At 38.9% G+C, this 57671-nt stretch carries 52 protein-coding genes and 1 tRNA gene (1 of these 53 running past the window's edge); 26 read left to right on the top strand and 27 right to left on the bottom strand.

Going from position 1 to position 57671, the window contains the following annotated elements; genetic code table 11:
- From G6N06_RS16815 to G6N06_RS16825, 3 genes are all read right to left on the bottom strand, one after another.
- Positions 1-1439: efflux RND transporter permease subunit (locus G6N06_RS16815; RefSeq protein WP_163517943.1), on the bottom strand; the 1439-nt coding region annotated here is incomplete at its 3' end.
- Positions 1440-1582: 143 nt separating this feature from the next.
- Complete coding sequence (locus G6N06_RS16820; protein ID WP_163517861.1) at positions 1583-1999, bottom strand: HYC_CC_PP family protein; 417 nt, start codon at positions 1997-1999, stop codon at positions 1583-1585.
- A 97-nt stretch (positions 2000-2096) separates the two neighbouring features.
- Positions 2097-2579, bottom strand: a complete 483-nt coding sequence (locus G6N06_RS16825) for a glutathione peroxidase (RefSeq protein WP_371865866.1) — start codon at positions 2577-2579, stop codon at positions 2097-2099.
- A gap of 605 nt (positions 2580-3184) precedes the next feature.
- On the opposite strand from G6N06_RS16825, the gene G6N06_RS16830 reads away from it, so the two are divergent.
- Positions 3185-3532: a DMT family transporter gene (locus G6N06_RS16830; RefSeq protein WP_284046851.1), complete on the top strand. Its 348-nt coding sequence runs from the start codon at positions 3185-3187 to the stop codon at positions 3530-3532.
- 360 nt (positions 3533-3892) lie between these two features.
- Here the strand turns inward: G6N06_RS16830 and G6N06_RS16835 are convergent, their stop codons facing one another.
- The 4 genes from G6N06_RS16835 to G6N06_RS16850 form a co-directional block, all read right to left on the bottom strand.
- Positions 3893-4990: an ABC transporter ATP-binding protein gene (locus tag G6N06_RS16835; protein ID WP_163517859.1), complete on the bottom strand. Its 1098-nt coding sequence runs from the start codon at positions 4988-4990 to the stop codon at positions 3893-3895.
- 95 nt (positions 4991-5085) lie between these two features.
- Positions 5086-6711, bottom strand: a complete 1626-nt coding sequence (locus G6N06_RS16840; RefSeq protein ID WP_163517858.1) for an ABC transporter permease — start codon at positions 6709-6711, stop codon at positions 5086-5088.
- A gap of 56 nt (positions 6712-6767) precedes the next feature.
- Complete coding sequence (locus tag G6N06_RS16845; RefSeq protein WP_163517857.1) at positions 6768-7799, bottom strand: Fe(3+) ABC transporter substrate-binding protein; 1032 nt, start codon at positions 7797-7799, stop codon at positions 6768-6770.
- Positions 7800-7931: 132 nt separating this feature from the next.
- Positions 7932-8825 (bottom strand): EamA family transporter, encoded by an 894-nt coding sequence (locus tag G6N06_RS16850; protein ID WP_163517856.1) that lies wholly within the window; start codon positions 8823-8825, stop codon positions 7932-7934.
- Positions 8826-9265: 440 nt separating this feature from the next.
- Here G6N06_RS16850 and G6N06_RS16855 point away from each other — a divergent pair, with 440 nt between their 5' ends.
- The 3 genes from G6N06_RS16855 (at position 9266) to G6N06_RS16865 (ending at position 13117) form a co-directional block, all read left to right on the top strand.
- The gene (locus G6N06_RS16855) at positions 9266-10885 is read left to right on the top strand and encodes an FAD-binding protein (protein ID WP_163517855.1); all 1620 of its coding nucleotides are present in this window, start codon (positions 9266-9268) and stop codon (positions 10883-10885) included.
- 10 nt (positions 10886-10895) lie between these two features.
- Positions 10896-12623 carry a thiamine pyrophosphate-binding protein gene (locus G6N06_RS16860; protein WP_163517854.1) on the top strand — a complete coding sequence of 576 codons (1728 nt, stop codon included), beginning with the start codon at positions 10896-10898 and terminating at the stop codon, positions 12621-12623.
- A gap of 101 nt (positions 12624-12724) precedes the next feature.
- Positions 12725-13117 carry a hypothetical protein gene (locus G6N06_RS16865; protein WP_240338092.1) on the top strand — a complete coding sequence of 131 codons (393 nt, stop codon included), beginning with the start codon at positions 12725-12727 and terminating at the stop codon, positions 13115-13117.
- Positions 13118-13531: 414 nt separating this feature from the next.
- Here the strand turns inward: G6N06_RS16865 and G6N06_RS16870 are convergent, their stop codons facing one another.
- The 5 genes from G6N06_RS16870 to G6N06_RS16890 form a co-directional block, all read right to left on the bottom strand.
- The gene (locus G6N06_RS16870) at positions 13532-13915 is read right to left on the bottom strand and encodes a hypothetical protein (RefSeq protein ID WP_163517853.1); all 384 of its coding nucleotides are present in this window, start codon (positions 13913-13915) and stop codon (positions 13532-13534) included.
- Between the two features lie 159 nt (positions 13916-14074).
- A complete protein-coding gene (locus tag G6N06_RS16875; protein ID WP_163517852.1) occupies positions 14075-15238 on the bottom strand; it encodes a Gfo/Idh/MocA family protein in 1164 nt (387 codons plus the stop codon).
- 171 nt (positions 15239-15409) lie between these two features.
- Entirely contained in the window at positions 15410-16174 is a 765-nt protein-coding gene (locus G6N06_RS16880) for a 3-keto-disaccharide hydrolase (RefSeq protein ID WP_163517851.1), read from the bottom strand.
- A 47-nt stretch (positions 16175-16221) separates the two neighbouring features.
- Complete coding sequence (locus G6N06_RS16885; protein WP_163517850.1) at positions 16222-17733, bottom strand: glycoside 3-dehydrogenase; 1512 nt, start codon at positions 17731-17733, stop codon at positions 16222-16224.
- Between the two features lie 33 nt (positions 17734-17766).
- Positions 17767-18738, bottom strand: a complete 972-nt coding sequence (locus tag G6N06_RS16890; RefSeq protein WP_163517849.1) for a sugar phosphate isomerase/epimerase family protein — start codon at positions 18736-18738, stop codon at positions 17767-17769.
- 189 nt (positions 18739-18927) lie between these two features.
- Between G6N06_RS16890 and G6N06_RS16895 the strand changes: the two genes are divergently transcribed.
- The 3 genes from G6N06_RS16895 to G6N06_RS16905 all read left to right on the top strand — a co-directional run bounded on the left by G6N06_RS16895 (position 18928) and on the right by G6N06_RS16905 (position 22122).
- Positions 18928-20619 carry a GMC oxidoreductase gene (locus tag G6N06_RS16895; RefSeq protein ID WP_163517848.1) on the top strand — a complete coding sequence of 564 codons (1692 nt, stop codon included), beginning with the start codon at positions 18928-18930 and terminating at the stop codon, positions 20617-20619.
- A 2-nt stretch (positions 20620-20621) separates the two neighbouring features.
- Positions 20622-21224: a gluconate 2-dehydrogenase subunit 3 family protein gene (locus G6N06_RS16900; RefSeq protein WP_163517847.1), complete on the top strand. Its 603-nt coding sequence runs from the start codon at positions 20622-20624 to the stop codon at positions 21222-21224.
- Positions 21225-21297: 73 nt separating this feature from the next.
- On the top strand, positions 21298-22122 hold the full coding sequence (locus G6N06_RS16905) for a 3-keto-disaccharide hydrolase (RefSeq protein ID WP_205334786.1): 825 nt from the start codon (positions 21298-21300) through the stop codon (positions 22120-22122).
- A gap of 197 nt (positions 22123-22319) precedes the next feature.
- Here the strand turns inward: G6N06_RS16905 and G6N06_RS16910 are convergent, their stop codons facing one another.
- The 9 genes from G6N06_RS16910 to G6N06_RS16950 form a co-directional block, all read right to left on the bottom strand.
- On the bottom strand, positions 22320-24083 hold the full coding sequence (locus tag G6N06_RS16910) for a CotH kinase family protein (protein WP_163517846.1): 1764 nt from the start codon (positions 24081-24083) through the stop codon (positions 22320-22322).
- A 463-nt stretch (positions 24084-24546) separates the two neighbouring features.
- Positions 24547-26214, bottom strand: a complete 1668-nt coding sequence (locus G6N06_RS16915) for a formate--tetrahydrofolate ligase (RefSeq protein ID WP_163517845.1) — start codon at positions 26212-26214, stop codon at positions 24547-24549.
- 304 nt (positions 26215-26518) lie between these two features.
- Entirely contained in the window at positions 26519-27169 is a 651-nt protein-coding gene (locus G6N06_RS16920) for a class I SAM-dependent methyltransferase (protein WP_240338091.1), read from the bottom strand.
- A 219-nt stretch (positions 27170-27388) separates the two neighbouring features.
- Positions 27389-27461 (bottom strand) — tRNA-Met (locus tag G6N06_RS16925).
- 167 nt (positions 27462-27628) lie between these two features.
- On the bottom strand, positions 27629-28534 hold the full coding sequence (locus tag G6N06_RS16930) for a leucine-rich repeat domain-containing protein (protein ID WP_163517844.1): 906 nt from the start codon (positions 28532-28534) through the stop codon (positions 27629-27631).
- A 207-nt stretch (positions 28535-28741) separates the two neighbouring features.
- Complete coding sequence (locus G6N06_RS16935) at positions 28742-29275, bottom strand: DUF4136 domain-containing protein (RefSeq protein WP_163517843.1); 534 nt, start codon at positions 29273-29275, stop codon at positions 28742-28744.
- 109 nt (positions 29276-29384) lie between these two features.
- Entirely contained in the window at positions 29385-30110 is a 726-nt protein-coding gene (locus tag G6N06_RS16940; protein WP_163517842.1) for an SDR family oxidoreductase, read from the bottom strand.
- A 262-nt stretch (positions 30111-30372) separates the two neighbouring features.
- Positions 30373-31371: a GTPase ObgE gene (gene obgE / locus G6N06_RS16945; RefSeq protein WP_163517841.1), complete on the bottom strand. Its 999-nt coding sequence runs from the start codon at positions 31369-31371 to the stop codon at positions 30373-30375.
- 132 nt (positions 31372-31503) lie between these two features.
- A complete protein-coding gene (locus G6N06_RS16950) occupies positions 31504-32613 on the bottom strand; it encodes an adenylate kinase (protein WP_163517864.1) in 1110 nt (369 codons plus the stop codon).
- Between the two features lie 155 nt (positions 32614-32768).
- Between G6N06_RS16950 and G6N06_RS16955 the strand changes: the two genes are divergently transcribed.
- From G6N06_RS16955 to G6N06_RS16990, 8 genes are all read left to right on the top strand, one after another.
- Entirely contained in the window at positions 32769-33923 is a 1155-nt protein-coding gene (locus G6N06_RS16955) for a 5-(carboxyamino)imidazole ribonucleotide synthase (protein WP_163517840.1), read from the top strand.
- A 72-nt stretch (positions 33924-33995) separates the two neighbouring features.
- Positions 33996-34478, top strand: a complete 483-nt coding sequence (gene purE / locus G6N06_RS16960) for a 5-(carboxyamino)imidazole ribonucleotide mutase (protein ID WP_163517839.1) — start codon at positions 33996-33998, stop codon at positions 34476-34478.
- Positions 34479-34678: 200 nt separating this feature from the next.
- On the top strand, positions 34679-36715 hold the full coding sequence (locus tag G6N06_RS16965) for a M3 family metallopeptidase (protein WP_163517838.1): 2037 nt from the start codon (positions 34679-34681) through the stop codon (positions 36713-36715).
- Positions 36716-36995: 280 nt separating this feature from the next.
- Positions 36996-37499 (top strand): GbsR/MarR family transcriptional regulator, encoded by a 504-nt coding sequence (locus G6N06_RS16970; RefSeq protein WP_163517837.1) that lies wholly within the window; start codon positions 36996-36998, stop codon positions 37497-37499.
- Positions 37500-37549: 50 nt separating this feature from the next.
- Positions 37550-37921, top strand: a complete 372-nt coding sequence (locus G6N06_RS16975; protein WP_163517836.1) for a hypothetical protein — start codon at positions 37550-37552, stop codon at positions 37919-37921.
- Positions 37922-38060: 139 nt separating this feature from the next.
- Positions 38061-38963, top strand: coding sequence for a TIGR01777 family oxidoreductase (locus G6N06_RS16980; protein ID WP_163517835.1), 903 nt, complete (start codon positions 38061-38063; stop codon positions 38961-38963).
- Between the two features lie 41 nt (positions 38964-39004).
- Entirely contained in the window at positions 39005-39562 is a 558-nt protein-coding gene (locus G6N06_RS16985; RefSeq protein WP_163517834.1) for a sigma-70 family RNA polymerase sigma factor, read from the top strand.
- Positions 39563-39564: 2 nt separating this feature from the next.
- Positions 39565-39819, top strand: coding sequence for a hypothetical protein (locus G6N06_RS16990; protein ID WP_163517833.1), 255 nt, complete (start codon positions 39565-39567; stop codon positions 39817-39819).
- Here G6N06_RS16990 and G6N06_RS16995 read toward each other — a convergent pair.
- Positions 39802-40632: a UbiA prenyltransferase family protein gene (locus tag G6N06_RS16995; RefSeq protein ID WP_163517832.1), complete on the bottom strand. Its 831-nt coding sequence runs from the start codon at positions 40630-40632 to the stop codon at positions 39802-39804. The two genes, G6N06_RS16990 and G6N06_RS16995, sit on opposite strands and share 18 nt — an antisense overlap.
- A 187-nt stretch (positions 40633-40819) precedes the next feature.
- Between G6N06_RS16995 and gcvP the strand changes: the two genes are divergently transcribed.
- The 4 genes from gcvP (at position 40820) to G6N06_RS17015 (ending at position 46374) form a co-directional block, all read left to right on the top strand.
- Complete coding sequence (gene gcvP, locus G6N06_RS17000; RefSeq protein ID WP_163517831.1) at positions 40820-43669, top strand: aminomethyl-transferring glycine dehydrogenase; 2850 nt, start codon at positions 40820-40822, stop codon at positions 43667-43669.
- A gap of 187 nt (positions 43670-43856) precedes the next feature.
- Positions 43857-44915 carry a 3-oxoacyl-ACP synthase III family protein gene (locus G6N06_RS17005; protein ID WP_163517830.1) on the top strand — a complete coding sequence of 353 codons (1059 nt, stop codon included), beginning with the start codon at positions 43857-43859 and terminating at the stop codon, positions 44913-44915.
- 64 nt (positions 44916-44979) lie between these two features.
- Positions 44980-45501, top strand: a complete 522-nt coding sequence (locus G6N06_RS17010) for a class I SAM-dependent methyltransferase (RefSeq protein ID WP_163517829.1) — start codon at positions 44980-44982, stop codon at positions 45499-45501.
- 24 nt (positions 45502-45525) lie between these two features.
- The gene (locus G6N06_RS17015; RefSeq protein ID WP_163517828.1) at positions 45526-46374 is read left to right on the top strand and encodes a glycosyltransferase family 2 protein; all 849 of its coding nucleotides are present in this window, start codon (positions 45526-45528) and stop codon (positions 46372-46374) included.
- Here the strand turns inward: G6N06_RS17015 and G6N06_RS17020 are convergent.
- Together G6N06_RS17020 and pafA are read right to left on the bottom strand one after the other, a co-directional pair.
- A complete protein-coding gene (locus G6N06_RS17020; RefSeq protein WP_163517827.1) occupies positions 46367-47170 on the bottom strand; it encodes a DNA/RNA non-specific endonuclease in 804 nt (267 codons plus the stop codon). The genes G6N06_RS17015 and G6N06_RS17020 overlap by 8 nt on opposite strands.
- A gap of 4 nt (positions 47171-47174) precedes the next feature.
- Complete coding sequence (gene pafA, locus G6N06_RS17025; RefSeq protein ID WP_163517826.1) at positions 47175-48842, bottom strand: alkaline phosphatase PafA; 1668 nt, start codon at positions 48840-48842, stop codon at positions 47175-47177.
- 111 nt (positions 48843-48953) lie between these two features.
- Here pafA and G6N06_RS17030 point away from each other — a divergent pair, with 111 nt between their 5' ends.
- Both G6N06_RS17030 and G6N06_RS17035 read left to right on the top strand, forming a co-directional pair.
- Positions 48954-49691 (top strand): MlaE family ABC transporter permease, encoded by a 738-nt coding sequence (locus G6N06_RS17030; RefSeq protein WP_163517825.1) that lies wholly within the window; start codon positions 48954-48956, stop codon positions 49689-49691.
- Positions 49691-50458, top strand: a complete 768-nt coding sequence (locus G6N06_RS17035; protein ID WP_163517824.1) for an ABC transporter ATP-binding protein — start codon at positions 49691-49693, stop codon at positions 50456-50458. Before G6N06_RS17030 ends, G6N06_RS17035 begins: the two co-directional genes overlap by 1 nt.
- 118 nt (positions 50459-50576) lie before the next feature.
- Here G6N06_RS17035 and G6N06_RS17040 read toward each other — a convergent pair whose 3' ends face one another.
- From G6N06_RS17040 to G6N06_RS17050, 3 genes are all read right to left on the bottom strand, one after another.
- Complete coding sequence (locus G6N06_RS17040; protein ID WP_163517823.1) at positions 50577-52061, bottom strand: DUF389 domain-containing protein; 1485 nt, start codon at positions 52059-52061, stop codon at positions 50577-50579.
- Positions 52054-53133, bottom strand: coding sequence for a mannose-1-phosphate guanylyltransferase (locus tag G6N06_RS17045; protein WP_163517822.1), 1080 nt, complete (start codon positions 53131-53133; stop codon positions 52054-52056). Before G6N06_RS17045 ends, G6N06_RS17040 begins: the two co-directional genes overlap by 8 nt.
- A 95-nt stretch (positions 53134-53228) precedes the next feature.
- Positions 53229-53840: a SprT-like domain-containing protein gene (locus tag G6N06_RS17050; protein WP_163517821.1), complete on the bottom strand. Its 612-nt coding sequence runs from the start codon at positions 53838-53840 to the stop codon at positions 53229-53231.
- 198 nt (positions 53841-54038) lie between these two features.
- On the opposite strand from G6N06_RS17050, the gene G6N06_RS17055 reads away from it, so the two are divergent.
- The 5 genes from G6N06_RS17055 to G6N06_RS17075 form a co-directional block, all read left to right on the top strand.
- Positions 54039-54947, top strand: coding sequence for a DnaJ C-terminal domain-containing protein (locus G6N06_RS17055; RefSeq protein ID WP_163517820.1), 909 nt, complete (start codon positions 54039-54041; stop codon positions 54945-54947).
- Positions 54944-55237, top strand: a complete 294-nt coding sequence (locus tag G6N06_RS17060) for a chaperone modulator CbpM (RefSeq protein ID WP_163517819.1) — start codon at positions 54944-54946, stop codon at positions 55235-55237. The genes G6N06_RS17055 and G6N06_RS17060 overlap by 4 nt, the downstream gene beginning before the upstream one ends.
- Before the next feature lie 262 nt (positions 55238-55499).
- Positions 55500-56087 (top strand): YceI family protein, encoded by a 588-nt coding sequence (locus G6N06_RS17065; RefSeq protein WP_163517818.1) that lies wholly within the window; start codon positions 55500-55502, stop codon positions 56085-56087.
- Between the two features lie 20 nt (positions 56088-56107).
- A complete protein-coding gene (locus G6N06_RS17070; protein ID WP_163517817.1) occupies positions 56108-57376 on the top strand; it encodes a hypothetical protein in 1269 nt (422 codons plus the stop codon).
- Between the two features lie 108 nt (positions 57377-57484).
- A protein-coding gene (locus G6N06_RS17075; protein ID WP_163517816.1) for a YceI family protein crosses the window boundary here: on the top strand, positions 57485-57671 show its beginning. The gene runs 398 nt beyond the window's last position; only the first 187 of its 585 coding nucleotides appear in the window; it begins with the start codon at positions 57485-57487; its stop codon lies off the right edge, out of view.

A 57671-nucleotide genomic window follows, 5' to 3' on the forward strand; every position in this document is an offset into this window, starting at 1 on the left:
GTTAATACTGCAGTAAGAATAGCACTTGAAACTTCGGCACTTCCCTCGTAGACCACTGTGTTAATCGATTTTTTAATCCCCGTCAGGCTATAGCGTTCTTTTTCTTCATCGAGATGTCGGATGATATTTTCGGTAAGGATGATCCCAATATCCACCATGGTCCCAATGGCAATGGCAATCCCGGATAGGGCCACAATATTGGCATCCACATTAAAGAACTTCATCGTGATAAAGACCATCAAAACCGCAACGGGCAAGAGTCCAGAAATAAGTACGGAAGCTCTTAGATTGAAAACCATCACGATAATCACAAAGATGGTAATGAGGATTTCAAGGCTTAAAGCTTCGTCAAGTGTATCTAAAGTTTCCTGAATAAGTATCGAACGGTCGTAAAAAGGAACTACAGTAAGTTGCGATATGGTGCCATCTGAGAGTTCCTTGGAAGGCAGACCAGCTTTAAGTTCTTCCAACTTTTCTTTGACATTATTGATTACCTCCATTGGGTTGGCACCATAGCGTGCCGTAACAACGCCGCCCACAACCTCAGCACCTTCCTTGTCCAGAATCCCTCTTCGAGGAGCCGGACCCAAACTGACGTTGGCAATATCCTTAATCCGTATGGACGTATAATTTTCGGAGGTCACCACGGCATCTTCAATATCTGCAACAGACTTGACATATCCGAGACCTCGCACCAGGTATTCTACTTGATTGATTTCCATGGTCTGGGCACCGATATCCTTATTGCTTTCTTTGACTGCTTTAACAATTTCAGACAGACCGATATTGTATTGGCGCATCAACTCTGGTTTCACATCAATTTGATATTCCTGTACATAGCCTCCAATGGACGCTACTTCAGAAACACCACTTGCTGATGATAGCGCATATTTTACATAGTAGTCCTGAATGCTTCGCAATTCGTGCAGATCCCAACCTCCCGTGACGTTGCCATCTTTATCGCGACCTTCCAAAGTGTACCAGTACACCTGTCCTAATCCGGTGGCATCCGGACCCAATGATGGGTTGACACCATCCGGAAGCAAACCGGCAGGCAAGGAATTAAGCTTTTCCAATATCCGGCTACGGCTCCAATAGAACTCAACTTCTTCTTCAAAAATGATATAGATGCTCGAGAAGCCGAACATGGAAGAACTACGGATGGTCTTCACTCCAGGAATCCCAAGCAACGTAGTGGTAAGCGGATAGCTAATTTGATCCTCAATATCCTGTGGGGAACGTCCTTCCCATTGGGTATAGACAATTTGTTGGTTTTCGCCAATATCAGGAATGGCATCAACGGCGACAGGATTGGTAGGCAAAAAACCGGTATCCCAGTTAAAAGGTGCGTTCACCACCCCCATACCTATGAAGAGTGCGAGCATTAAGACCGCCACTAACTTATTATCAATGAGGAATTTTATGCTTTTATTTAGCATTTGTATTGATTGTTAAACAGTTAAACATTGAATAAAAACCTGATTACATCAGAAAATTAAAATCAACAAAATGAGCCCAAAATGGTAAGAACCAAAGGGCTAATTTTCCGTTCCGATAATTATCGGATCGGAACTGTTTAAAATCAAATTAAATAAGTCTCGTGTAGCTTTTGTATATCCCGTATGAGAAAGGGAGGATTATAGTGTTTAAAAGGAATGATGTTTTCGTCGAGTCCTTCAAAAAGATTGATATACGAATAGAAAAAGGCGGCAACAAAAACTTGTTGCTCTAAGTTTAGTGTGTCATATGAAAACTTAAGATCATCTTGTCCTTCCATAACGATCTGCAATTCTGAACAACATGATTTCTCTGTTAGTTCATTACCGCAATCTTTAGTAGGTATTTGTTTCTCCATCCCGCACGTCTTAACCTTGTCGAATAAAGAGAAATCAACCAAATGATCTCCACAATAATGCATATCTATCGTAAACGACATAGTTGTAAACAACACTAATGTCGCTAAGGTAGCAGATAGCATCTTATGGAAAAATAATTTCATAGTTCAGCAAATATAAAATAAATTACCGTATGTGTTTAAACTTTAGATACAAAAATTGGTTTATTAACTTATTTTTAAGTATAAATGGTCTTAAAGATTATGGATTTAGGAATGCCAAAATCTCTTCGCTTTCAGGTTTAACTTTGCTCTCAAAAGAGGCCGTAAGTTGACCGTTCTCATCCAATAGGAATTTTGTAAAGTTCCATTTAATAGTCACATCCATAGATCCGTTTTCAGTTTTCGAAGTCAACCAATCAAATATCGGAGCGATATCCTGTCCTTTTACTGAGACTTTGGCCGCCATCGGAAAACTTACGCCATAATTCTGCTCACAAAAAGCCGAAATCTCGTCATTGCTCCCCGGTTCCTGAGCTCCAAAATTATTGGCAGGAAATCCGACAACGACCAAGTTATCCTTGTGTTCATTGTACAAAGCTTCCAGACCTTCGTATTGTGGGGTATATCCACATTTTGAAGCGGTATTGACAATCAGGATTTTCTTCCCTTTAAAATCGGAAAAATCGATCTCACCACCAGAAAGCGCTTCGACCTTAAATTGATGAATAGAATTGTTTTGCATGGCCACAGGAGTTTGAGAAATTAAATTAATTGAGAATAAAAGAGTAAAAACGACTAGAATATTTTTCATTTGTTTTTATGGCTAAGTTAAGAAAATCAAAGCTGCTTTCTTTTAATGTCATGTTAAAGATGAATAAGCTTATCCATAAACCACAATCCCTAATCGGCTGTTGTTTTATAAATACACCACTACCGATTGGAAATCCATAATTATATATGGACCGACTGAAAGTGTGCTTATTGACCTAGCTGGAAAAGAATATGAGAAAACACATAAGTATTCGTGTATCAGCCCCCTGGTTGGCTGGGCAAGTTCATGTCTAAAACATTTATAGAAACTAAAGTTGCAACACTGAATCCCAATAGTCATCGGGAACAGGGTTTTAACCTCTAACTAAATAAAATTGTAACTTTTATTGGTGGGTTAATTGAAACAATTGTATTTTTAGAAATGACATTCACCAAATTCTCTGTAATCAAGAACCTCGGGGCCGTCCGACCGTTACGAGCGGGCAAGCCCACGAGGTATGAATAAGGTATTGTCTTTTCGATCGAGGCAAGCCTCGGGGTATTAAAACCCACTGGTGGGAATAAATTAAAACCAACATGAACATCAACTGGATCATATTGATCATTGGCGGCATATTCGAGACCGGATTTGCCGTAAGCTTAGGAAAGGCACAACACACTTCTGGTAAGGAGATGTGGCTGTGGTTGCTTTCTTTTATCGTGTGCGTAGGCATAAGCATGTATCTGTTATTCAAGGCCATGGGCGGTGAGAATCCCATCCCTGTTGGCACGGCCTATGCCGTATGGGGCGCTATTGGAGCTGTAGGTACGGTCATTGCCGGTATTTTGCTTTTCAAGGAACCTGTGACGTTTTGGCGTCTGTTCTTTATTAGCACCTTGGTCATTTCCGTAATTGGGTTACAGACGGTAAGCACTGACACATAAAAGGAACCTCGCCGCTCCATCAGTTTTTGTACAGAGGTTGAAATTCTTGTGGTTTGTAGTTCTGAATGTTCGGGTATTATTTTAGGAAATTGAAAATCATGGAATAAACGGATATTTATTCTCTTCGATTTTTAATTTTCCTGACACTTGATATCACAAAATTGATTCTATAAGACGACTTCAAGATGTTGCAAGATAAAGAAGGTATAAACGAAATTTGTTCAAACCAAATCGCCTAATGAGGTGATTTAAACTTTTCGATTTTTTTAGTCCCAAGGCAGTAATTTAAAGGATAGCAACAAGCACATGGAAAAGTTCACTTTGTAGCCATGTTTACTCAACCATCTGAAATCGGTATTCCTATTCAGAATCCGTTTCTTTAACTTTAAAATTTTTGAGTTTAAACCTTACAATGTCTCCTGGCTTCCACGTTTGCACTGAGGTTTTCAGTAAAATACTCTGTGTTTCCTCCATAAGTTCGCCTTTACAGTCGTTGGCACATTTATTACATCGGTTACAGCATACTTTTAATTGCATATGATCACCGAGGTACATACACTGCTCTACCATTCCACAAAGATGTGGCTCTTCTGCATTACAAAAATCAGTTTCTTCAGCCCTAAAAAATAAATTTACCTTACCTCGATTTGCAGAAAACGGACAATCCTTCCGTCCAGAGACAAATCCGAAAGGTGTTTTGAATCCACCTGGTGCTACGGTAGCCACGACATTATTTGATTTTCCGAAAAGCTCAGCAACATAAGATGAGCTCGGATTATTGTATAAATTATCAGGGGTATCCAACTGCAATAACTTCCCTTTAAGCATAACCGCAATCTTATCGGCCGTAGAAAAGGCATCCTTGGTATCATGGGTTACTAATATGGCAGTGATCCCCATGGCTTTGATGATCTGTCGCACCTCCTCCCGTACCTGGTCACGTAGAATGGTATCTAAATTACTGAAGGGTTCGTCCATCAACAACAATTCTGGTCGTGGTGCTAATGCCCGAGCCAATGCAACCCGCTGCTGTTGTCCGCCAGAAAGTTGATGCGGATATTTCTTCACATCTTCTTTTAAACCGGTCAGTTTAATAGTTTCGTGAACCCGTTTCTCGGTTTCCCTTTTATTAAGTCCTTTTAGTCCAAAGGCAACGTTCTCAAAAATGGTCAAATGTGGAAACAAGGCATAATCTTGAAAAACCATGCCAGTTTTTCGTTTGTTGGTAGGTAATGATTTTCGTCCACTCACAATAATTTCACCATCCAACTCAATAGTTCCAGAATTGGGATGCTCCAATCCCGCGATCAAGCGCAACAAGGTTGTTTTTCCCGAGCCGCTTTCGCCAACAAGCGCCAAGATCTCACCTTTTTCCAATGAAAAAGACACCCCGTCTACCGCATAGGTATCGGCGTTCCGATATTGTTTACTAATATTATTTAATTCAATAATCGCCATTGTCATTTGTTTTTTCTGCTTTTGTGCTCCGAAAAGATAGAAATCTGTTTTTTCTGTTCCGACTTAAAAAGCTTTTGATCGTCTTACTCCTTGCTTCATTTCTTTCTGCTGATCATATTATTCAATACTATAATTGGTATCACCCCTGTTAAAACCACTACCAGGGAAGCGTTCGCCGATTCCGCTATCATCTCATTGGTTGCCATGTCAAAGGCTTTCGTTGCCAAGGTATGGAAGTTGAAAGGCCGCAAAATCAAGGTGAGCGGAAGCTCCTTCAAGATGTCTACAAAGGCCAATAATACGGCTCCCGCTATGCTGTTCTTTATCAAAGGTAAGTCTATTTTCCACAAGGTTCTTAAAGGGGAAGCGCCCAATGATCTTGCCACCTCATTCACCGTGGCTCCAGTCTTTTGAAATCCTGCGTCAATAGCATTATATCCTACAGCCATAAACCGAACAATATACGCCACCACTAAGATAAACAATGTTCCTGACAATATCATTCCCATATTATCGGAAACCGCCCAATTGATGGTCCGGTCAAGCCCCATCATCGGAATCATTACTCCTACTGCAATAACCGCACCAGGTATAGCATAACCTAAAGAAGCGGTCCTGGCAATATGTTTGGTCCATTTTAAGGGGCTTAAGCGAATGGCATACAGTAAGAATATGGAGATTACCGCAATGGCCACCGCCGATCCGATCGCCAAGGAAAAACTCCTGAAAATCAAGATTCCAAATTCAGAATCTACGACGTTTTGCCAAGTAAGCGACACCCAATAAAAAAGTTGCATCAATGGGAAAATAAAGCTGATCAGTAAAACCGTTAGACAAAGAGCTGTATATAAGCGTCTCGTACTTTTGTATTTGGGCCTAATTCGGAGTGCAGGCCTGGAACCGCCGCTGCCTGCATTCCAGTTACGACTTCCTCTTTGAAAATTCTCCAACCAGATCAGCGCCAAAACGATCACGGTCAAAATTGCGGAGAGGTAAATAGCCGTATTGATATCACCAAAAGAAAACCACGCTCTAAAAATCCCCGAAGTAAACGTGTCCACCCCAAAGTATTTTACCGTGCCATAATCATTCAACACCTCCATACCTACCAAGGCAATTCCTCCAGCTACAGCAGGCCTTGCCATAGGCAGTGCAATTTTGGTGAACATTCGCATCCGATTACTTCCCAAGAGAAAAGCAGCTTCTTGCATGGCACTCGATTGTCGTGTAAAAGATGCCCTGCAGATGACATAAACATAAGGGAATAGACTTATGGAAAGTATAAAAATAGCGCCTGGCATATTCATAATATCGACAATGGCACCTTTGAAATGAATATCAAAATTATTTCGAAAGAACGCTTGAACGGGTCCAGTATATTCTAAAATTCCCACATAACTATAGGCCATCATATAGGATGGAAACGCCAGTGGCAGAATTAAAAGCCACTCAAAATACTTCCGCCCCGGAAAATCGTAAACCGAAACCAACCACGCCATACTCACCCCGATAAGAAATGTAAAGAAGCCAACCCCTAACAATAAAAGAAAAGAATTGGCAAAATACGACGGCAACAAATTGGAGGCAATATGCCTCCAATGCTCGCCGGGCTTATCAAAGAGCTTGACCAGGATAGTGAAAACCGGCGTCAATACCAAAAGTAGTATTACAATCGCCCCGCCAGTCCACTTATTCCACCAATAGGTGGTTTTTTTTGCCATTTAATTATGTTAATCATTGAATTAGCCTCCCATATGAAGGCCTAATTCATTAAACTTTATTTCCAACCAGCCTCATCAAAAATCATAACGGCCTTGCTATTATATTCCCCAAGCTTATAAAGCTCCACTGGATCTGCCTTAAAATCTCCCCAAGTCTTCAAAATCGACGCCTTAGTAGCTTTAGGATTGATAGGGTATTCATAATTTAAGTTAGCCAAGACCTGCTGCGCCTCCTCCCCTGAAAGAAACTCCATTAATTTAATGGCGTTATCTTTATTTGGAGCATATTTGGTTACGCCTATGCCACTGACATTCACATGTGTTCCTCTTCCATCTTGGTTTGGGAAAATGATGCCCACACTCTCACCTGCTTTTCGCTCTTCCACATTTTCGTCATTGAGCATCAGTCCAATATAGTAAGTGTTGACTACTGCGATATCCGCTTCACCAGAAGCTACTGCTTTGACCTGGTCACGATCGCTACCTTTCGGGTTTCTGGCCATATTGGCAACAACGCCTTCTGCCCACTCCTTGGCTTTTTCTTCGCCATCGGCCAAGATAATAGAAGCCAACAACGATTGGTTATAGACATTTTCCGAAGATCGGATCACAATTTTACCTTTCCACTTCGGGTCTGCCAAATCTTCATAGGTCTTAATATCCTCCGGATTTACTCTGTCCTTAGCATAGGCGATAATCCGTGCCCGGTAAGTCAATCCGTACCAGTGTCCTTCTTTCTCGCGAAACTCAGGTGCAATATTAGCTTCCAATACTTCAGAACTAACAGGTTGTAATAAGTCTTTGGATTGTGCGCGATAAAGTCGTCCTGCATCCACAGTAATTAAGATATCTGCATTGGAATTTTGACCTTCCGTTTCCAGACGTTGGATCAGTTCATCAGCACTGGCATTAACGATATTGACCTTAATTCCGGTTTCTTCAGTAAATTTGGAGAAAAGCTCATCATCGGCCTTATAGTGTCTATGCGTATAGACATTGACCTCTTGTTTTGTTGTCTTAGAATCACCACAGGCCACGATTAAACTCATCAGGCACATGATAAATCCGAGTTTTAAGATATTACTCATATGTATAGTGTTTTGATTTGATTTGCAAAGGTAATCTTATTTAGACTTATTACAAACAAGAAATAAAGCGTTCAATTTTACAAAGGTATTTACGACGTGTTTTTTCGTGTATAATACCTGGAAATCAGAACTCTATAGACTCACATTTTTTCGAAAATTGATCATTACTACTGCAAATAAAATAATGACAATTCCCAACCATTGTAAGTTGCTTATCTCCTCGTTTAAAACCCAATACGCACTGAGAACCGAAATGGGGATTTCTAAAGCGGCAATAATACTCCCCAAACCCGTGCCAATTACTGGGAAACCTTTATTGAACAAAACCGGTGGAAGAATAGTGCCAAAACAGCCCAGAAAGACGCCCCAGGTTATAAAAATAGTCCAATTAAATTCTTGCAGAATTTGAACGTTCCAAAATAGCACAATGACAATGAGCCCTCCATACACCAAATATTGGCTCCGTACAAGATTAGGCAATTTAAGTCCGACCCGACTCGTGCCGTACATCATTCCTGTAAATGACATGGCTGCCAAAAGACCAAAGCCGATGCCTTTTAGATTAAGTTCAATGTCAGTTTCAAAAATTTTCGCGGCCAACATGGTTCCAACAATAGCCACAAACGCACCAAGTACTTTTCCCCTATTGACCAAGGCACGTGCCGTAAAAAACTCCAAAACCACGCCCATCCAAATCGTCTGCATCAATAGTATAATTCCGATAGATACCGGCACATATTGAATGGATAGGTAATAAAAGCTACTGGTCAGCCCAGAGAAACCTCCAAACAGCATCAATTTAATTTTGGGATGCAGTGACTTGCTTTCAGCTTGAGGTGTTACCGATTTTTTGGAAAACAAAAACACCAAAGCACTCAATATAAAAGCCCCAAATAAGTATTGTGAAAAAGCAAGACCAGCCGTACCAATGCCCTGGTTATTGGCATATTTGACAAAGGTTGCCAAAACCCCGTAACTGGTTGCGCCAATAGCAACATATAAAACACTTTTTAACTGAGTATTCATAATAAAAAAACTAATGGATTTACGGTTTATTCCCAATAGTGGGGTTTAATGCCTCGAAGCTATTATGACACCCCATGCGAAACTTGCGCTGGCAAATCTAAACATTTCCACACGAATCTGAAGACGTCAAAAACCACTCCTTTCTGACAAGACATTCTTGAGACCATTTTATTACCTGAAACCAACCAAATTTCCTGCGATTTTAATATAATATGATAACCTAATTAAGTTGAAAAATGCTTAGTTTAGTGTTTAATAATTATCATTCTATCAACCACCGCTATCCATTGAAAATTTTCACTAATACCTCACACTCAATTTCCTTTAACAAAAGAAAGGTTTGTCGCTTCCCAAAACCGACCATTGTTCCCGCTTTCGGTAATACTTTGGAACATGCAGCTAATAATTTCATAACCTTAGACGCTATTACACCATAATTCATGAAGGCCCTGAACTACGAAAATATCATTGTTGGAGGAGGCTTGGCAGGAATATCAACAGCCATTGAGCTCTTAGACCATAATAAAAAAGTGCTCATTATTGAAAGAGATGTGGAGGAGCATTTTGGCGGATTGGCAAAAAAATCCTTTGGCGGTATTTTGTTTTCTGGAACACCTCAGCAAAAAAAATCTGGGATCAAAGATTCACCGCAATTACTTTACGAGGACTGGATGCGTTATGGCGATTTCACCGAAACCGATAGTTTAGGCGCACAATGGGCCAAATTTTACTCAGACAATTCCATATCCGTCATTTACAATTGGCTTATTGCAAAAAAAGTCGACTTCCTTCCTGTGGTCAATTGGCCTGAACGCGGCATGGATGTCAAAGGGAATTCGGTTCCGAGATGGCATATTACCTGGGGAACGGGTTATGATTTAACCAATAAAGTGACCAACTATTTATTGAATCATCCAAAAAAAGAACATCTTGAAATAAAGTTTCAACACAAGGTAGAATCAATAATCATCGATAATAAAAAGACCGTAGGTGTGGAGGTCATCGACGAATTGACAAAAGAAAGATTCAACATCACTTCTGAAAACATCATTATTGCATCCGGTGGAATTATGGGCGGCGATTTAAAACTGGTCAAAAGTCATTGGCCAACGCGGTTCCAGACCCCACCAGATAATTTATTAAATGGCTCTCACAAATATGCTGATGGCACCATACATTTGGATTTAGACAAAAAAGGAATCCCTTCAACCCATCTAAACAAACAATGGCATTATGCTGCCGGAATTCCCACACCCAATCCAGAGAGAGGAAAATTCAGGGATGGTTTAAGTTTAGTTCCGCCACGATCGGCCATTTGGGTGGATGCTACAGGAAAAAGGTTTAGGCCTCCGCTTGTTGCTTATACAGATACTTCGTATTTTGTTGAACATATCCTCAAAACCAAGGATCAGTACTCATGGAGTATTATGAATTGGAAAATTGCCATAAAGGAATTGGCTGTTTCAGGTTCTGATTATATGACGGCTTTTAGAAATCGGGATAAATTGAGATTGATAAAAGACGTTCTCTTTGGAAATAAAGATTTGGTCAATAGATTGATTGAAGAATCGGACCACTTTATTGTGGCAGATACGCTTCCCAACTTGGTGAAAAAGATGAATGAGCAAGACGAAAATAACGTTGTGGATTTAGAAACTCTTGAAAAGGATTTGAAAGCTTATGACGACGAGATCGATAGAGGTAAAAAGTATTTTAATGACGAACAATTACGGCGTTTGGTGAACTTCAGATTGTACAAAGGGGATAAAATCAGAACTTCAAAATTTCAAAAGATTTTAGACCCAAAAGCTGGACCATTGATTGCTGTAAAACAATATATATTAAGCAGAAAAAGCTTGGGAGGCCTTCCTACCAACCTCAACTCGCAAGTGATTGATAAGAATGGTGATACAGTATCAGGATTATACGCTGTAGGTGAATCTGCCGGATTTGGAGGTGGAGGCATTCATGGATCACGATCATTGGAAGGCACTTTTTTAGGATCGTGTATCTTAACAGGCAGAGTTGCCGGTGCACATATAGCAGGAATAAAACTTTAAATCGAATATTATGAAGAAAACTGGCGCATGGTTACTGGTCAAGGCATTAGAGCAACTACCGATATCGCACACCTTTGGTATTCCAGGAGTGCACAATACCGAAATTTATGATGAGCTGAACAAGTCTTCAAAAATCAAACCTATATTGGTCACCCATGAAGGTGGCGGTGCCTTTATGGCCGATGCGGTCAGTCGTACCTCAGAGACAATAGGCACCATGGTCATTGTACCAGCCGCTGGAATTACGCATGCTTTAAGCGGAATAGGCGAAGCTTTTTTGGACGGGATTCCTATGCTTATTATCTCGGGTGGCATTCGGACTGATGTCAATAAAAGCTATCAGCTTCACGAGTGGGATATGCATTCAGTATTGAGCGGCATCACCAAAAAAACCTATCATATAAAAAAGCATGAAGAGATTATGGCGAGTGTTTTTGAGGCTTATACCATCGCAGTTTCTGGAAATCCTGGTCCTGTTTTTATAGAAATACCCACGAATATTCAAATGTTTAAAGGCGAAGTTTCGGAGATTCTATCGTTTAAAAAACCAGAAATTAAACCAACAGTTACCGCCGCGCAATTGGACGAAGCAATCAAGATCATTTCAGAATCTAAAAAAGTAGGACTGTTTTTAGGATGGGGCGCTAAAGAGGCAACAGCAACGAGCATTCAGATTGCCGAGCGACTAAATGCTCCGGTATCCACAACACTGCAAGGATTTAGTGTATTTCCTGGTGATCATGAATTATTTACGGGAATGGGCTTTGGCCCCGCATCTGTTCCCGCTTCGGAAAACGCGTTTAAAGATGTGGATTGTTTAATTGCGGTAGGCACACGATTTGCCGAAATTCCAACGGGCAGTTTCGGCGCCAGAGTACCTGAAAATTTGATCCATATCGATATTGACGAAAATGTATTCGATAAGAATTATAAGAGCAAATTGGCCATTCAAGGCGATGCGAAACTGGTTTTAGACAGTTTGTTGGCAGAACTCATCAACAAGAATATCGAAAAATCCAATCCTAATTTAATTAGTTCCATAGCAAAAGACAGACAGGCCTATTATAAGGAATGGTCTGATTTTAAATTCGATCGGGTCAATCCTTATCACTTTTTCACGAGTTTAAGAGCTCATCTCGACGACGATGCCATTACTGTTTTAGATGATGGCAACCACACTTTTTTGACGGTTGAGTTATTTCAAAATCTAAAAAGCAAGCATTTAATTAGCCCCACCGATTTCAATTGTATGGGCTATTGTGTGCCGGCGGCCATTGGTGCTAAATTTGCCAATCCCAACAAACAAGTGGTCGGCATTGTTGGCGATGGTGCATTTTTGATGACCGGACTCGAATTGTTGACCGCAAAACGAAATGAACTTGGAATTGCAATTTTCGTTTTTCACGATGGCGAACTTTCCCAAATATCCCAAGGTCAAGAAATCCCTTACAATAGAAAAACAGCTACTGTATTGGGCGATTTCAATATCGATGGCATTGCACATGCGGTTGGCGCCGACTATTTGGTTATAAAAAATGACGATCAAATTGACGACGTTATCAGTAAGGCTCTCAAAGCGGCGCAGTCAAATAAAACGGTCTTAGTTGATGTACATATCGATTATAAAAAACGCACGCGATTTACGCAAGGTGTTGTGAAATCCGTTTTAGGAAATTTTCCATTGAGCGATAAAGTTCGATTTATTGGCAGAGCGGTGAAGAGAAAGATTTTGGGATAAGAAATTATTTAACAAGGTTTCATGGCTTTTTGAAAATAAGAGTCGTTTTATTTTGAAGTTGTAGTTTATATAACGCAACCTTTCAACACAAATCCCATCTTATGAAAAACACCATTATGAAACCAAAAATCTTAATTCTAATCGGGCTTTTAATGATCATCTCTTCTTGTAAAAATGATGATGACAGTTTCCATTCTGAAATAAATGGAGATTATATCGGAATTTTTGAGCGTAATGAAAATTCTTCCAAGGTTGAATTGCGTTTTGATAATGGGTCATTCAATGGACAGAGTGAAATCGAAAAATTCCCAGCAATTTGCAATGGAACTTATTCAATTTCCGGAAACACAATAAGCTTTTTTAATGAGTGCCCTTGGACCGCCGAGTTTGATTGGTCGTTGATTTTAAACGGTGAATGGACGTTTCGTTTAGGTGAAAACTCACTAACAATGACCAATCCGATTGGTGATAAGTACACTTTGACCAAACAGTAAAAATGTACTGCTATATTGTTATGATTTATTACATTGGCTATGGTAACTTGTTAAAAAGTGTCCTATGTCAGATTCAAATTTTTTTGATAATTTTTAACTGCCGGCTCTTAAATTTTCAGAGGTTTATATCAATGAACTTTATGGTCTTTAAATACAGATAAAAAATTGACAATTCAGTTCAAATCCAATCAAGAAAATCTTTTTTAGATAATCCTAATTGTTTTAAGGCATTTTTTATAATAAATTCAGGAACGGGATCAACATGCGATTGAACAGTGATTGGTCTTAAAAGATCACTTCTTGTCCAATGTTCATGACCACCAGTGGTCCTATTGCATGAACATCCTTGATCTTTCAGAAAATCTCGATATAATTTAAGTGGAATATTTCTTAAATGCTTCGTCGACATAAAGGCTAATAGGCAAATTCAACATCTTCTCTTGAAACCTTATAACTCTTGTTATTAACAATGTCATTGTATAATGGATTTAAAGAAACCAAATCAGAATCCTTTGGTGGATCGAATTTTGGTTTTTTCTTTGAACCTCTAATCGCCCAACCTAATTCTTTTAAAACCTTCTCTAAGGTTTTTTTATTATTAGTATAACGAAAGAATTCATGGAGTGCTTCAGAAAAAGACTGCTTTGCTTCTGCCTGAGTGTATCCATAACCGCTTAAATCCAAAGCAGGGGAATAAATAATGATAACGTTATCTTCCTCAAATTCTACCAACGAAAGACCAACATGATACTTCCCATTTCCAAACCCCAAATCAGCAGTCAACTGTAAATTAGACATAAGATTATTTTATTATTTATTCAAATATATGCAATTATTAAAAACCAGTGTCAATAACCTATATAACAAAAAAATAATTAATTATTGATCGATTGAAATATAACGCATATATAAATTATGATATTTTAGTCGCAAAAGAATGATCTCAATTACATACTTCTAATCTCTTCTTGTAAAGCTACTCAAGCCTACCCAAGCCGCATTCTGTTTGTCACTTTCAATGGCGGCATGAATAAACTGTACGCCTCTAATGCCGTCGTACACGGTAGGATAATCGGGTGTTTCAATTTTCGTATCCGTTAGAGATGCATTTACATGTGTGGCAAAGTTCTTATAGACATTGGCAAAAGCTTCCAAATAGCCTTCCGGATGACCAGCCGGAATGCGAGATGCCGCTATAGCATTTGGATAAAGCTCATGGCCATTAGGTGTGTAAACCACTTTTGGCTTATCTATCCACCTCGTTGTTAATTCATTTGGAGTTTCCTGATGCCATTCCAAACTACCCTTTTCACCATAAACTCTAATCGAGAAATTATTTTCTTCTCCCACGGCAATTTGAGAAAAAGACATCGTCCCTTTTGCTCCATTTTCTAAGCGCAGTAAAATATTGCCATCATCGTCCAAAAGGCGACCCTTACCAAATTTTCCTAAATCTGCCGCAAGCTCCTTAACTTTTAATCCAGTGACATACTCTAACATATTATGGGCATGGGTTCCGATATCTCCCAAGGCACCACCGACACCAGACTTTGAAGGATCCACGCGCCAAACGGCTTGTTTATTGCCCGAATCTTCAACGGCAGTTGCCATCCATCCTTGTAAATAATGGACTTGTACTTTTCTGATTTTTCCAAGATCACCATTTTTAACCATGGCTTTTGCCTGTTTCACCATTGGACTTCCAGGATAATTATGAGTCAATGCAAAATGTAATCCAGTGGATTTTACCAGCTTTTCTAAAACTTTCGCTTCATCTACAGTTAAGGTCAGCGGTTTATCGCATACGACATGGAATCCATTTTCCAAGGCTAATCTTGCAGGTCCAAAATGCATGTGGTTGGGTGTCACAATGCTTACAAAATCCATACGAATATCTTCCGGCAATTCTTTTTCTTTAAGAATCATTTCTTCAAAACTACCATAACAGCGATCTTCAGGAAGCAACAATGCCTTACCTGATGCTTTTGACTTTTCCGCAGTGCTGCTGAAAGCACCACAGACCAATTCAATCATTCCATCAAGACCTGATGCTTTTCTGTGTACATCTCCAATAAAAGAGCCAATGCCTCCACCGATCATTCCCATTCTTAATTTTCTCATGTTTGTATTATCTGTTTTGATATTTTACTTTGAATTTAAAATCATTTAAATAGAAATTCCTTGTGCGTTAGAATGATGAATCTGATGGAATAACATGTGTTGCCTATCAAAATCATTCAGGGGCACGAGGAATTTCAATACGTTGAGCTTAGGTTTTCGACAAACCTCTGCTTATAATTCCTTAATCTTAATATTTCTAAACCAAACGTCGTCGCCATGATCTTGTAAACCGATATAGCCTTCGTTGGCTACATCTGCCCAATTTTCATTTAGGCTCGGGAATTTACTTCCAGCAACCAATTCGTTCCATTCCGGCGTCCACAAATGGTATTCCACAACATTGACACCATTTTGCTTATGGACAACAGTTCCATTATAGACGGTAATCTCCACTTGATTCCATTGGCCTACAGGTTTGGCATTTTGCGGTTTTGCCGGAATCAAATCGTAGAGTGATCCTGCTTGTCTGTTGCCGTCTTTACCTAATTTAGCATCCGGGTGCTTGTCATTATCCAATACTTGCATCTCAGGTGCCGTTTTCCAGATATAATCCAAGTCTTCCTGGCCAAGATAAAAAATACCGGAATTTCCGCCTTCAGAGATTTTCCATTCCAAACTCAAAGTGAAATTTTTAAACTTTTTATCATAGATAATGTCGCCACCATCTTTATGCCCAGCTTCACCTCGACCTGATCCTATACAATGAATGGTTCCGTCAACAATTTTCCAAGCCTCAGGAAAGTGATCCTTTTTATAACCTCGCCAACCTTCTGAAGACGTGCCATCAAAAAGAACGATCCAATCATTTTCATTATCTTCATTTACATCCATAGTTTCTGTTTCTGTTTCGGTAGTTTCCTTGGTTTTTTCTTTACAACTCGATAAGAAAGGCATGAGCACTAAGCTAAAAATGACAATCACACTTAATTTTTTCATTGGTTTACTATTTTAGATTTATATGTTATTTATTAAAATTCTATATATTACGAAGGCATGTCCGGTAAAGTCCAACCCTCCCTATAGGTGTGTTTTATAAGCTCTTGAGAGTATGCAATGGCATTCATAGGCTCTGTCCAATCTTTGTTAAAAGTTGGATGACCATCATGGATTTTAAAGCCGTCCTTGATCACGGTTCTAATTTCTTCGTTGGCGCCAATGTTCGTAAACTTCATATTTGCACCATCCCATTCCAAAACCTTATTTAAGGCCTGAAGTCTTACGGCAAGGACGCCCATAACGACCATTTCATTAAAAGGGCCTGCCACCGCAAAATCAGAAATTGTAGGTTTTCTACTTTCTGGATTTTCTTTACAGGCACGCACCCAATCCATTTCATGTGCACCGCTTTTCCACGATAAACCGAGTTCTTCTTCAACCCTTCTCTCTGTTTTAGGCGCAGCTATTGATTTGCCTGACATCAATTCAGGTTCAATACCGTAACACCCCACATGAAGAATGTCCTTAGTACCGTAGAAGAAAGTCCCGCCACCCGATTTGTTCGGATTTTTTCCTGCAGGCCAGTTATCTGGTAACATCGGTTGGATACCACCGTCATACCAATGTACATCTACTTCGTCTAATTTGATTTTACCTTTTCTTCCTCTTGAAGGAAAGCTTAGTTTTACTGCCTGAGAAACCGGAGCGGAGTCGTTTAATAATAACGACGAACTTGCTTGTACTTTATTGGGATATCCTAATTGAAGACCTTCAAATACAGGATGCAAAACATGGCAAGCCATATCGCCCAAGGCACCAGTTCCATAATCCCACCACCCACGCCAATTCCATGGATGATACACTTCACTGAAGGGTCTCATCTTAGCCGGGCCCGTAAACAAATCCCAGTCTAATGTGTCCGGAACCCAATCGCCTCTTTCAGGTGTATTTAATCCCTGTGGCCAGATTGGACGATCCGTAAAAGATTCCACTCTTTTCACATCGCCAATGGCACCGCTCCAGAGAATTTCGCAAGTTTTGGCAACACCTTCCCCAGAAGCACCTTGGTTCCCCATTTGTGTGGCCACTTTATGTTTTTCTGCCAGTTTTGTCAATAACCGCGACTCATAAACTGAGTGGGTTAAAGGTTTTTGAAGAAAGACGTGCTTGCCCATAGTCATGGCATGTGCAGCAATAATGGCATGGGTATGATCAGCCGTTGCAATAACAACTGCATCTATATCTTTGCCCATTTCGTCAAACATTTTACGCCAATCCCAATATTTTTTTGCATTTGGGAATGTGGTCGCCGCACCTGCAGCGTATTTCCAATCCACATCACAAAGTGCGACGATATTCTGCGACGATAGATTTTTTAGGTTAGCAAGACCCATCCCACCAACGCCAATTCCGGCAATATTCAATTTGTCACTCGGTGCAACATGGCCCAAACCACTTACTGCATAAGAAGGTATGATGGAAAAAGCCGCCGTAGCTGCCATGGACATGCCTACAAACTTTCGTCTGGAAATTGTATGGTCTTTATTAGATTTGCTCATAATTTATACGAATTTAGATAAGTTAAAATATGTTTATTCGGAGAGTTCCTTTCCTATTTTTATCAAGAGGTCTCTTGTCAATTCGATTCCTTCTTCTTCACTGACATTGCTTCCTTCAAATTCTACCCCCACATAACCGGTATACCCAGCGTCCTTAACAATCTTCAAAAAGCGAGGATAATCAAGTGTCGTTTCATTCCCTTCCTTGTCAAAATCATAAGACTTGGCACTAACCCCTTTGGCATAAGGCATCATCTCTTCGGTACCTTTATATTTATCGTACTCTTCAATACATTTTCCTCTCCAATTTTCACCACTATCACGTTTCACGCAAAAATTGCCGAAGTCAGGCAAGGTCCCACAATTTTCCATGTCTATATTCTTTATGACACGCGTTAAAAGTTCGGCATTGGAAGAAAATCCGCCATGGTTTTCGACAATCACATTGATTCCTTTAGATTGGCCATACTCTGCCAATTGTCTTAAACCTATTGTGGCATTTGAAATCCAGTCGTCCTCATTTTTAGAGCCGAAAAGATTGACCCGAATAGAATGACAGCCCAAGAAATCGGCAGCATCCACCCATTTTTTATGATTTTCAACCGCTTGATTTCTTTCTTGTTCATCAGATGCAGCCAAATCACCTTCACCGTCAATCATAATCAAAACATTTTCAATATCATATTCTACACTTTTCGCTTTTAAAGTATCAAGAAGCGCTTCCATCCCCATGGATTCTATCTTTTTAGTATAAAGCCCTGACACATATTCTATTCCTTCAAATCCCATTTCTTTGGCCTTTTCAGCAAAGTCCACAGGATCCAATTGATCACTTCCAATGGCTCTATGCAGGGACCACTGCGCTAACGACAATTTAAAAAACGGCTCCTTGACTTCAGTTGACACCTGCTCTTTTTCAGACTTTGACGCACTCTCTTTGCATCCTAAGAACATAGTCGTTAAAGTAAAAAGTAGAAATAAAGGAATAATGGTATTTTTGGTCATAATAATATTGGTTTGATCGTTTAGTATTAATTCTTTCAAAAATAAAGAAAGATGAATTTACTAAAGTTTCATTAGAATTTAACTAATTTGACCAAGTTTAGCCTTTATTAATATTCAACCCCGAATAAATTGTGGTTATTTTTCATATTTTAGTAGGCTATTAAGAGTTATGAAAATTAAAAATAGAAGATGATAAAAGATCATTATGACGCTATTGTCATTGGGACAGGAATAAGCGGTGGTTGGGCAGCCAAGGAATTATGTGAAAATGGCTTAAAAACTTTAGTCCTTGAGAGAGGGCGAATGGTGAAACACGGCGATTATCCCACCATGCATGATGATCCTTGGGATTTGGAACTACGTGGAGCCACCACCGCTGAGGAGAAAAAAAGACAGGAAAAACAAGCCAGAACCGGCTATACTACCGCTGCAGAAAGTAAACATTGGTTTGTTGATGATATCAAACATCCTTATAACGAAATCAAGCGTTTTGATTGGATGCGTGGTTATCATGTTGGCGGTCGTTCACTGACATGGGGACGTCAGAGTTACCGTTTAAGCGATCTGGACTTTACGGCCAATATAAAAGATGGTCACGGTGTGGATTGGCCCATACGCTATAAAGATATTGCACCGTGGTATGACTATGTAGAAAGACATGTTGGCATTAGTGGTGAAGCTTTAGGATTGCCGCATTTGCCGGATAGTATTTTTTCACCACCTATGGAATTAACTTGTGTTGAAGAAGAATTTAAATCGAAAATTGCCAGTAATTACGAGGACCGATTGTTAACGATCGGCAGAGTTGCTCATCTCACAGGTAATCACAATCATAAAGGCAGGAGCAATTGCCAATATAGAAATAGATGCATCAGAGGCTGTCCTTATGGTGCTTATTTCAGCAGTAACGCATCCACATTGCCTGCTGCCGAAGAAACCGGGAATATGACTTTAAGACCAAATTCCATTGTCCATGAAATTATTTATGACGACCAACTAAAGAAAGCAACTGGTGTTAAGGTTATCGATGCCGAAACCAAAGAAACTTATGTCTTTAACGCCGATATCATCTTCTGCTGTGCGTCGGCAATAGCTTCAGCGTCCATATTGATGCAATCCAAATCAGAGCGGTTTCCAAATGGATTGGGCAACGATTCGGGAGAGTTAGGTCATAATATCATGGATCATCATTTAGGGGCTGGTGCCAACGCCAGAGTAGAGGGCTTTGAAGACCAATATTTTAAAGGACGACGACCAAACGGCGTCTATATTCCGAGATTTAGAAACTTAGGTGATGAAGCCACAGAACGAAAAGACTTTCTGAGAGGTTATGGATATCAAGGTGGTGGTGGACGAAACGGCATGTCAGAGCACGTTGCGGAAATAGGCTATGGTGAAAAATTCAAAGAAGCCATTTTAAAACCTGGAGAGTGGACCATGGGCATTATGGGCTTTGGTGAGTGTTTACCGTATCATGACAATAAAATGACTTTGGATTATGACAAGTTGGACGATTGGGGCTTACCAACAGTCACCTTTGATGCCGAGTGGAAAGAAAATGAATTGGCCATGCGTGAGGATATTAAACAACAAGCTGCTGAAATGTTGGAAAAAGCAGGTTTTAAGGATGTCAAGACTTTTGATATGAGACATGCACCGGGCATTGGCATCCATGAAATGGGAACTGCACGTATGGGAAGAGATCCAAAAACTTCTGTGCTTAATGCCAATAATCAAGTACACGGCGTTCCTAATGTATATGTTACGGATGGGGCCTGTATGACCTCATCGGGATGTCAAAATCCATCCTTGACCTATATGGCACTAACGGCAAGAGCTGCACATCATGCCGTGGAACAGTTCAAATCAAATAAAGCGTAATTATGAATAGAAGAGACGCACTTAAAGGAATGGGCTTGTCATTGGGCTATATTATTGCAACGCCTACCATCCTGAGCATGCTTCAAAGTTGTAGTACGAAAGCGGAAAAGTGGGTACCTCTATTCCACTCCGATATACAGGCTTTAGTTTTAGAGGGGCTAGTCGATTTGATTTTACCAAAAACAAAAGACACTCCTGGCGCATTGGATGTCAATGTTCCTAAATTTATTGATCTTTATGTGGCTGAAGCATTAACCGACGAAGACAAAGAAACCTATAAGTTGGGTTTTGAGGCTGTTATGGACGAGTTGGGCATACCAAATGTAGAACCAGACCCCGAACAACCTATCAAGTTAAAAACGGAAGACCTTGACGCCATCCTTTCAAAATACTTACGGATTTCAAAAGCGCAAAGATTAGCGTATATCACAGAAGAACATTTAGTTTTCATGACTCTCTTGACCATACGCGATCAAACGGTTTGGGCCTATAAAACAAGTAAGGAGATTGGCAAGAATGTATTGGCCTATGATCCCGTACCCGGTGAGCAAAAAGGATGTATTTCTGTAGAAGAAGCAACTGGAGGCAAAGCTTGGTCACTATAAATATTGACCCTGTTTTATCGAAAAAACTTCCATAAAGATAAAATTCAATAAAAAACACTTTAAACATATCAGGATGCACAAAATAATCAACCCAATGTCAATAGCTCTAATTGCTTTACTCATCGTAGGCTGCAAATCAAAACCAGAATCTGAAAGCAAGGAGGTAGAGGTTGAAGAAGAAATGACTGAAAATTGGATCTCTTTATTTAACGGAAAAGATTTAGACGGATGGTCTCCAAAAATCAAAGGTTACGACTTTGGCGACAATGTACACAACACTTTTCGTGTAGAGGATGGTGTGATTAAAGTGTCCTATGATGGTTATGACGGTAAGTTCAATGATGCTTTTGGGCATCTTTTTTATAAAACGCCATTTTCCAATTATATATTGAGAATGCAATACCGATTTACCGGAGAACAAATTGAAGATGGCGCGGGTTGGGCGACCAGAAACAGTGGGGTAATGATTCATTGTGAAGATCCTAAACACATGGCCAAAGACCAAAATTTCCCATTGAGCATGGAAGTACAGATGTTAGGTGGTATTACCGAAGGTGTAAGCCGACCAACAGGAAATCTTTGCACCCCTGGTACCAATGTGGTCATGGATGGCGAGCTGATTACCGAACATTGTACCAATTCAAATTCTGACACTTATTATGGAGACCCATGGGTGAGTTTAGAAGTTGAAGTTCACAGCGATTCTTTAATCATCCATAAGGTAAATGGCAAAGAAGTGCTGAGATATTCGAAACCACAATACGGCGGTGCCGATATGGATGAATACAGTGCAGCGTACAAAGACAAAATAGGTGAAACCATAAAGGGAGGTTATATTTCTTTGCAAAGCGAAAGTCATCCAACCGAATTTAGAAATATTGAATTGTTGGAGTTGTAGAAAATTATAAACAAGAAATTGATAATTATTAGGGTTATATTGACGCTATATATTTAGAAACGTTCAAATGGTTATTCCAAATTTCATCTTTTTGAATCCTAAAGTCCCTTCATTTACAAGAAACACTTAAGAAAAGTAAATAAGACGAGTGGCAATAACCTTTTTTTATGCTGAGTTGGGCTTCCAATCCATTTTTTTTAAAGTCCTGCGATATATCCATCCAAGAAGTTAGCCCTACTACTAACCCAAGTTTTTAGTTCCACAACATCTTTCCCGAAGTCCAGACTTCCAACATTCCACTTTTCGAGATCTCTGGCTTGCGATTTTTTTATTAGTTCAGCATACTCATCAATATAGACTATGAGTTCATTAAGATGCATTGATTTAAAGTCAGTCCACTTTTCCATCAACAACTGTTTTGTAGACGGGTCGGTTAATAATCTTAGGAAAAAGATGGTTCCTATACTATCACTGTTGTTCCAGAACAATGGGGTATTTGGAGAAATAAAATGTTTTCTATCGCCATCAAAAGAAAAAGCCCAATCAAAATCCCAAATCGGACCCATGGTATATTTACCTCCTTTTTCTTTAAATAAAAAGGTGCTTTTTGGATGATTAATTTCAATGTTCGCAGTAAGCAAATAAACAATCAAGTAATCAACCAGTGCCTCTTGATCAAATAGATCAAGATAGCCAGAGTTGGGAAAACTATCGGAAAACACTCTATTTTCGAATTCTTCAAACTCAAACTTAATTTGATTAAACTCCTCCTCTGCATCTGCTGTATCATACTTTTTTAATTTTGGATATTTTATTTGTACGGGTAAATTGTAAGCAGCAGACTTAAATTTCCAATCCTCATCGAAATAAGTATCCATTTCCAATAACTGTCCATCCGTTTTAACATTTACTCTATTTTCATCCACTTCAATCTGTTCAGTAAGCATATAATTGCCCAGATACTCGCCATTAAGCGTTAATTCCACAGGAATCATATGATTTGCATATTTGACCTCAAGTAGTCTTCCAATTTTCATGGCCACTGCATTAAGCATTAATGTTTCATCGTAATGATTAGCCAAAAGCACCCAATTTTTAGCTTCCTTCAATCCAAGGATAGAAGCCTTTTTATTTAATTTTATACGATAAGGTTTTTTAGGTCGATGCCAAGTACTATTCCCTCTTCCCCTAATTTCGGTAGTGGCCTCAAAATCTTCATAAACCTCAACACCATCAATGGTCAGCCTAGCCGGTATATAAATGTCTTTGGATATTATCGGCCTTCCTCCTTCCGTATCAATATAAAACTGTGGAATATCCCTTTGCCACTCCACGACAATTACATAGTCCTGTGTAAAGCCGTTTTCATAAATCAAAGAGTAAGTTACTGGCTGAGAAAAATCATTCTTAGTAATCGAACTTATTTGTGTTGTGTTATTGACTTGAACGTCTGTGGCGTTGGTCTTAAATGAAGCGACAAGATTTTTATTGGTCCCCTTCATTTTAATATGAAGTGTATCTTCTGAAAACGACAGCTCATAATCTTTAAACAATCCTTCGTTCTCTTCCTTTTTAAAAGAAAAGGAGGTGAATTGCAGGTATTCTATAACAAGTCGATAAGCTACCACGCTTCCATTTTCAGCTACTATCTCATAATAGTGCTCTTGGCTAAAATCATTTTCAGTTAGTCCTGATAATTGTTCAACTCCATTAAGATAAACGCCCTCACCCAGAAAATCAAAGCTTGCCACAAGTCTGGTCAAATCTATATTTTGAGGAAGAAATACACGAATGACAGATCCATCAACCTCTCCCACAATATCTTCTTGTAAATAATCTGAATTGTTCGCACTCTCAAAAATGAAACTCAACAACTCTTTTTCGTGATTTTTAATATCATCCTTAACACAAGAAGTGAAAACAGAAAAAACTAAAAACAGACTAAAAATACTCTTACGCATCTCTTAAAATTAAAGTTAAAAAAATTTGACAAACCGCGAATCTAATACAAACTTTAGTAATTAAGAAACCTATTTTTCAGGATATCCAACTATAGGTCAAAAAGCGCAAGTAATCTTAGTTATTAGAGAATTTCTGAAAATAATTCCCTTCGAAAATAAAAGAATAGAATCATCCACAAACAGGTGCTCCCTTTACAACTTGAAAATGAATATGTCAAAAAAACACTCAGTAGAAAGGGAAAAACGGAAAAGAGAAAACATTAGATACAACCATGTTTAAGCCAGGTTCGGCTTATATTAGGTAAAAGGCCCTGATCTTACAATGCCTATTAGAATGAATCTCCCAAAGCTTCTTTTATGGAGACAGTAGTACCAAGTCAGTACCTATCAATAGTTATATTCTAGGCTTCAAATCCATTATTGAAATTGTAACAAGATCCACACTATCAGCTAATTGCAAAGTTTAGAAAAGACCTTCAATAGTTCCATTCTTATCAATGGTAATCTTCTCAGCCGCAGGCCTTGTTGGTAATCCGGGCATACGCAACATATTTCCCGCAATTGGAATAACAAATCCGGCTCCTGTGGCAATTTCAAACTCCCTTACATGAATATCAAAGTGCATAGGACGTCCTAATCGCTTCTGATCATCACTAAAGCTTTTTTCCGTTTTAGCCATACAGACAGGTAAATTTCCAAATCCCATGGCCTCAAATCTACGTAATTGCGATTTTGCCATATCACTTAAAACAACCTTCTTGCCACCGTAAACAGTTTGACAAATCTTTTCCATTTTGGCGTGTATACTGTCATCAAGATTGTAGGTAGGTTGAAATTGATCAGTACAAGAATTCGCGGCTTTAATTACCTTTTCTGCCAAATCTAAACATCCTTTACCACCTTTCTCCCAACCATAACTCAAGGCCACCGGAACTCCCAATTTTTCACAATGTTCCTTTACTATTTGCATCTCCGCTTCTGTATCCGATTTAAAAGCGTTTATGGAAACAACGATAGGAATCCCAAAACCTTTCAGACTGGCGATATGCCCATCCAAATTGGGAAGCCCTTTCACGAGCGCTTCTACATCTTCTTGTGTAATTTCTTTTAAGGACTTTCCACCGTGGTATTTTAAGGCCCTAATGGTAGCCACCAAAACAATGGTTTTGGGAGAAATACCAGCGGCGCGACACTTAATATTCATAAATTTTTCCGCGCCTAAATCAGATCCAAATCCCGCTTCGGTGATGGTATAATCACTTAAGGACATCCCCATCTTTGTCGCGACAATCGAATTGGTGCCTTGAGCAATATTGGCAAACGGTCCGCCGTGAATAATTGCCGGAGACCCTTCTAATGTTTGGACCAAATTAGGTTTTATGGCATCTTTTAACAGCACCGCCATAGCACCTTCTGCATTCAAGTCTTTAGCGAAAACAGGCTTGCCCTCCCAAGTGTCTCCCACATAAATATTTCCACATCTTTCTTTAAGATCTTCCAAGTCTGTTGCTAAACAGAGAATGGCCATAATCTCAGATGCTGCAGTAATATTAAAGCCTGTTTCTCTTGGAACACCGCCTGCTTTTCCGCCAAGTGCCACCACAATAGTTCTCAACCCGCGGTCATTCATATCCATACACCGCTTCCAGGTTACAGTTCTATGATCAATTCCCAAGCTTCTCGATTTGCTTTGAATGTTATTTTCTATTAGAGCAGAAAGAAGATTGTTTGCCTTTTCAATAGCGTGAAAATCTCCCGTAAAATGCAGGTTGATATCTACCATAGGAATAACCTGGCTCCAACCCCCACCAGCAGCACCTCCTTTGATACCAAATACAGGACCCAAACTCGGCTCTCGAATCACCGCAACAGCTTTCTTTTTTAAAATATTGAGCGCATCAACCAATCCTATGGAAGTGGTGGTTTTACCTTCACCAGGAGGTGTAGGCGTAATTGCAGTTACTAAAATAAGATGGTTGGATTTCACCTTGTCTTCATCAATTAAATCCAAAGGAATTTTGGCTTTGTCGTTTCCGTAGTATTCCAATTTCTCTTCAGCAATATCCATTTTTGCTGCTATTTCTCTGATATGTTTAGGGGTAACGCTTTGTGCAATCTGTATTTCTGTCATAAGAATAATGTTAATTTTAGAAGTGGGATAAAGGTAAAGTTTCACTAAAGAAAATAATATGACTATTGTCATCTCAACTCTAAGACTGAAGTTTACACTTGTTTAATTAGGAGAAAATCGAGTCAGTTTATTGTGTTTGGAAATAAGATGGTACCGTTGTCAGCTTAAGCTCAGTATTACAATTGGTGTTTCTACATAAAAAACCAAATGAGGCACTTGTGTATCAAAATGACCTCTAGAGAATTAGAAAAGAATGGCACAAATCAGCATATAAACAGCCTCCAAAAGCTCAACATTCCTGAAGTCAAAAAATAGTATAAAGCGTAGTCACAATAATCCCTTTACCCTCATTTAGAGGAACAGACACTAATTGTTTTTCATCTTTAATCTTAAAATTAAACGGTGGAGCCAATAGATCTAAGCCACTAGCCTTTTTCAGTCTAATTCCCTGTCCTGAAATAATATCTTTATTGGGGACAAAGTCTGCTTCCGGTAAATGCTCGGTTAAAATGACATATTTAAAATCGGCCAATTTTTCGACTATTCGTTGTATTTCTACATTAGATAAATGCTGGAGTACTTGTCTTAATATAGCGCAATCTCCAGAAGGCAAATCATCCACTGCAATATTCAAACAATGGAATTCTAAATTTTCTTCTTTAAATTTTTCTTTGTTATACGCAATAATATCTGCTACGATATCTATCGCCACATACTTTTTAGTGAACTTCACCAATTCCTTGCCCACATTAAAGTCGCCACAGCCCAAATCACATACGACAAGAGGATTTTCAAAAGACGTCAGAAATGACACCAAAACATCTATATACGGTATTATTATTTCTGGATGATGCGACCCAATTCCTGAATAGAATTCAGAATTGCCACTGCCCCATAGCTTCATGGCATAAATTTGTTCCATCGCTTCTTTAGTAGGCCAGGGTTTCTTTGACATTTTTGTTCCGTTTTCTTTCTTCTTAATGAGTACTTTTTTTAAGCATAATTCCACAATTCAAAGATGCAAAGAACGAAGGGTTCTTCCTAAATCGATTATCTACACTTTATGCTTAATCTCAAAATCTCACGACTTTTTGACTTGATCCTTGTTCCGTTATTCTGTACCCATGGCCATAAAAAAAGCCTCTCAATTTCTTGAAAGGCTTGTCTTTGTTAGTAGCGGGAACAGGACTCGAACCTGTGACCTTTGGGTTATGAGCCCAACGAGCTACCTACTGCTCTATCCCGCGATATAAATTAAAATGATTCTCTTAGCTTTTAACTCTCGGTTCATAATACCGACTGCCTCATTTTAGGACTGCAAATATAATAGCTTTTTTCTGATTATAAAAACTTTATTTCATAAAAAACTCCCAACAAATAAATGTTGGGAGTCTGTCATATTGTGATGCTAATGCTAATCCTCTGTGTCTAAAGTAGCAAGGACCCCACCAGGCTTTGTATTTTGATAATCAAACGCAATTAAATTAGGAAACTGTTTTTCCAATTGCGCCAATTCTCCTTTAAAACTATTGTTTCCTATAAGAAGAACCTTAAGCTTGCTCAATTTTACCATTTGTGAAGGTAAATCGCCATAAAAAGCGTTGTTCGACAACACCAATTCTTCAAGATTGGATAACTCACCAATCGATTCTGGAATAGTACCCAATAGTTGGTTGTCAAAAACACTTAATGATTTCAAATTTTTGAGCTGGGACAAATTGGAAGGCAGTTTTCCTGTCAAGGTATTACTGCTGATTACAAGTGTTTGTAAGTTTGTAAGATTTTCCACAGATTGCGGAATGGATCCACTTAAGTTATTATTGTATAATTCTAAGGTCTTCAATTTTGATAAGTTTCCGATCTTGTTTGGAATCTGCCCTGACAATTCGTTCATGAACAGTTGCAGAGATTCCAACGATGACAGCGTTGTCACCTCTTCTGGGATAGTACCATGAAGTTTATTAAAAGCTAAGTTGATTTCCTTCAGAGCTGTTAATTTCCCGATACTTGCCGGGATAGGACCCGAAATTGAATTTCTGAATAGGCTTAAGTGCTCAAGGTGAATTAAATCACCAATTTCCATCGGCAATACACCCACTAAATTATTGAAATCCAAATTAAGTGAAACTACCTTATTGTCGACAATGTTCACCCCGTGCCATGTATCCACAGGAGAATCAATATCCCAAGGGTTGAGCCAAGCCTCACCATTGGTAGAGTTGCAAAGTTCTATAAGGGCATTTTTTTCTTGAGTAGAAATTTGACCAAAAGAGAAAATGGTCATTAAGAATAACGATATTGTAAGTTTGAAAGCTTTCATAAAAATAAATTTGGTTGGGACATGTACATAACGAATGTATAATAATATCGATGAATAACCAATTATTTTCGATGAACTGCATAACTTCAAATTACAGAAAATCACAATCTATTGATAATGAGTCAATTTAATTTATAGGGAATTTCTAAAAATTGAGCATAAAAAGAAGAGAATAGAAACAACTATATATAGAGAATTGCTTATCAATTATTTCTTTTTAGGCGCAGGTGGATATCCTGACAACACCTTTTCAACAATGGCTCTAAATTGAGATTCCTTCACTTCTGGTCTAGCATTTGGCTGATAAGAACTTTCACTAATGGCCTGCCAAAACAGTCCTGATCTATCTTCATCTACAAATTCAAATACAATCTCCCTAGTTATCTTTGCTTGCCCAACGGGAATACCTATGGAAATTCCGCCGCCAACGTTGCCGCCACTACCACCAACGCCAACGCCCATATTACTGCGTTGCGCTTCTTGATAGCTGCTGCTATTTATATTAATTAGAAAATCGGGAGAATCTGATAAACTCAAGCCTTTCGCCTGCAAGCCCGCATCTAAGGCATCCAAAAGCCTTTTCGAATCCAATTCGCTCATCCCCATATTCATATCGCCATAATAGTTATAGGATTTATAGAGATTGAAATCTGTGGCTCTTTCATAATCATAATTAACGCGCACAGCAGCACAAGACACAACAATAAGGGAAAGCCCAAGTAGGATGAGTGATTTTTTCATGGTTTTTTTATTTTAAAGGTAATAAAAATAATGCCTCTTTAACATTTCTCAATGTCAAAAGACAGGAAATTGCAAGAGGCATTCTAGCTAAACATTTAACAATCTATCTTCATTTACTTGGGGGCATGGTTGGTCTTACCTCAATTTTACTAGGCAACGTGCGCTCATTCATTTTTAACAAACCAACAACCAATTCACCAATATCTTCACTTTGGATTTTCCAGGCGTCGCTTGGATCCGGCTGGTTGCCATTAAAATATGTTGACACCGAACCTGGCATGATCGTACTCACTTTGACATTATGCTGTCTCAAATCCAACATCACGGATTGTGTAAACCCGGTAACCCCAAATTTGCTGGCATTATAAGCTGAACCACCCGCAAAAAAATTGGTACCTGCCAAACTTGAGATACTAATAAAATAGCCATTTGATTTCTTGAGCGCATCCACACTCGACTTAATTGTGTAAAACACCCCTGTAAGATTAGTATCTATCGTTTCTTGCCATTGCTCCGGAGTTAACTCTTCAATGGGCGCAAAATGCCCTAATCCTGCGTTCGCCACTACAATGTCCAATTGTCCAAATTCTGACAGCACTTGTTTTACCGCATTTTGTTGGCTTTCATATTTCCTAACATCGGCTTCAATACCTATCGCTTTCGCTGTTGTTTTACAGTTCCTTGAAAGTTCCGCCGCCGCTTCTTTGGCGCTGGCTTCATCTCTACTGGTTATGGCTACACTTACGCCCTCATTTAACAAACTCATGGCTACGCCGTAGCCAATTCCTTTACTGCCGCCTGTAATTAAGGCAACTTTATGGTTTAGATTTTTCATTTTATATCGTTTTACCCAAAGTTACGAAAGGAAAAATCCAAGACTTCATAAGAATTACTAAAATTGTATTAAATGTTTTATTTAAGAAGTGTTTAGACTCGTATGCTGAAAATGAAAGCAAAAAGGTAGAAAAGAATCATAAAATCATGAAGCCCCACTTTATCAACTGGAAATTAATGGTCAAAAAATAACGAAATCACACAACTGAGGTCGAGCGCCACAATTTCGAAGAAACAGAACGAGGAAACGATTAATTCTAAAATTAGGTATGCAGCATTTTCCAAAGTCTATCCTTCAATTCAGTGATGCCCTTTTGAGCTACAGCGGAGATGAATATATAATCTTTTGGTAAAGTTTTATCGAGTTCAATTTTGAGTTCCGCTTCAAGCTCAGCATCAAGGAGATCGCTTTTTGAAATGGCAATCAAGCGTTCTTTATCCAACATTTCCGGATTGTAGCGACGCAACTCATCCAATAAAATTTCATATTGTTCAAGAATATCTTTAGCATCTGCAGGAATCAAAAACAGGAGGATTGAATTACGTTCAATATGTCTTAAAAAGTAATGTCCGAGGCCTCTACCTTCCGCGGCACCTTCGATAATTCCAGGAATATCCGCCATGACAAAAGTCTGAAAATCACGATACTCCACAATACCTAAATTGGGTTTAAGTGTAGTAAATTCATAATCGGCTATCTTTGGTTTAGCCGAGGTAATCACCGACAGTAAAGTTGATTTTCCGGCATTTGGAAAGCCTACAAGACCAACATCGGCCAGAATTTTAAGCTCCAAAAGGATGTCGCGTTCCTGCAACGGAATTCCAGGCTGGGCATAGCGTGGCGTCTGATTGGTAGAGGTGCGAAAATGCCAGTTTCCCAATCCGCCCTTTCCGCCTTCGACTATAATTTTCTCTTCGCCGTGTTCGGTAATTTCAAAAATGACGTCATTGGTCTCAGCGTCTTTGACCACCGTTCCCAATGGCACATCAACATAAACATCTGCACCGTCAGCACCAGTACTTCTTGAGGCACTCCCGTGTCCTCCATGCTCGGCTCTAATATGCTTTTTAAACTTTAAATGGAATAAGGTCCATAGATTTTCGTTGCCCCTTATAATGACATGACCACCACGACCACCATCACCACCATCAGGCCCCCCTTTGGTGATGTATTTTTCACGGTGCAAGTGCATAGAACCTTTGCCTCCGTTTCCGGATTGGACGTTCATTTTTATATAATCAACAAAATTTCCTTCGGTCATGTCCACTTCCCACGAAAATGGGAGTCTTTTTAATTAAAATCCAATTTATAAAGGTGTTCAAAAAAGATAAAGCCCGATTTCATTAAAAATCGAACACCCAATGCATAAGATCACTCTATTTCAATAATCCAGTTATAGCGCATCAATCACTTTATTCAAACGCTCTGTAATTTCTGAGATGCTTCCAACACCATCTACGCCACAGTATTTATCCTGAGCCATATAATAATCCTTCAAAATGGCTGTTTTCTTATAGTATTCATTGATACGGTTTCTGATGATTTGCTCATCGGCATCGTCCGGTCTTCCACTGGTTTTTCCACGACCTAGCAAACGTTCCACTAAAACCTCATCATCAACCTCAAGGGCAATCATGGCGTCAATCTGTGAATCTTTACTTTCCATCAGTTCATCCAAGGCTTTGGCTTGGGCTGTGGTTCTTGGGAAACCATCGAAAATAAAACCATTGGCACCTGCATTCTTTTCCACTTCGGAATTCAGCATGTCGATTGTGACCTGATCTGGAACCAATTCGCCCTTATCCATGAACGATTTGGCCAACATCCCTAATGCCGTTTCATTTTTGATATTGTACCTAAACACATCACCTGTAGAAATATGCACTAGATTATAGGTCTCCTTTAAAAAATCAGCCTGTGTTCCTTTCCCTGCACCTGGAGGACCAAATAGCACAAAATTAGTCATATGTTGAGTCGTTTTTAATTGATATACTTCTGGCAAATCTCTCCCCAATCCGTCATAATCCAAGCCGTAACCGACAATGAACTTTTTAGGAACATTAATACCAATATAATGTAGTTTAAAATCTTTTTTGTACGCTTCAGGTTTATGAAAGAGCGTGGCAATTTTCAGCTCCTTAACGTTTTCATTCTTGAAAATACGATGGATTTCCTCCAAAGTATTGCCCGTATCAATAATATCTTCAAGAATTACAACGGTTCTACCTGACAAATCCTGCGTCAATCCAATAAGACGTTCAATATCTTCCGTTGATTTTACCCCTTCATAAGACGCTAATTTAATAAACGTCACTTCGCACGGTTTTGGATACTTTTTCACAAAATCACTCACAAACATGAATGAGCCGTTCAAAACGCCAACGAATACAGGAATTTCGTCATTTATATCGTTCGCCACCTCGTCCACCAATCTTTGGACAGCAGTATCAATTTCCTTTTCCGATATAAAGGGTTTAAAATATAAATCGTGAAGCTTAATCAATGTCATTGGTTTTTAAAAGATGCAAATATACGCTTTTGATTTAAAAATTACTCCCGAAATTTCAGGATTTCATTTACAACTTTCAGAGTTTAAGCGTATTTTTGCCGTATTAACGACATAAATTTAAATGATTTCCCCCTGTAAGAACCTTAAACATGAATTATTTTTCCTCAAACTTTAAACTCGGTATTCTAGGTGGAGGCCAATTGGGCAAAATGCTGCTTACAGAAACTCGAAAATTTGACATTTACACCTGTGTCCTTGACCCCAGTGATGAAGCACCCTGTAAAATTGCCTGTAATGAATTTACCCAAGGCGATTTAATGGATTATGAAACGGTCGTCAATTTTGGAAAGCATGTAGATGTACTCACCATTGAAATTGAAAATATCAACGCTAATGCTCTTGAAACCTTAGAAAAACAAGGCGTCAAAGTGTTTCCGTCGTCCAAAACTTTAAAAATCATTCAAAATAAGGCCACTCAAAAGTTGTTCTATGTGGACAATAATATTCCAACGGCCAATTTTACGCGTTTTGCCTACCTTTCTCAAATTGAAGACGCTATTGACAATGGCGGACTCCATTTGCCATTTGTTTGGAAAGCCGCTCAGTTTGGATATGATGGCAACGGAGTTAAAGTGGTGCGTAGCAAAGCAGACTTAAAAGATCTTCAAGATGGCGAATGTATTGCAGAAACCATGATTCCTTTTAAAAACGAACTTGCGGTTATCGTCAGTAGAAATGTGAAAGGAGAAGTCAAGACCTATCCCGTAGTAGAAATGGAATTTCATCCAGAAGCCAATCAAGTGGAATATGTGATTTGTCCAGCGAGAATTGGTACTAAAATCGCCCATAAAGCTCAAGACATTGCTTTACAAGTATCGAAAGCCTTCAATCATGTTGGCCTATTGGCGGTAGAGATGTTTCAAACTCAAGATGACCAAATTCTTGTGAATGAAGTTGCGCCCCGACCACACAATTCGGGACATCATACTATTGAATCCAGTTACACCTCGCAGTTTGAGCAACACTTAAGAGCTATTTTGGATTTACCTTTAGGGAATACAAATAATAAAGTTGCAGCGGTAATGGTCAATTTGGTGGGTGCCGAAGGCCATTCTGGAGATGTCATTTATGAAAATATAGAAGATATTATGGCAATGGACGGCGTTACGCCGCATATTTACGGCAAGAAGCAAACCAGGCCATTTCGAAAAATGGGACATGTAACGATTGTCAATGAAGATTTAAATGAAGCGCGACAAATTGCCGAGGATGTAAAGAATTTAATTAAAGTCATTAGTCAGTAAATACATAGCAGATCAATAATCTGCCTTCCTCTTGGCTAACAGGGAATTTAAATATTTGAAGTTTAAAAAATTATGAGCAAAATAGGAATCATCATGGGAAGCAAAAGTGACCTTCCAGTAATGCAAGACGCCATCGATATATTAAAAGAGTTTAATATTGAGGTTGAAGTTGATATTGTTTCAGCCCACAGAACACCAGAGAAATTATTTGATTATGGCAAAAACGCGCATACCCGCGGATTTTCAGTAATCATTGCAGGTGCAGGAGGAGCCGCACATTTACCCGGAATGATTGCTTCGTTATCGCCACTGCCTGTGATTGGAGTTCCTGTTAAAAGTACCAATTCCATTGATGGCTGGGACTCCATCCTTTCCATCCTTCAAATGCCTGGCGGTGTCCCGGTTGCCACAGTCGCTTTAAATGGCGCAAAAAACGCGGGTATTCTTGCCGCCCAAATTATTGGAAGTTCGGACGCTCAGGTCCAAGAAAAAATCATTGCGTATAAGGAAGACTTAAAAGCAAAGGTTATTGCTTCCGCTCAAGATTTAAAATAGAAAACCCCGACAAATGTCAGGGATTTCATGCTATTAATCAATTCTAAAAAGGGTCTTTATCGAAACTTCTTAACAATTGCTAGGCAAATGTATAAATATAATCAATACATAGTTGTGAAAAATAAGTTAATTATCAGATTTACAACTCTTTAGCAAGAAAAATCTCACATAACAGTTTAATTATCAGAACATTTCATTTTATGAATATCTTAAATACATCTTTTAATACGACCTATAACACGGCACCTTTTTCTCAAATAAAGGACACGGATTTTTTACCGGCTTTCAAAGTCGCCATTGACAGTGCCAAACAAGAGATTGAGGCCATAACCAATACTCTGGAAGCGCCGTCATTTGAAAATACTATCGAAGCCTTAGAATTCACCGGCCAGCAATTGGATCGGATTTCGAGTATTTTTTTCAATCTCAACTCAGCTGAAACGAGCGATATCATTCAAAAGATCGCACAGGAAGTATCCCCTTTAATCACTGAATTCAGCAATGACATCACTTTAAACGAAGCTCTATTCAAAAGGGTGAAAGCAATTTACGATCAAAAAGACACTTTAGAGTTGACCACTGAGCAGCACACGCTTTTGGATAAAAAATATAAGAGTTTTGCGCGAAATGGCGCCAATCTTTCAGAAGAAAAAAAGAATAAGCTTAGAGCTATTGATAAACAGTTGAGCCAACTCCAATTGACCTTTGGTGAGAATGTTTTGGCAGAAACCAACAATTTCGAAATGTTGGTCACCAATGTGGAAGAACTCTCAGGCTTGCCGGAAGGCGTATTGGAAGCTGCCAAACAATTGGCAGAAAGCAAAGACAAGGAAGGCTGGCTATTTACTTTGGATTACCCAAGCTATATCCCCTTCTTAACCTACGCCGACAATAGAGCACTCAGAAAAAAATTAGCCATTGCCGCTGGAAAAAAGGCTTTTAAAGGCGACGCTTTAGACAATCAAAAGAATGTCTTGCAGATTGCCAAATTGCGGTTTGAACGCGCACAACTTTTAGGCTATAAAACACATGCTCACTTTGTTCTTGAAGAACGCATGGCCAAAACCCCGCAAAAAGTAGAAGACTTCTTGGAAGAATTGTTGGTCAAGGCTAAACCTGCAGCCCTCCGCGAGTTTAAAGAACTTCAAGAGTTTGCCAATTCTTTAGATGGTATTAGCCAATTGGAAAAATGGGATTCAGCATATTACGCTGAAAAACTGAAACAGAGTCGGTTTGATTTGGATGATGAAAAGCTAAAACCTTATTTCAAACTTGAGAATGTTATTGATGGCGCTTTTAAAGTGGCTCAAAAATTATTTGGATTGGTGTTTGAAGAAATTACGACCATCGATAAATACCACGAAGAGGTTTTAACTTATAAAGTTACTGACGCCAACGATGAATTGGTTGCCATTTTTTACGCCGATTTTTTCCCGAGACCAGGAAAGCGCAACGGCGCATGGATGACCAGTTACAAACCCCAATTTATAAAAGGAGATAAAAATGAACGTCCGCACATTTCCATCGTCTGCAATTTTACAAAGCCTACCAAAACCAAACCTTCATTATTGACTTTTAATGAAGTCACCACCTTGTTTCACGAATTTGGACACGCACTTCACGGCATGTTGGCAAACACAACCTATCCTAGTTTATCGGGAACCAGCGTGTTTTGGGATTTTGTGGAATTACCAAGTCAGGTATTTGAAAACTGGTGTTATGAAAAAGAAGCCTTGGAATTGTTCGCTACCCATTATCAAACAGGCGAATTGATCCCTATGGATTTGGTTCAAAAAATAAAAGACTCTGCTGCCTTCCATGAAGGGATGCAAACCTTGCGCCAGTTGAGTTTTGGACTTTTGGACATGAGCTGGCATGGCATCGATCCAACTTCAATTACCGATGTTAAAGCGCATGAGTTAAAGGCCTTTGAAGGCACTCAATTATTTCCGGATGTGAAAGAAAATTGCATGAGCACCTCCTTTTCCCACATTTTTCAAGGCGGTTATTCCTCTGGTTATTACAGCTATAAGTGGGCTGAAGTTTTAGATGCCGATGCCTTTGAATTCTTTAAGGAAAGAGGCATTTTTGATAAGGAAGTCGCCACCAAATTTATGGAGAATGTGCTTTCACAAGGTGGTATTGAAGACCCAATGGTGCTCTATAAACGCTTTAGAGGAAAAGAACCACAACCTGATGCCCTATTGAAACGTGCGGGATTGATGCCGTCGAATTAAAATATCTAAACTAAACTGGTGCGACACCTACAGGATCGTGAACTGCGTGAATATTTGGGGCTACAAACGCGGGATGCCTATGGCGTCTTTTAGATTTCTTGTTTCAATTTTCTAAGACGTTTGATACCACATTCTATCAAAACAGTATGGATTCCAGAGGAATCCAACGTTTATAGTTGTATTCATTGCAAATTCCAATTATCAATAATCATTTCACATCAATCATAAAATAAACTTTCAATAATTTTTGAAAGTTCGAAAATTATCATATATTTGTATCATGGAATATCAGGAAGCAAAGGAAAAATTCATTAGTACCTGGGGAAGTCTCGGGACACTTTGGGGCATTAATAAGGCGATGGCCCAGATTCAAGCCTTACTTTTTATTTCAACAAAGCCTTTGTCCATGGAAGATATTATGGAGCAACTACATATATCTCGCGGCAACACCAGCATGAATCTACGCCAACTGATGGATTGGGGCATTGTCACCAAAGAATTAATTCCCGGAGAGCGAAAAGAGTATTTTACCACAGAAAAGGATGTACAGGAATTGGCACGGATTATTGCCAAAGAAAGAAGCAGACGGGAAATTCAACCCGTGGTAAAAGTTCTAAAGGAGGTCTCCTCCATCAGAGATGATGGTACCAAAAAAACACAAGAATTGATCAAACAAACCAAAGCCCTTTACGATTTAACCGAAACTGCTGATGCCATGCTGAATAAAATTGTCAACCAACAACAAAACTGGATTACCAAATCTCTGATTAAACTGATAAAATAAAAAATTTCCAATTTACTTTCAGTAGTTTCTGAAAGTTTAAAATAACCGATATGAAACTAATACACCGTTTTAACCTTTTTGCGATAGGCTTACCAATTCTTCTCGGATTAGTGGGAACTATTTTCAATGTTTTCCTATTCTACGCTTTGCTTTCAACTATGCTGACAGGCCTGATACAAGTTGTTTTAGGAATTTGCCTGTTGCTTAATCATCCAAAAGATAATAATCTCAAAATATATCTTGGCAGTGTCATCGCATACTTTTTATCCTGGATCCCGATTGAAAACAGTCATTTCGAATTAGGGAATTTCGCTTATGTTTTTGTCTCAGTTCCCGTAGTATTGGCCATATACCTTACAGTAATCATCTTTAAAAAAATGAATTCCCATGTTCAGCAGAGTAAATCGGAACAGCTTTACTAAACACAACGCTTTAAAAAAAGTGTCAAAAAATCAAGAACCTTGGGACGTGAGTTCAAACTACGGATACTAAACCGTCTTTTCCCGATCGAAACAAGACTCGAAGTATCAAAACCACTGGTAGGAATAAAACACCGATATAATGAAAAACATCATAATTGCAGGCGGCACCGGATTCTTAGGACAAGTGTTGGAAAACTATTTCATAGAAAACAAATATCACGTCTCCATCTTAACAAGACATCCTAAACTAAAAAACGACATCTATTGGAATGCAAAAGACTTAGGTGAATGGACAAAAGCATTAGAAAATGCTGATGTGCTCATTAATCTAACCGGAAAATCAGTGGATTGCAGATACACTGAAGCCAATAAAAAACTCATCTACGATTCGCGCATCGACGCCACGCATATTCTGGGACTTGCCATTAATCTATGTGAACATCCACCAAAGCTGTGGATGAATGCTTCAACCGCTACCATTTATGAACACTCTTTATGTCATGAAAACGATGAAGAAACCGGCATCATTGGCGATGATTTCTCAATGAATATTGCCAAATCTTGGGAAGATGCCTTCTACTCCATCACTAATCCCAAGACTCGAAAAATAGCCCTTCGCACGTCTATCGTATTAGGCAAACACGGTGGCGCACTCCTCCCTCTAAAAAAACTGATCAGCTTTGGAATAGGTGGCACTCAAGGATCTGGTAAACAAAAAGTAAGTTGGATCCACGAAGCGGATTTTATAAGAACTGTTGAGTTTTTAATCGACCATCCTCAACTTTCAGGTAGTTTCAACCTATGTGTACCAAAACCAACGGACAATAAAACCCTGATGCAGACCTTAAGAAAAACAATGGGGATTCCTATTGGCGTTTCTCATCCGGAATGGCTGTTAACTTTCGGCGCAAAACTGATAGGGACTGAAACCGAACTTATTCTCAAAAGCAGAAACGTGATTCCCAAACGCCTATTGGAAAATGGCTTCAACTTCAAATATGGGAACATCCAAGACGCTTTAGTTAATTTGATCAAATATTAAATTTTATTTACTTAATTTTGAAACACATTGCTATAAAACAGATGCCAAACCATCAAATCAACCCTAATAGGTGGATTGAACTTTATTCGGATTATCTCTTTAATTACACAATCAGCAGGGTCAATGACCGCGAAATTGCTAAAGACATCATCCAAGACACCTTTTTTGCCGGTTTAAAGTCGATGAAGAATTTCAAAGGCGAAGCCAGTGAACGCACTTGGCTTATTTCTATCTTAAAGAGAAAAATCATCGATTATTATAGAAAAATAAACTCCAAGAAAGGTCAAGCTGAAGTCAGAATGACTTACAGTACAGATGAAAACGAAGGGGATTGGCTTGAAGAGCGCGTAGAAGATGATGCCTATTTAAATGCTCAGGACACGCTAGAAAACATTGAACTTGGCAATGCCATTTACGATTGTATGAGTAAACTGCCCGAAAGACAGGCCACCGTGTTCAAAATGAAAACCATTTTAAACTATGAAACAGAAACAATTTGTAATGAACTCAACATCACTGCGTCTAATTTATGGGTCATAATTCATCGTGCACGGTTAACATTGGCAGAATGCATGGAAAAACACTGGTTTAAATCATAACAATGTTTAGATTATTTATCATTTCAAAAGAAGAAGCATTTCATATTTGTGACAAATCACAATATCGTGAATCTACCTTGTGGGAAAAGGTAAAGCTGAGTTTCAGATATCTTTGGTGCCGTACCACAAGATTATATGTCAACCGGAACACCAAGTTGACCAAGGCTCTAAAATCTTCCAACTTGGAATGTTTGGAGTACAGCGAACGTAAACTTATGGAAGACCGTTTAAACCAACAGTTAAAAAATCAGATGTAATACCAGCCAGAATATTGGCACGCTTTCAACCCAAAAAGAACTGTAATAGTTACTTCTTTTCTTATTGGCAAATACTATAAAGAGCAAGGTTATCAATGTGACTGCTAAAGTTAGTAAAATCAATTTTAGGCTCAATTGGTCCTTGAAAAACTCCAACATTAGAAAAACCATACTCACCAAAACCCCCATTATCTTTGTGTTCTTGATTCCAATTTTCTGGGGAATCGTAGCCAGCTTCAAACTGTCGTATTGCAAATCTCTAATTTCAAACGGCAACATCAAAAGCATGACCAACAAAAAGCGCTGAATGGCAGTGAGCCATACATCCAAAGTAAATAGCCCGTTTTTATCCAATACAGGTAGTAAAACAGTGACCCCAGCCCAAACCAAGGCAATCACATACACCTTCAGACCACCAATGTTTCTTAAGTTTTTTTGTCGATCCACAAAATACCGTTTCGGTAAAAATGGAATGGCATATAAAAATGTAACCACACCAAAAACAGCAACATAGACAATCGTTTGAGGTTGTAACTGCCACAAAAACCAGAGCATCAAAAAAAAACATACCAATGAAAACACCTGAATAATTTTCAACCATCTTGCCAACCTTCTATGGTGAAACTTCGCCATTCCAAAGTACTTTACGAAATTATACCCCGTAATCGTGGAGAAAAAGACAAATAAAAACAGAGGCCAATCTGTCGGCAAACCGAGTTCCAATACCGTCACATAAGTCATTGAAAACACAGCAACTGCCACGTGAATGCTGCTATTAATATAAAAATCAATCAAAGGCTTTAACCTGTTCATCTTACAAAAATAAACATTGTGTTGATAAGACTTTATATTGGTTAAAAACTTTAGGTTTCGTTAACTAAAAATGGTCAATATTTCCGTAAATTCGCGGTTGTAAAAAGGCGCCTCAATTCCATAGAATCTCAGCGTCTAATAAATTGACTTTCACGCGTAAGCGGGAATCTAACACAACACTATCTTAATGAATACAAACAGTTTTGCTCTACGCCACATTGGTCCAGACGAAAATGACCAAAATTTAATGCTCAAAGCCATTGGGGTTGATAGCATTGATCAATTGATCTATGAAACAGTTCCTGATAATATCCGATTGAAAAACGGATTGAAGCTCGATCCACCAATGTCTGAATATGAATATAACAACCATATTCATGAACTTTCAAAAAAGAATAAAATTTTCAAATCATATATTGGTTTAGGCTACCATCCTACCATTGTTCCTGCTGTCATCCAGCGTAACGTTTTGGAAAACCCAGGTTGGTACACGGCCTACACGCCTTATCAAGCGGAAATTGCCCAAGGAAGATTGGAAGCTCTTTTAAACTTCCAAACCATGGTAACCGACCTGACAGGAATGGAGATTGCCAATGCCTCTTTACTTGACGAAAGCACCGCTGCCGCAGAAGCCATGAGCTTGTTGTTTGCTGTTCGTGAGCGTGACCAAAAGAAGAATGAGGTCAATAAATTTTTTGTTTCTGATGCCATTTTACCACAAACCTTGTCTTTGCTACAAACCAGGTCCGCTCCTATTGGCATTGAATTGGTCGTTGGAAATGAAGATGAATTTAGTTTTTCATCAGAATTTTTTGGGGCCATATTACAATACCCTGGAAAAGATGGACTGGTAAGCGATATCAAATCATTCATCGAAAAAGCAAATGCAAATCAGATAAAAGTAGCAGTTGCGGCCGATATTTTAAGCTTGGTAAAATTGGAAGCTCCAGGCAAATTTGGCGCTGATGTTGTTGTGGGAACGACGCAACGGTTTGGAATCCCTATGGGATACGGGGGGCCACACGCCGCATATTTTGCAACTAAGGAAGACTATAAACGTGATTTACCAGGACGAATTATTGGGGTTACCAAAGATATGAATGGCAACAGGGCCTTACGCATGGCCTTGCAAACCCGTGAGCAACATATTAAACGTGATAAAGCAACGTCCAATATTTGTACAGCACAAGTTCTATTGGCAGTTATGGCAGCAATGTACGCCGTTTACCACGGTCCGAAAGGCTTACAGCATATTGCTTCCAAAGTTCACAACACAGCTTCGAGCGTCGCAAAAGCATTGAGCCAATTGGGCTACAAGCAAAAAAATGCATCGTTTTTTGACACGATCAACATTGAGGCAAATGCTGACGCGATAAAAAGAATAGCCGAGCGTCATGAAGTGAATTTCAACTATCCAAATGCCGATACCATAACCATTTCCATCAATGAAACAACCTCTTTAAAGGATGCCAACGAAATCATAGCAATTTTCGCTGAAAACCGTCAAAAAGATACGGTTGTCCTAACAGAAATTGAGGATGCCAACAACATCGACAAGAACTTAGAGCGTCAGACGGAGTTTTTGACGGCAGAGGTATTCAACAAGCACCATTCTGAAACAGAATTGATGCGATATATCAAAATGTTGGAGCGTAAGGATTTGTCTTTAAATCATTCCATGATCCCTTTAGGCTCATGCACAATGAAACTTAATGCCGCTGCAGAAATGTTGCCATTGAGTTGGCCAAATTGGGGAACCATCCATCCGTTTTGTCCAGTTGAGCAAGCAGAAGGATACCACATTGTCTTAAAAGCTTTAGAAGACCAATTGACGGAAATCACAGGTTTTGCCGGTACCTCCCTGCAACCTAATTCTGGTGCACAAGGTGAGTTTGCAGGTTTAATGGTGATCAAAGCCTATCACGAATCCCGCAACGAAGGACATCGCAATATTTGTTTGATCCCATCGTCTGCCCATGGCACCAATCCAGCAAGTGCGGTGATGGCAGGAATGAAAGTGGTCGTGACCAAATCGACAGATGAAGGAAATATTGACGTTGACGATTTACGTGAAAAAGCCCTTAAGCATAAAGATCATTTATCGTGTTTGATGGTGACTTATCCATCTACCCACGGTGTTTATGAATCTGCTATTAAAGAAATCACTCAAATTATTCATGATAACGGTGGCCAGGTTTATATGGATGGCGCCAATATGAATGCACAGGTTGGATTGACCAATCCAGGAAACATCGGAGCAGATGTTTGCCATCTCAACTTGCACAAAACTTTTGCCATTCCGCATGGCGGTGGTGGTCCAGGAGTTGGACCTATCTGCGTAGCCGAACAATTAGTGCCGTTTTTACCAGGAAATCCAATCATCAAAACTGGTGGAGACCAAGCAATTTCCGCTATTTCCGGAGCTCCATTTGGATCGTCATTGGTATGCTTGATTTCCTATGGTTACATCAAAATGTTGGGAGCTGAAGGATTGACACGTGCTACACAAACAGCCATATTAAACGCCAATTATATCAAGCAACGTTTGCAAGGCCAATTTGACACGTTATATTCTGGGGAACGCGGACGCGCAGCCCATGAAATGATTGTGGACTGCAGACCATTTAAAGAAAATGGCATTGAAGTTAGCGATATTGCAAAGCGCTTGATGGATTATGGATTTCACGCCCCAACGGTATCTTTCCCTGTGGCAGGAACATTGATGATTGAACCTACTGAAAGTGAAAGCAAAGACGAAATGGATCGTTTCTGCGATGCCATGATCTCCATTAGAAAAGAAATTGACAACGCGTCGAAAGATGATCCAAATAACGTTCTTAAAAACGCACCACATACTTTGGCGATGCTAACTTCGGATGAGTGGGATTTCCCATATTCAAGAGAGGTGGCAGCATATCCGTTAGATTATATTCGAGATAACAAGTTCTGGCCGTCCGTAAGACGTGTGGACGATGCTTATGGCGACAGGAACCTGATTTGTACTTGTGCACCTATAGAAGAATATATGGAGGCTTAGTTTCAAATTAGTCATTAAGTGACCAAAAGCGCTCCTTTAATTATTAAATGAGCGCTTTTTTAGTTATTTTTATTTGTAGAGGCCATATTTTTGATAATTTGGCAAAAATTACCAATAAAGGCCACAATTGGCGACAAACAAAACGAATATTAAGTACATTAGTAAATTGAATAAAACTTCAAATCAAATGGCGATAAAGATTACAGGTACTGGCAGCTATATACCAAGCAGCATCGAAAAAAATGAAAACTTCGGACAACATCGTTTTCTAAATACCGATGGTACTCGTTTGGCCCAACCCAATTCGGTAATCATTGAAAAATTCAAAGCGATTACTGGTATTGACGAGCGCCGTTATGCTTTTGATCATTTAACCTCTTCAGATCTTGGTTTTTTTGCAGCTGAAAAAGCTATCGCTGATGCCAACATTGACCCAGAAGAACTGGATTATATCATTATGGCCCACAACTTTGGTGACGTCAAGCACAATACCATCCAGACCGATGTATTACCTTGTTTGGCTGCACGTGTTAAACATAGTTTACGCATTAAAAGTTCAAAATGTGTAGCCTATGACATCCTTTTTGGCTGTCCTGGTTGGATTGAAGGGGTCATTCAGGCCTATGCCTTTATAAAGGCAGGCATCGCTAAGAAGTGTTTGGTTATTGGTTCGGAAACACTTTCCAGAGTGGTTGATAAACACGATCGTGACTCTATGATTTATAGTGATGGCGCTGGGGCAACGGTGGTTGAAGCTACAGATGAGGAAGGCGGAATTATAGCTCATGAAACTGGAAGCTTCACCTATGATGAAGCGTATTATTTATTCTTTGGAAATTCCAATAACAAAGATCTGTGTGCCGATACGCGTTATATCAAAATGGACGGCAGAAAAATCTATGAATTTGCACTTAACAATGTGCCATTGGCAATGAAAACCTGTTTGGATAAAAGCGGCAGGGACATTAAGGATCTGAAAAAAATCTTTATCCATCAGGCCAACGAAAAAATGGATGAAGCTATCTTAAAACGCTTTTACAAGCTATATAATACTGAAATTCCAGAAGGCATTATGCCAATGAGCATTCAAGAATTAGGAAATAGCTCAGTTGCCACCATTCCCACCTTATTTGATTTGGTCAGAAACAACAAATTAGAAAACCATTTACTCACAAAAGGTGACCTCATCATGTTTGCCAGTGTAGGTAGCGGTATGCACATCAATGCGATAGTTTATCAATATTAAACAGTCATCTTTTTAATAAGAAATTTGATTTATACAGAAAAAATCCCAAGTAAATACATCTAAAATGTACGAAGGAAAATTCCCATTTAAAAGATATCGATTGACATTGGAATTTTTAAAACATCATATTGATCCAACCGAAAAAATTTTAGATTTAGGTATTGAAAATCCTTTTTCAAAAATCATGAGAGATCATGGGTATACTATTAAAAATACAGGTGGCGAAGATTTAGATATCGACACTTCAACGCTCGAAAATGCAGAGGTTGATGTAGTGACCGCTTTTGAGATATTTGAACATTTACTATCCCCTTTTACGGTTTTACAAAAAATCAATTCAAATAAATTAGTTGCCAGCGTCCCTTTAAGATTATGGTTTGCATCTGCTTACCGAAGCAAGACAGATATGCGCGACAGGCATTACCATGAATTTGAAGATTGGCAGTTCGATTGGCTGCTCGAAAAAGCAGGCTGGACCATTAAATCCCGACAAAAATGGACCAATCCCACAACGAAAATTGGTATCAGACCTTTATTTCGGTGGTTCACTCCAAGATATTATATCGTATACGCTGAAAGAGTTTAACTTTAGTCTTCAAATCATCAGCTTTTGAATTTCTACATCATTATACCCGCCCACAACGAAGAGGATTCCATAGGATTAACATTGGAGTCGTTGGTCAATCAAACCTTGACACCCATAAAAATAGTGGTCGTTGATGATCATTCGTCTGACGAAACCTCAGCGATTGTAAAGCGATTTGTCAGTAAACATTCCTGGATTTCCTTAATAAGCAATGAGTCATCAGACCAACATTTGCCCGGTTCAAAAATTATAAATGCTTTTTACAAAGGCTATGAACACTTAGATGACAACTACGATGTGATTTGCAAGTATGATGCTGATTTAATTTTTCCTCCGGATTATTTAGAAGGTTTAGCGCATCATTTCAAAACCAATCCCAAGATAGGCATGGCCTCAGGGTTTTGCTATATCGAACAGAACGGACAATGGGTTTTAGAAAACCTGACGAGAAAAGATCATATTCGAGGTGCCCTAAAAGCGTATCGAAAAAATTGCTTCATTGAAATTGGAAAACTGAAACCTTCCATGGGTTGGGACACCGTTGATGAACTCCTGGCAAAATTTTATGGATGGGAGATTTTAACTGATTCAAATCTCCAGGTCAAACATTTAAAACCAACTGGAACCAGCTATAACACAGCTTCAAAATATTTACAAGGTGAAGCCATGTATAAAATGCGATATGGTTTTCTAATCACCCTGATATCCGCTTCAAAATTAGCGTTTAAAAAGAAAAGTCTTAATTTGTTCAGAGATTATATGTCTGGCTTCTATAAGGCTAAAAAAGAGGGACAGGATTATCTAGTGACCAAGGAACAAGGTCAATTTATCCGTGCAACCCGCTGGAAGGGCATGCTTCAAAAATTTAGTTGAAACTCCATTCTTTAAAATCAGATTGGGCCTCCAATCGATCTTCTATATGATCGTCCAACGCAGGGAAAAAATCAATTCCAGTGAGTACCTCCACTGAATCCACGGATACCACAAAATTATATAAGGGTTCATTTGAATTTTTATTCGGCATCAAAAAAGCAATCATCTTTTGGTGGTCAGGATCATAGATGATTTTATAAAACAGTTCAGGAACGGCCACCTTTTCGTTGCCTATGGTTTTTAGATCGTCTTTCAACACACCACCGGTCACCACAAAAACGCCGTCGTATTTCCTCGCCCAATACCGCACCTTTTGCTCCAATGTGTTCCAGATGCCTGCATTAAATTCACGATCTTGCGGACTGATGTTACTGGTCAAAAAAGTTTCATCATAGGCTCGTTTATTGTAGGCTCTATCCGCTGCCGGAACCAAATGGCCACGATCATATCCGGAATTTTTATAATTTCGCCAACTTGCGGCACCGGTTTTAACCGCCTTATCGATTTCAAAGTAAGGACGTTCAAAGTTGGATCTTGAAAGCTGTGAGCTTTTCAGTTCATAGGCCACCCATTCTGCCTGCTCATGCGGTTCGCTATAAGAAAGCGAATAGCCCTCATGATGTACCACCTGACCGGTCGTACTCGTAGGTAAAAAAAAGGCGGTCGCATCAGATTTGATACGTTCGCCTTCTTTTATATACTCTGAAGATTCTTCTTCCTTTAAGAAATGTTCATAGCCATATACTCCCAAAACAAGGAGGATGGCAAGAAGACTGTAAAGATTTCTTTTACTCACACAATTACTCTAAAACAAATTCTAATGGTTGACCGGTTGCGGCATTCGGGAAACTAATACCCAATATTGCAGATATGGTAGGAGCGATATCCGTAATATGTGTTTTTTTCAAACTCTGTCCGTGTTTTATCCCATTTCCGAAAAGCAAAAGTGGCACATGTGTGTCGTAGTTAAAAGAAGACCCATGGGAGGACCCTGTCAAACTATAGGAAAGAACGGCAGGATCATAAACATAAATCACATCCCCTGATCGCTTTTGGTTGAACCCATTTTGGATCAATTCTTCAATACCTGTAGTAAACGACGTTTGAGTCATTGACATTCCTGAATAGGCCTTATCAATATGCTCATAGGTTATAATTTCATTGATGATGGTTTGTTGAACATCTTCAAGCTTTAAGCCCATCTCATATAATTTAGATCTATTTAAGAAGATCTGGTTGTTGCTAATGTTTTCTATAAGTTCATCAGCTTTAAAAGTTGTCTTCATAAAGGCGTAAACTTTTTCCCTAAATGCTCTGCTGTCAAAATAACCTGCAGGAATTTTTAAGCTTTTCAAATATGAAGGTACTTCAACCGCGGCATGATCTGCCGTTAAAAAAACCGTGTAATTTCCTTTTCCAACCTTAGCATCCAAACCTTTAAATAAGCGCTCTAAGTCTTTATCAAGACGCAAATAAGTATCCTGGACTTCTTTTGAACTTACTCCGAAATTGTGGCCTACATAATCTGGGCTCGAATAGCTGATTGTCAAAACATCTGTAAATTCATCTTGTCCCAAGGCTTCACCTTCAATGGCTGCCAGTGCAAAGTCAGTGGTTATATTATTACCAAACGGGGTCGCTTTAAGAATTTCATACCCACCATTCTGATCTTTCAAAGCGCCTAAATCATAAGGGAAAGTTGCGGTTTCCTTACCTTTAAATCCTCCTTCGAAGGTGTTGTGATCAGGAGCACTTTCGGTATAGGTTGAAATATCGTATAAGGTATTCCATTCTTTAAAATAGGATTTTACTTGGTTGGAGTTATTGAAGTTTTGAACCCATTTCGGCAATTCAGCCATATAGAATGTACTTGAAATCCATCGGCCTTCATCTGCGCCATGGAACCAATACGCCGCATTTGCGGTATGGCCGGCAGGAAGTATTGCACCTCTGTCCTTAAGTGCAATTCCAATCGTTTTTCCGCGCATTTGGGTAAATAGTCTGTTCTCATCAGCAAAGGTTGTGGTCTTCATCCGGTGCGGCGACATTTGCCCTGCCTTATGTTCAGTACCAACAGATTCCACACTATCATCACCCGCACAATACACCGATGATTTGATTTCTTTGTCGTACCAATTATTCCCTATAATACCATGGTATTTTGGTGTTGTTCCTGTATACACCGAGGTGTGGCCAGGTGCCGTATAGGTTGGCACATAATTAAAATGGTTGTTTTTGCAATTAAAGCCTTCGTTCATCATACGCTTAAAACCGCCATCCCCATATTTGTCATAAAACCGGGTCAAATAATCATAGCGCATTTGGTCTACAACAATGCCCACAATTAATTTTGGTGGCGCTTGAATAGTATTATCTTTGTTAGTCCTGTTTTTGGAATTCTGTTGTTGTGCTTGAAATGAAGAGACAAAAAACAACGAGATAAGAATGCCGTAAATAATTTTTTTCATTGTTATTAAATTGAATTCAATTTCAAACATACGGCTTTTTCAAATATCTAAATTCAAATAAAGGGTAAAAACGTCACGGTTTTTTTTACATTAGCAGTAACAAAATATCATATGAGCTACCTACATAATATTGGTCAATATTTTTTAATGATAAAAGAAATGTTCCGCAAACCCACCAAATGGTCAGTTATGCGGCATTTAATTTTTAAGGATATTGATGATTTAATCATTAATTCCATAGGAATTGTAGCTTTTATCGCCTTTTTTGTTGGAGGCGTTGTGACCATCCAAACTGCCCTGAACATCAGCAATCCGCTCATTCCAAAATCGCTGGTAGGTTTTGCAACAAGACAATCGGTCATTTTAGAATTTGCTCCAACATTTATCTCCGTTATTATGGCAGGAAAGGTTGGATCCTTTATCACCTCAAGTATTGGTACCATGCGGGTAACTGAGCAGATTGACGCTTTGGAGGTCATGGGAATCAATGCCATAAACTACTTGGTATTTCCTAAATTCATTGCCCTTATGTTGTATCCGTTTTTGATTTCCATTGCTATGTTTTTGGGAATCTTGGGCGGGATGGCGGCTTGTGTTTTTGGAGGCTTTGCTTCTTTGGATGATTATATAGCCGGAGTACAAATGGATTTCATCCCATTCCATATCGTCTATGCCTTTATCAAGACCTTCGTTTTTGCTTTCTTACTGGCTACCATCCCGTCTTACTACGGATATTATATGAAAGGTGGCGCCTTAGAAGTAGGCAAAGCGAGTACCACCTCGTTCGTCTGGACCAGTGTGGCGATTATTCTTTTAAACTATATATTAACCCAAATGTTGCTAAGCTAATGATTGAAGTCAATGATATCCATAAATCTTTTGGTGATGCCAAAATCCTAAAAGGCATTAGCACAACATTCGAAAAAGGAAAAACCAATCTTGTCATTGGACAAAGTGGTTCGGGAAAAACTGTTTTTTTGAAGACTTTGTTGGGCTTATACACTCCTGATCAAGGCTCCATTATTTATGATGGCACAGACTATTCGGATTTAAGTACTGATGAAAAAAGCAATCTAAGATCAAAGATGGGCATGGTATTTCAAGGAAGTGCACTTTTTGACTCTATGTCCATTGCCGAAAACGTAAAATTTCCGCTGCGGATGTTTACCAAACAGAGTAAAAGCGAAATGAATGATCGGGTGGACCTTGTTCTAAAAAGAGTCAATCTTGGGGATGCGCACAATAAGTTGCCGAGTGAAGCCTCTGGTGGGATGCAAAAACGTGTTGCCATTGCAAGGGCTATCGTCAACCAACCTAAATATTTATTTTGTGACGAACCCAACTCAGGATTGGATCCGAAGACAGCAACCGTTATTGACAATCTGATTCAAGAAATTACACACGAGTACGATATTACTACAATTATCAACACCCACGACATGAACTCAGTCATGGAGATTGGCCAAAAAATCATTTTCTTAAAGGATGGATTTAAAGAATGGGAAGGCTCTAACAAAAATATTTTCAAAACGGATAATGAGGCGGTCACTGATTTTGTGTATTCTTCCGATCTGTTTAAACGGGTACAAAAGATGTACTTGGAAGAAGATCAGTAGTTTTCAGTGGGCAGTATTCAGTAGCAGTTGGCAAGTCATCGGTCTTCAGTTTACAGTCTTCAATCAAAAATCAACAATCAACAATCAACAATCAACAATCACCAATCTTCATACACTCCTATTGACGTCTCACCACCAAAGTATCTAACTTATACTTCTGTTTGAGCCAACGTTGCAACTTTTCCTGTTCTTTAGCAATGACATCTTCTTTTATTTTATCCTTCCATTTCACGGTAAATTCTGCAATGGTATCCAACTTTTCAAAATTGGATGAAATTACGCTCGAGTAGGACAATCTCTCAATATCCTCATAGTTAATCTTAACCTCTTTGGTCAATTCTACGAAAGGAATTTGCAGTGCTTCATATTTTCCCAACTTCCTGACCATATCTTCAAGGAAGACGATCCTCTCGGCTTGGGAAAGTAAGTCTAATGAGTCACGCAAACGCAATTGCGACATATATCGCATGTTGTCCAAATTTCTTGAACGATTTTGATTGAATATCAACTTCGTATTTGCAAGAGCTGGATAGTCCTTCATACGTGCTCTGATAACTGAAATTGTATTGTCCGGAATTTGATCCAGGCCAAAACTATTTAACTCTATAGTGGATGACTCTCCCTTTCTATTTGAATATGAAGAGATTGCGTTTGATTTGATAAAATCAGCGTGTGGCAACTCTTCAAGTTCCTTATTTATAAATGCCCGAGCTTCATTTTCAAATTTGCTTTGGCCCCATACATCAATAAAAGTAATTATTGCCGGAATCATAACAATCACTGCAACAGCTGTTGCTATCCTTGAAATGCGTTTTCTCTTTGCCGAATTGGCATATTTAAGCATAGGAAAACCTAATATCTTCACCACGATAAATGTTGCCAAGGCGATGAAAATAGTATTGATAGTGAACAAGTACATGGCTCCAGTAAAATACTCCAGATTACCCTTTGCCAATCCATACCCGGCTGTACATAAAGGCGGCATCAATGCGGTGGCAATAGCTACGCCAAAGATGACCGAGGCAATAGTTCCTTTTTTAGTTCTGGCAATAATTAATGCCAAACCACCAAAAAAAGCAATCAATACGTCGCGAATATCAGGTTTTACTCGTCCTAACAACTCGGATGTATCCTCACTCAGCGGAAAAAACTTAAAGAACAGAAAAGCCGTTGCCAAACTCAAAACAATCATAATGACCAAATTGATCAAGGAGCGCCTCAAGGTATCGATATCATTAATAGCAATAGAAAGTCCAACACCTAAAATAGGTCCCATGAGGGGGGAAATCAACATGGCACCAATAACTACAGCCGCAGAATTGGCATTCAACCCAACAGATGCCACAAAAATAGAACAGATAAGAATCCATGCCGTTGCGCCCTTAAATGGAATATCGCCTTTAATGGCCGCCACGGTGGCATCTCTATCCGTATCTTCCCGGAAATCCAACAAATCACTAAAGAATGTCTTGATGCTTTCCCAGAGTCCTTTTGCCTCTTTCTTTACGGCTTCTTTTGAGGCTTCTACAGCCTTATCTTGCCGGCTCGTGGTTTTGTCTTCTTCCTCAGAAAAATTGAACTTGTTTTCTTGATTGTTATCCATAGTTTTTTCCGAACTTATCTTTTACCCTCTGTAAAGTTTGCTTAATATCTTGTTCTTTTGATTTAGGAAATATAAGCAAAACTTCGTCTTTGTCAACAATAATATAATCTTTCAATCCATCAATCACCACAATTTTATCGGCTTTGGTTCTAATCATGTTTCCCGTAGCGTCTTCGGTTAAGGTTCGTGCATTGACTACCGCATTTTGGTGCTGGTCTTTTTCGAGCTTATCATATAAGCTACCCCAGGTTCCCAAATCGTTCCAATCAAATTCGGCCGGCAGGACATAAACATTTTCTGAAACCTCCATGATTGCATAATCCACCGAAATGTTTTCTGATTTTCCGTAGTTTTCCGCTATAAAGAGATCTTCACTATCGGTATTATAAAGATTGATTCCCTTTATAAACAGTTCAAATAATTGTGGCTGATGAAACTGAAAGGCCTTGACTACACTTTTGGCACTCCACATAAAAATGCCAGCATTCCATAAAAAATTTCCCTGGGCGATAAAGGATTTCGCAGTTTCGTAATCTGGTTTTTCCCTAAATTGATGTACAGGCTTTATGGCTTTATTTGACGATTGCTCATATTCTATATATCCAAAGCCTGTGTTCGGAAAGGTGGGCTGGATACCAAGGGTCATCAGGGCGTCATTGGTTTCGCAAAAATCAAATGCCTGTTGAACGTTTTGGGTGAATTTGGCTTCGTCTTCAATCCAATGGTCACTGGGCGCGACAATCATCACTGCATCCGGATTTTCTTTTTGAATTTTTAATGCTGCATATAAAATACAAGGTGCGGTATTCCGCATGGCAGGCTCCAACAACACTTGCCGATCCGTTAAACCTGGCAATTGACGGAACACCAAATCTTTATAAACGGCATTAGTGAGAATAAAAATATTTTCTTGTGGAATCAATTTGGAAAGCCTCTGAAAGGTTTTTTGGATGAGCGTCTCCCCTGTTCCCAACATATCGTGGAATTGCTTCGGAAAATCCTGCGTGCTCACTGGCCAAAATCGTGATCCTACTCCTCCTGCCATTAATATGGCGTAATAATTATTGTTCATTAGTTGTATTTTTATTCTATGTGAAAATGAATCTTGTCTTTCTTTTTGTTACGAACGATACCATGGCTTATAACATCATTGTCAACAACAACTGCTTACTGCGACTGTAAACTGTTGACTAATTCCACCTCGGCATTCGGGTTGAAAAGATACAACTTTCCCGATGTAACTTCTACACCCTCATAACGCGTTCGTCTTTTCACTCCTCTTCTAAATATGCGTCCGTTATAAAGTCTAAACTCACTTCCCATTGGCACTTCAAAAATATAGGTTTTATCGTTTGGTGGATCAAATTGTTTTAGGGCCAAGGCCAATTTAACATCGGTGTCGCTGCTAGCCTTCGGGTTTCTAAAGTGTTTCGCCAAAAGTGGCAATAATTCATTAGGAAATATTGTAGGATTGAGAAAAGGCAGCATCAATTGCTGAAAGGTATACTTCCATTCTTTGCCGTGTGGCTTAATAAATCTTCCATAATTTTTATAGGCCTCAAAATGAGCGATCTCATGAATTAAGGTCATCAAAAACCGATAATGGTTCAAATTTGAATTTATGGTGATTTGGTGCCTGTTATTTGGTAATTTCCGATAATCACCATGTCGGGTTTTGCGCTCATTCTTGATTTTGACAACCAAATTATCATGATCTAAAAGTTCGATCACATCGGGAATTGCCTGATAGGGAATGTATTCTTGAAGCGTGTTGTGCATAGACGCAAAAATAAGAGATTTGGTGAGATTGTATAAAGATTTTTGTAAATTTCGGAAACAAAGCTTAGGAATTAGCCGAGGCTACAAGAGCCGGGTTTTTGATTACCATCCATGAGCTAAACAGAAATTTAACACAGAAAATAATTGTCCATATCAAACATTGCAAAACTCAAATCTTTTAAAAAGAAGGTATAACACATGGCATTTATCGATTATTACAAAGTATTGGGCGTAAGTAAATCTGCCACCACTGCAGAAATCAAGAAAGCATACCGTAAACTGGCAAGAAAATACCATCCCGATGTCAATCCAAATGATAAGACTGCGGAACAAAAATTCAAAGAAATCAATGAAGCCAATGAAGTATTGGGCGATCCTGAAAAGCGAAAAAAATACGACAAGTACGGCAAGGATTGGCAGCACGGCGAAGCTTACGAACAAGCACAACGCCAGCAACAATCGCAGCGCCAGTACCAACACCATGCATCAGGTGGCTTTGAAGGTGCCAGTTTTTCCGAAGGAGACTTTTCCGATTTTTTTGAATCCATGTTTGGAGGAGGAGGCGCTACACGAGGTCGTGGCAGGTCGGCTGGCTTCAGAGGTCAGGATTTTAATGCAGAATTGCAATTGGATCTGAGAGATGTTTATGAAACCCACAAAAGAATTCTCAATGTCAATGGAAAAAACATACGTTTAACCATTCCTGCAGGGGTAGAAAATGGTCAAGTCATCAAGATTGCAGGCAAAGGGGGCCCAGGCGTCAATGGCGGTCCAAACGGCGATTTGTTGATCCAATTCAATATTGGCAACAACACAAAATTTAAACGCGATGGATCTGACTTATATTCCACTGAAACCATTGATCTTTATACTGCAATTTTAGGAGGTGAAATTACCGTAGATACGTTTGACGGTAAAGTCAAGTTGAAAATAAAACCAGAAACCCAAAATGGTACTAAAGTCAAGCTAAAAGGAAAAGGCTTCCCTGTTTATAAGAAGGAAGGGCATTTTGGTGACCTGTATATTACCTACAACATTGAGATGCCAACCAAACTTTCTGCTAAAGAGAAAGCACTGTTCAATGAACTTAAAAATTTAAAATCATGAGTACTGAAACCTATATTCCAATAGAAACCCTATGCACCTTTTATAAAGTGGAGACTTCGTTTTTTCATGGCTTGAACGATTATGGATTGATCGAAATAACAACTATTGAAACATCGCCATGCATCCATCAAAAACAGATCAAAAATCTGGAATCCATAGTACGATTGCATCAGGACTTACATATAAATTTTGAAGGCATTGACACGATATTAAATCTTTTGGATAAAATTCACGATCTGCAAAATGAATTGGCCGCAACCAAAAACAGATTGCGAATTTTTGAGGATTAGTATTTTTTTAAAGTTTTTTTTATCAAATATTTCGCCAAAATCCCTGGTGGATATCTTTTTTTTCTATTTGAAACAAAAAACAATCTATTCCCATAAAGTCAAGTAAACCAGGTTGCTCTGGTTTTTTTTATTTAATTCTATTTAGGAATCCGAATTTCAAAATCGAAAACAACACTCTTCACAAATTTCCATCATGATATTTATCATAATTTAAAGTTAATTTATTACTGAACTTTGCACCATAATATTAAAACATACTATTATGGTTACTTTTAAAAACATTAGCAAATCCGTGTTGAGTTTACTATTTATGCTCTTCTTATCAACACCACAAGTTTACTCACAAACTTATAATCTGAGTAATCAAGCCTCAAAACTCACTGTTTCCGGCACCTCTAGCTTACATGATTGGGATATTGATGCCGAGCAGCAAAAGGGTCAAATTATCCTAAATACGGCAAATGACTTGAAGATAGAAAAACTGACTCTTGAGGTTACTGCAGAAAGCCTTAAAAGTGGCAAAGGAGGAATGGACAAAAACACCTATAAAGCATTAAATACGGGAAAACATAAAACCATCAACTTTCAGCTTACTGAGGTCAAAGAAATAAAATCTGTAGGAAATGACAACTATAAAACTGAAATCGTAGGAAATTTAACTATAGCTGGAGTCACCAAAAAGCTCAATATCAATTTGGATATGTCTGTGACGTCGAGCAAGGTGACCTTAAATGGTAAAAAATCATTTAAAATGACCGATTTTGGTATAGATCCTCCTAAAGCTCTTTTGGGTACAATTACCACAGGAGACGAAGTTACAATCAACTTCAACACTGTTCTTAATAAATAAACAAGCTTAAACTTATAATAATGAAAAAATTAATTAGAAATTCAGTAATCGCATTATTACTCCTAGTAGGGGTCAATATGAATGCGCAAAAAAACAACAGAAGTATTGATAATTATAGAGAGCCTGATAAAGGGGGCATAAATGTTTTCGAGGCCCCTAAAGACACTATTTCTACTTTTGAAAATGTTAAAGTAAGAATCGGGGGGTCATCCACCTTACAATTCCAAGCCATTGATCATGAGAATTCCGGAGCGGTAGATTTGATTGAAATAGGTTCAAACTTTAACCTTGCAACCGCTAATCTCGATTTGGATGTCGTATTATATGACGGTATTAGAATGCACTTACGCACCTATTTATCTTCTCGTCACCATCCAGAGCCTTATGTAAAAGGAGGCTACTTCCAAATAGATAAGCTTGAATTTATAAAGCCAGGTTTTATGGAAGACATTATGAAGTACACCACCATTAAAGTTGGACATATGGAAAACAACTATGGAGATGCGCATTTTAGAAGAACCGATAACGCTCAGGCAATCTATAACCCTTTTGTGGGCAACTTGATCATGGATGCATTTACAACAGAAGTGGGAGCTGAACTGTACTATCAAAGAGATGGATTTATTGGAATGGTAGGTTTTACAAATGGAAAATTGAATCAATCAGTTGACAAGCCTGATACCGGCGGTGCTTCATTCTTAGGAAAATTTGGTTATGACAAGCAATTTAATGATGATTTCCGTTTCAGATTAACTGGATCTATTTACAACACTGGTAGAGTTGCCAATTCGTACCTCTACAGTGCAGATAGAGCAGGTTCAAGATATTATTTAGTGCTCGAACCTACAACCGCTACAACTGCAGGTGCTTTTAGATCTGGTCGCTATGACCCAAGATTAAGAAATCAGATTACTGCGATCATGTTCAACCCTTTTGTAAAGTATAAAGGTTTGGAGTTTTTCGGAACGTTTGAATCATCAAAAGGTAAAGGTGCGTCAGAACCAGAAAAAAGAGTTGCCAATCAGTATGCTGGTGAATTGATCTACCGATTTGGAAACACCGAAAACTTTTACATAGGCGGCCGATATAACAAAGTTGATTCTGAGGACATTAGTGGAAGCGATGTAGATATTTCAAGATTCCAATTGGCCGCAGGTTGGTTTATGACCAGAAACATTCTACTTAAAGCTGAGTATGTCAATCAAAAATATGATGGCTTCGATACAGGAAGCATCTTTAATGATGGAAAATTCAATGGACTAATGGCTGAGGCTGTAATTAGTTTCTAACAAACTGATTCTTGATAATAGTAACTAACCTCACTCATTTAGTAGTCCGCTAAATGAATGAGGTTAGTTTTTTTTTAAATATATTGTAGCCGTTTAATCAACAGAACAATGAAAAGATTACTTTTTATTTTACCATGTTTAGTTTTTATTTCCTTTTCCCAATTAGATAGTGCAATTAGCAGTAAAACTGTACGCATTACCCCAAAAAGTGAATTGCAGATCAATGGTACTAGTAATGTTAAGGATTTTACCTGCCAATATGAAATACAAAACCTAAACGAGCCTTTTCGAATTC

Origin of the sequence: Gelidibacter japonicus, from assembly GCF_010725055.1 — a bacterium.
Lineage (GTDB): Bacteria > Bacteroidota > Bacteroidia > Flavobacteriales > Flavobacteriaceae > Gelidibacter > Gelidibacter japonicus.

What these genes read in the sequence shown, in the direction of transcription:
- G6N06_RS16820 (WP_163517861.1), bottom strand. Translation starts at nt 1,999, where the DNA reads ATGAAATTATTTTTCCATAAGATGCTATCTGCTACCTTAGCGACATTA.
- G6N06_RS16825 (WP_371865866.1), bottom strand. Translation starts at nt 2,579, where the DNA reads ATGCAAAACAATTCTATTCATCAATTTAAGGTCGAAGCGCTTTCTGGT.
- G6N06_RS16830 (WP_284046851.1), top strand. Translation starts at nt 3,185, where the DNA reads ATGAACATCAACTGGATCATATTGATCATTGGCGGCATATTCGAGACC.
- G6N06_RS16835 (WP_163517859.1), bottom strand. Translation starts at nt 4,990, where the DNA reads ATGGCGATTATTGAATTAAATAATATTAGTAAACAATATCGGAACGCC.
- G6N06_RS16840 (WP_163517858.1), bottom strand. Translation starts at nt 6,711, where the DNA reads ATGGCAAAAAAAACCACCTATTGGTGGAATAAGTGGACTGGCGGGGCG.
- G6N06_RS16845 (WP_163517857.1), bottom strand. Translation starts at nt 7,799, where the DNA reads ATGAGTAATATCTTAAAACTCGGATTTATCATGTGCCTGATGAGTTTA.
- G6N06_RS16850 (WP_163517856.1), bottom strand. Translation starts at nt 8,825, where the DNA reads ATGAATACTCAGTTAAAAAGTGTTTTATATGTTGCTATTGGCGCAACC.
- G6N06_RS16855 (WP_163517855.1), top strand. Translation starts at nt 9,266, where the DNA reads ATGAAGGCCCTGAACTACGAAAATATCATTGTTGGAGGAGGCTTGGCA.
- G6N06_RS16860 (WP_163517854.1), top strand. Translation starts at nt 10,896, where the DNA reads ATGAAGAAAACTGGCGCATGGTTACTGGTCAAGGCATTAGAGCAACTA.
- G6N06_RS16865 (WP_240338092.1), top strand. Translation starts at nt 12,725, where the DNA reads ATGAAAAACACCATTATGAAACCAAAAATCTTAATTCTAATCGGGCTT.
- G6N06_RS16870 (WP_163517853.1), bottom strand. Translation starts at nt 13,915, where the DNA reads ATGTCTAATTTACAGTTGACTGCTGATTTGGGGTTTGGAAATGGGAAG.
- G6N06_RS16875 (WP_163517852.1), bottom strand. Translation starts at nt 15,238, where the DNA reads ATGAGAAAATTAAGAATGGGAATGATCGGTGGAGGCATTGGCTCTTTT.
- G6N06_RS16880 (WP_163517851.1), bottom strand. Translation starts at nt 16,174, where the DNA reads ATGAAAAAATTAAGTGTGATTGTCATTTTTAGCTTAGTGCTCATGCCT.
- G6N06_RS16885 (WP_163517850.1), bottom strand. Translation starts at nt 17,733, where the DNA reads ATGAGCAAATCTAATAAAGACCATACAATTTCCAGACGAAAGTTTGTA.
- G6N06_RS16890 (WP_163517849.1), bottom strand. Translation starts at nt 18,738, where the DNA reads ATGACCAAAAATACCATTATTCCTTTATTTCTACTTTTTACTTTAACG.
- G6N06_RS16895 (WP_163517848.1), top strand. Translation starts at nt 18,928, where the DNA reads ATGATAAAAGATCATTATGACGCTATTGTCATTGGGACAGGAATAAGC.
- G6N06_RS16900 (WP_163517847.1), top strand. Translation starts at nt 20,622, where the DNA reads ATGAATAGAAGAGACGCACTTAAAGGAATGGGCTTGTCATTGGGCTAT.
- G6N06_RS16905 (WP_205334786.1), top strand. Translation starts at nt 21,298, where the DNA reads ATGCACAAAATAATCAACCCAATGTCAATAGCTCTAATTGCTTTACTC.
- G6N06_RS16910 (WP_163517846.1), bottom strand. Translation starts at nt 24,083, where the DNA reads ATGCGTAAGAGTATTTTTAGTCTGTTTTTAGTTTTTTCTGTTTTCACT.
- G6N06_RS16915 (WP_163517845.1), bottom strand. Translation starts at nt 26,214, where the DNA reads ATGACAGAAATACAGATTGCACAAAGCGTTACCCCTAAACATATCAGA.
- G6N06_RS16920 (WP_240338091.1), bottom strand. Translation starts at nt 27,169, where the DNA reads ATGTCAAAGAAACCCTGGCCTACTAAAGAAGCGATGGAACAAATTTAT.
- G6N06_RS16930 (WP_163517844.1), bottom strand. Translation starts at nt 28,534, where the DNA reads ATGAAAGCTTTCAAACTTACAATATCGTTATTCTTAATGACCATTTTC.
- G6N06_RS16935 (WP_163517843.1), bottom strand. Translation starts at nt 29,275, where the DNA reads ATGAAAAAATCACTCATCCTACTTGGGCTTTCCCTTATTGTTGTGTCT.
- G6N06_RS16940 (WP_163517842.1), bottom strand. Translation starts at nt 30,110, where the DNA reads ATGAAAAATCTAAACCATAAAGTTGCCTTAATTACAGGCGGCAGTAAA.
- obgE (WP_163517841.1), bottom strand. Translation starts at nt 31,371, where the DNA reads ATGACCGAAGGAAATTTTGTTGATTATATAAAAATGAACGTCCAATCC.
- G6N06_RS16955 (WP_163517840.1), top strand. Translation starts at nt 32,769, where the DNA reads ATGAATTATTTTTCCTCAAACTTTAAACTCGGTATTCTAGGTGGAGGC.
- purE (WP_163517839.1), top strand. Translation starts at nt 33,996, where the DNA reads ATGAGCAAAATAGGAATCATCATGGGAAGCAAAAGTGACCTTCCAGTA.
- G6N06_RS16965 (WP_163517838.1), top strand. Translation starts at nt 34,679, where the DNA reads ATGAATATCTTAAATACATCTTTTAATACGACCTATAACACGGCACCT.
- G6N06_RS16970 (WP_163517837.1), top strand. Translation starts at nt 36,996, where the DNA reads ATGGAATATCAGGAAGCAAAGGAAAAATTCATTAGTACCTGGGGAAGT.
- G6N06_RS16975 (WP_163517836.1), top strand. Translation starts at nt 37,550, where the DNA reads ATGAAACTAATACACCGTTTTAACCTTTTTGCGATAGGCTTACCAATT.
- G6N06_RS16980 (WP_163517835.1), top strand. Translation starts at nt 38,061, where the DNA reads ATGAAAAACATCATAATTGCAGGCGGCACCGGATTCTTAGGACAAGTG.
- G6N06_RS16985 (WP_163517834.1), top strand. Translation starts at nt 39,005, where the DNA reads ATGCCAAACCATCAAATCAACCCTAATAGGTGGATTGAACTTTATTCG.
- G6N06_RS16990 (WP_163517833.1), top strand. Translation starts at nt 39,565, where the DNA reads ATGTTTAGATTATTTATCATTTCAAAAGAAGAAGCATTTCATATTTGT.
- G6N06_RS16995 (WP_163517832.1), bottom strand. Translation starts at nt 40,632, where the DNA reads ATGAACAGGTTAAAGCCTTTGATTGATTTTTATATTAATAGCAGCATT.
- gcvP (WP_163517831.1), top strand. Translation starts at nt 40,820, where the DNA reads ATGAATACAAACAGTTTTGCTCTACGCCACATTGGTCCAGACGAAAAT.
- G6N06_RS17005 (WP_163517830.1), top strand. Translation starts at nt 43,857, where the DNA reads ATGGCGATAAAGATTACAGGTACTGGCAGCTATATACCAAGCAGCATC.
- G6N06_RS17010 (WP_163517829.1), top strand. Translation starts at nt 44,980, where the DNA reads ATGTACGAAGGAAAATTCCCATTTAAAAGATATCGATTGACATTGGAA.
- pafA (WP_163517826.1), bottom strand. Translation starts at nt 48,842, where the DNA reads ATGAAAAAAATTATTTACGGCATTCTTATCTCGTTGTTTTTTGTCTCT.
- G6N06_RS17030 (WP_163517825.1), top strand. Translation starts at nt 48,954, where the DNA reads ATGAGCTACCTACATAATATTGGTCAATATTTTTTAATGATAAAAGAA.
- G6N06_RS17035 (WP_163517824.1), top strand. Translation starts at nt 49,691, where the DNA reads ATGATTGAAGTCAATGATATCCATAAATCTTTTGGTGATGCCAAAATC.
- G6N06_RS17040 (WP_163517823.1), bottom strand. Translation starts at nt 52,061, where the DNA reads ATGGATAACAATCAAGAAAACAAGTTCAATTTTTCTGAGGAAGAAGAC.
- G6N06_RS17045 (WP_163517822.1), bottom strand. Translation starts at nt 53,133, where the DNA reads ATGAACAATAATTATTACGCCATATTAATGGCAGGAGGAGTAGGATCA.
- G6N06_RS17050 (WP_163517821.1), bottom strand. Translation starts at nt 53,840, where the DNA reads ATGCACAACACGCTTCAAGAATACATTCCCTATCAGGCAATTCCCGAT.
- G6N06_RS17055 (WP_163517820.1), top strand. Translation starts at nt 54,039, where the DNA reads ATGGCATTTATCGATTATTACAAAGTATTGGGCGTAAGTAAATCTGCC.
- G6N06_RS17060 (WP_163517819.1), top strand. Translation starts at nt 54,944, where the DNA reads ATGAGTACTGAAACCTATATTCCAATAGAAACCCTATGCACCTTTTAT.
- G6N06_RS17065 (WP_163517818.1), top strand. Translation starts at nt 55,500, where the DNA reads ATGGTTACTTTTAAAAACATTAGCAAATCCGTGTTGAGTTTACTATTT.
- G6N06_RS17070 (WP_163517817.1), top strand. Translation starts at nt 56,108, where the DNA reads ATGAAAAAATTAATTAGAAATTCAGTAATCGCATTATTACTCCTAGTA.